The organism is Micromonospora sp. ZG13 (assembly GCF_059359355.1).
Genome location: NZ_JCADBQ010000007.1, coordinates 1 through 55,284, shown reverse-complemented (window position 1 = coordinate 55,284; position 55,284 = coordinate 1). Strand labels below are relative to the sequence as shown.

51 protein-coding genes are annotated in these 55,284 nt (G+C 73.8%); 19 read left to right on the top strand and 32 right to left on the bottom strand.

The genetic code is table 11. The annotated features are described in order from the left end of the window. Positions 1-235: 235 nt before the first annotated feature. Entirely contained in the window at positions 236-1,009 is a 774-nt protein-coding gene (locus AC5L34_RS16755) for a PIG-L deacetylase family protein (protein ID WP_441177477.1), read from the top strand. A 136-nt stretch (positions 1,010-1,145) separates the two neighbouring features. Here the strand turns inward: AC5L34_RS16755 and AC5L34_RS16750 are convergent, their stop codons facing one another. From AC5L34_RS16750 to AC5L34_RS16710, 9 genes are all read right to left on the bottom strand, one after another. Beyond that, positions 1,146-1,574: a DUF2267 domain-containing protein gene (locus tag AC5L34_RS16750; RefSeq protein WP_101409553.1), complete on the bottom strand. Its 429-nt coding sequence runs from the start codon at positions 1,572-1,574 to the stop codon at positions 1,146-1,148. Positions 1,575-1,893: 319 nt separating this feature from the next. Next, positions 1,894-2,766: a DUF72 domain-containing protein gene (locus AC5L34_RS16745; protein ID WP_441177478.1), complete on the bottom strand. Its 873-nt coding sequence runs from the start codon at positions 2,764-2,766 to the stop codon at positions 1,894-1,896. A gap of 48 nt (positions 2,767-2,814) precedes the next feature. Continuing rightward, positions 2,815-3,213, bottom strand: coding sequence for a TraR/DksA family transcriptional regulator (locus tag AC5L34_RS16740; RefSeq protein WP_089000644.1), 399 nt, complete (start codon positions 3,211-3,213; stop codon positions 2,815-2,817). A gap of 159 nt (positions 3,214-3,372) precedes the next feature. Next, positions 3,373-4,011 carry a nucleoside/nucleotide kinase family protein gene (locus tag AC5L34_RS16735; RefSeq protein ID WP_494825809.1) on the bottom strand — a complete coding sequence of 213 codons (639 nt, stop codon included), beginning with the start codon at positions 4,009-4,011 and terminating at the stop codon, positions 3,373-3,375. A 63-nt stretch (positions 4,012-4,074) separates the two neighbouring features. Beyond that, the gene (locus tag AC5L34_RS16730) at positions 4,075-4,677 is read right to left on the bottom strand and encodes a winged helix-turn-helix domain-containing protein (protein WP_101409549.1); all 603 of its coding nucleotides are present in this window, start codon (positions 4,675-4,677) and stop codon (positions 4,075-4,077) included. Between the two features lie 385 nt (positions 4,678-5,062). Continuing rightward, positions 5,063-5,614, bottom strand: a complete 552-nt coding sequence (locus AC5L34_RS16725) for a winged helix-turn-helix domain-containing protein (RefSeq protein ID WP_441177480.1) — start codon at positions 5,612-5,614, stop codon at positions 5,063-5,065. Between the two features lie 49 nt (positions 5,615-5,663). Further along, a complete protein-coding gene (locus AC5L34_RS16720) occupies positions 5,664-6,158 on the bottom strand; it encodes a rhodanese-like domain-containing protein (RefSeq protein WP_494825806.1) in 495 nt (164 codons plus the stop codon). 112 nt (positions 6,159-6,270) lie between these two features. Then, positions 6,271-6,726, bottom strand: a complete 456-nt coding sequence (locus AC5L34_RS16715) for a cysteine dioxygenase (protein WP_494825804.1) — start codon at positions 6,724-6,726, stop codon at positions 6,271-6,273. Positions 6,727-6,824: 98 nt separating this feature from the next. Beyond that, positions 6,825-7,202: a cupin domain-containing protein gene (locus tag AC5L34_RS16710; RefSeq protein ID WP_441177483.1), complete on the bottom strand. Its 378-nt coding sequence runs from the start codon at positions 7,200-7,202 to the stop codon at positions 6,825-6,827. 109 nt (positions 7,203-7,311) lie between these two features. Here AC5L34_RS16710 and AC5L34_RS16705 point away from each other — a divergent pair, with 109 nt between their 5' ends. Both AC5L34_RS16705 and AC5L34_RS16700 read left to right on the top strand, forming a co-directional pair. Then, on the top strand, positions 7,312-7,665 hold the full coding sequence (locus AC5L34_RS16705; RefSeq protein ID WP_441177507.1) for an ankyrin repeat domain-containing protein: 354 nt from the start codon (positions 7,312-7,314) through the stop codon (positions 7,663-7,665). 88 nt (positions 7,666-7,753) lie between these two features. Next, on the top strand, positions 7,754-8,710 hold the full coding sequence (locus AC5L34_RS16700; RefSeq protein WP_441177484.1) for a DUF3500 domain-containing protein: 957 nt from the start codon (positions 7,754-7,756) through the stop codon (positions 8,708-8,710). 4 nt (positions 8,711-8,714) lie between these two features. Here AC5L34_RS16700 and AC5L34_RS16695 read toward each other — a convergent pair whose 3' ends face one another. From AC5L34_RS16695 to AC5L34_RS16670, 6 genes are all read right to left on the bottom strand, one after another. Then, entirely contained in the window at positions 8,715-9,218 is a 504-nt protein-coding gene (locus tag AC5L34_RS16695) for a DUF2231 domain-containing protein (protein ID WP_441177485.1), read from the bottom strand. A 240-nt stretch (positions 9,219-9,458) separates the two neighbouring features. Beyond that, the gene (locus AC5L34_RS16690) at positions 9,459-10,199 is read right to left on the bottom strand and encodes a GAF and ANTAR domain-containing protein (RefSeq protein WP_441177486.1); all 741 of its coding nucleotides are present in this window, start codon (positions 10,197-10,199) and stop codon (positions 9,459-9,461) included. Positions 10,200-10,383: 184 nt separating this feature from the next. Further along, positions 10,384-12,675 (bottom strand): accessory Sec system translocase SecA2, encoded by a 2,292-nt coding sequence (gene secA2, locus AC5L34_RS16685; protein ID WP_101409544.1) that lies wholly within the window; start codon positions 12,673-12,675, stop codon positions 10,384-10,386. 96 nt (positions 12,676-12,771) lie between these two features. Next, entirely contained in the window at positions 12,772-14,586 is a 1,815-nt protein-coding gene (locus tag AC5L34_RS16680) for an ABC transporter ATP-binding protein (RefSeq protein ID WP_441177487.1), read from the bottom strand. A gap of 50 nt (positions 14,587-14,636) precedes the next feature. Next, a complete protein-coding gene (locus AC5L34_RS16675) occupies positions 14,637-15,725 on the bottom strand; it encodes a zinc-dependent alcohol dehydrogenase (protein WP_441177488.1) in 1,089 nt (362 codons plus the stop codon). Beyond that, the gene (locus AC5L34_RS16670; protein WP_441177489.1) at positions 15,718-16,725 is read right to left on the bottom strand and encodes a Gfo/Idh/MocA family protein; all 1,008 of its coding nucleotides are present in this window, start codon (positions 16,723-16,725) and stop codon (positions 15,718-15,720) included. Before AC5L34_RS16670 ends, AC5L34_RS16675 begins: the two co-directional genes overlap by 8 nt. A 207-nt stretch (positions 16,726-16,932) precedes the next feature. Here AC5L34_RS16670 and AC5L34_RS16665 point away from each other — a divergent pair, with 207 nt between their 5' ends. From AC5L34_RS16665 to ctaD, 5 genes are all read left to right on the top strand, one after another. Next, a complete protein-coding gene (locus AC5L34_RS16665; RefSeq protein ID WP_441177490.1) occupies positions 16,933-17,931 on the top strand; it encodes a glucosyl-3-phosphoglycerate synthase in 999 nt (332 codons plus the stop codon). Between the two features lie 73 nt (positions 17,932-18,004). Further along, positions 18,005-19,162 carry a glycosyltransferase gene (locus tag AC5L34_RS16660; RefSeq protein ID WP_441177491.1) on the top strand — a complete coding sequence of 386 codons (1,158 nt, stop codon included), beginning with the start codon at positions 18,005-18,007 and terminating at the stop codon, positions 19,160-19,162. Between the two features lie 203 nt (positions 19,163-19,365). Beyond that, complete coding sequence (locus tag AC5L34_RS16655) at positions 19,366-19,818, top strand: DUF4383 domain-containing protein (RefSeq protein WP_441177508.1); 453 nt, start codon at positions 19,366-19,368, stop codon at positions 19,816-19,818. 102 nt (positions 19,819-19,920) lie between these two features. Continuing rightward, positions 19,921-20,649, top strand: coding sequence for an ATP-binding protein (locus tag AC5L34_RS16650; RefSeq protein WP_441177492.1), 729 nt, complete (start codon positions 19,921-19,923; stop codon positions 20,647-20,649). A gap of 106 nt (positions 20,650-20,755) precedes the next feature. Continuing rightward, entirely contained in the window at positions 20,756-22,756 is a 2,001-nt protein-coding gene (ctaD, locus tag AC5L34_RS16645; RefSeq protein ID WP_441177493.1) for an aa3-type cytochrome oxidase subunit I, read from the top strand. Positions 22,757-22,801: 45 nt separating this feature from the next. Here ctaD and AC5L34_RS16640 read toward each other — a convergent pair whose 3' ends face one another. Both AC5L34_RS16640 and AC5L34_RS16635 read right to left on the bottom strand, forming a co-directional pair. Beyond that, positions 22,802-23,941 (bottom strand): SigB/SigF/SigG family RNA polymerase sigma factor, encoded by a 1,140-nt coding sequence (locus tag AC5L34_RS16640; RefSeq protein ID WP_441177494.1) that lies wholly within the window; start codon positions 23,939-23,941, stop codon positions 22,802-22,804. A gap of 228 nt (positions 23,942-24,169) precedes the next feature. Next, on the bottom strand, positions 24,170-25,591 hold the full coding sequence (locus AC5L34_RS16635) for a hypothetical protein (protein WP_441177509.1): 1,422 nt from the start codon (positions 25,589-25,591) through the stop codon (positions 24,170-24,172). Between the two features lie 214 nt (positions 25,592-25,805). Between AC5L34_RS16635 and AC5L34_RS16630 the strand changes: the two genes are divergently transcribed. Next, positions 25,806-26,039 (top strand): CDGSH iron-sulfur domain-containing protein, encoded by a 234-nt coding sequence (locus tag AC5L34_RS16630; RefSeq protein ID WP_441177495.1) that lies wholly within the window; start codon positions 25,806-25,808, stop codon positions 26,037-26,039. A gap of 89 nt (positions 26,040-26,128) precedes the next feature. Here the strand turns inward: AC5L34_RS16630 and AC5L34_RS16625 are convergent, their stop codons facing one another. From AC5L34_RS16625 to AC5L34_RS16615, 3 genes are read right to left on the bottom strand one after another with little or no spacing between them, the layout of a single operon-like run. Further along, entirely contained in the window at positions 26,129-27,214 is a 1,086-nt protein-coding gene (locus AC5L34_RS16625) for an iron-containing redox enzyme family protein (RefSeq protein ID WP_494825797.1), read from the bottom strand. A 51-nt stretch (positions 27,215-27,265) separates the two neighbouring features. Next, complete coding sequence (locus tag AC5L34_RS16620; RefSeq protein ID WP_494825795.1) at positions 27,266-29,026, bottom strand: thiamine pyrophosphate-binding protein; 1,761 nt, start codon at positions 29,024-29,026, stop codon at positions 27,266-27,268. Then, positions 29,019-30,143 (bottom strand): baeRF2 domain-containing protein, encoded by a 1,125-nt coding sequence (locus AC5L34_RS16615; protein ID WP_441177498.1) that lies wholly within the window; start codon positions 30,141-30,143, stop codon positions 29,019-29,021. Before AC5L34_RS16615 ends, AC5L34_RS16620 begins: the two co-directional genes overlap by 8 nt. Before the next feature lie 143 nt (positions 30,144-30,286). Between AC5L34_RS16615 and AC5L34_RS16610 the strand changes: the two genes are divergently transcribed. Both AC5L34_RS16610 and AC5L34_RS16605 read left to right on the top strand, forming a co-directional pair. Continuing rightward, on the top strand, positions 30,287-30,835 hold the full coding sequence (locus tag AC5L34_RS16610) for a hypothetical protein (protein ID WP_363895301.1): 549 nt from the start codon (positions 30,287-30,289) through the stop codon (positions 30,833-30,835). Positions 30,836-30,958: 123 nt separating this feature from the next. Continuing rightward, entirely contained in the window at positions 30,959-31,819 is an 861-nt protein-coding gene (locus AC5L34_RS16605) for an alpha/beta fold hydrolase (protein ID WP_441177499.1), read from the top strand. Positions 31,820-31,823: 4 nt separating this feature from the next. On the opposite strand, the gene AC5L34_RS16600 is transcribed toward AC5L34_RS16605, so the two are convergent. Then, positions 31,824-32,162, bottom strand: a complete 339-nt coding sequence (locus tag AC5L34_RS16600; protein WP_089000664.1) for a DUF3817 domain-containing protein — start codon at positions 32,160-32,162, stop codon at positions 31,824-31,826. 183 nt (positions 32,163-32,345) lie between these two features. Here AC5L34_RS16600 and AC5L34_RS16595 point away from each other — a divergent pair, with 183 nt between their 5' ends. Next, a complete protein-coding gene (locus AC5L34_RS16595; RefSeq protein ID WP_441177500.1) occupies positions 32,346-33,824 on the top strand; it encodes a glutamate-cysteine ligase family protein in 1,479 nt (492 codons plus the stop codon). A 69-nt stretch (positions 33,825-33,893) separates the two neighbouring features. On the opposite strand, the gene AC5L34_RS16590 is transcribed toward AC5L34_RS16595, so the two are convergent. Beyond that, positions 33,894-34,580, bottom strand: a complete 687-nt coding sequence (locus AC5L34_RS16590) for a GNAT family N-acetyltransferase (protein ID WP_494825792.1) — start codon at positions 34,578-34,580, stop codon at positions 33,894-33,896. 779 nt (positions 34,581-35,359) lie between these two features. On the opposite strand from AC5L34_RS16590, the gene AC5L34_RS16585 reads away from it, so the two are divergent. After that, a complete protein-coding gene (locus AC5L34_RS16585) occupies positions 35,360-36,379 on the top strand; it encodes a hypothetical protein (protein ID WP_494825790.1) in 1,020 nt (339 codons plus the stop codon). A 77-nt stretch (positions 36,380-36,456) separates the two neighbouring features. Here the strand turns inward: AC5L34_RS16585 and AC5L34_RS16580 are convergent, their stop codons facing one another. From AC5L34_RS16580 to AC5L34_RS16570, 3 genes are all read right to left on the bottom strand, one after another. Continuing rightward, the gene (locus AC5L34_RS16580) at positions 36,457-37,629 is read right to left on the bottom strand and encodes a zinc-dependent alcohol dehydrogenase (RefSeq protein ID WP_089000665.1); all 1,173 of its coding nucleotides are present in this window, start codon (positions 37,627-37,629) and stop codon (positions 36,457-36,459) included. A gap of 26 nt (positions 37,630-37,655) precedes the next feature. Beyond that, positions 37,656-38,609, bottom strand: coding sequence for an SRPBCC family protein (locus AC5L34_RS16575; RefSeq protein WP_441178238.1), 954 nt, complete (start codon positions 38,607-38,609; stop codon positions 37,656-37,658). Between the two features lie 239 nt (positions 38,610-38,848). Beyond that, on the bottom strand, positions 38,849-39,484 hold the full coding sequence (locus tag AC5L34_RS16570; RefSeq protein WP_441178237.1) for a TetR/AcrR family transcriptional regulator: 636 nt from the start codon (positions 39,482-39,484) through the stop codon (positions 38,849-38,851). A 173-nt stretch (positions 39,485-39,657) separates the two neighbouring features. Between AC5L34_RS16570 and AC5L34_RS16565 the strand changes: the two genes are divergently transcribed. Then, on the top strand, positions 39,658-40,650 hold the full coding sequence (locus AC5L34_RS16565; RefSeq protein WP_441178236.1) for an alpha/beta fold hydrolase: 993 nt from the start codon (positions 39,658-39,660) through the stop codon (positions 40,648-40,650). 144 nt (positions 40,651-40,794) lie between these two features. Further along, the gene (locus AC5L34_RS16560; RefSeq protein WP_494825787.1) at positions 40,795-41,640 is read left to right on the top strand and encodes a CHAP domain-containing protein; all 846 of its coding nucleotides are present in this window, start codon (positions 40,795-40,797) and stop codon (positions 41,638-41,640) included. A 99-nt stretch (positions 41,641-41,739) separates the two neighbouring features. Here the strand turns inward: AC5L34_RS16560 and AC5L34_RS16555 are convergent, their stop codons facing one another. Then, positions 41,740-42,753 carry a trypsin-like serine peptidase gene (locus tag AC5L34_RS16555; RefSeq protein ID WP_441178240.1) on the bottom strand — a complete coding sequence of 338 codons (1,014 nt, stop codon included), beginning with the start codon at positions 42,751-42,753 and terminating at the stop codon, positions 41,740-41,742. Between the two features lie 330 nt (positions 42,754-43,083). Between AC5L34_RS16555 and AC5L34_RS16550 the strand changes: the two genes are divergently transcribed. Both AC5L34_RS16550 and AC5L34_RS16545 read left to right on the top strand, forming a co-directional pair. After that, positions 43,084-44,019: an aminoglycoside phosphotransferase family protein gene (locus AC5L34_RS16550; protein WP_494825785.1), complete on the top strand. Its 936-nt coding sequence runs from the start codon at positions 43,084-43,086 to the stop codon at positions 44,017-44,019. 110 nt (positions 44,020-44,129) lie between these two features. Further along, complete coding sequence (locus AC5L34_RS16545) at positions 44,130-44,612, top strand: cation:proton antiporter regulatory subunit (protein WP_494825783.1); 483 nt, start codon at positions 44,130-44,132, stop codon at positions 44,610-44,612. A gap of 56 nt (positions 44,613-44,668) precedes the next feature. Here AC5L34_RS16545 and AC5L34_RS16540 read toward each other — a convergent pair whose 3' ends face one another. The 3 genes from AC5L34_RS16540 to AC5L34_RS16530 form a co-directional block, all read right to left on the bottom strand. Next, complete coding sequence (locus AC5L34_RS16540) at positions 44,669-45,811, bottom strand: helix-turn-helix domain-containing protein (protein WP_441178232.1); 1,143 nt, start codon at positions 45,809-45,811, stop codon at positions 44,669-44,671. After that, a complete protein-coding gene (locus AC5L34_RS16535) occupies positions 45,798-45,959 on the bottom strand; it encodes a hypothetical protein (RefSeq protein WP_441178231.1) in 162 nt (53 codons plus the stop codon). The genes AC5L34_RS16540 and AC5L34_RS16535 overlap by 14 nt, the downstream gene beginning before the upstream one ends. A gap of 113 nt (positions 45,960-46,072) precedes the next feature. Beyond that, complete coding sequence (locus AC5L34_RS16530; protein WP_494825781.1) at positions 46,073-47,215, bottom strand: helix-turn-helix domain-containing protein; 1,143 nt, start codon at positions 47,213-47,215, stop codon at positions 46,073-46,075. A 379-nt stretch (positions 47,216-47,594) separates the two neighbouring features. Here AC5L34_RS16530 and AC5L34_RS16525 point away from each other — a divergent pair, with 379 nt between their 5' ends. Beyond that, positions 47,595-48,470 carry an alpha/beta fold hydrolase gene (locus AC5L34_RS16525; RefSeq protein WP_494825779.1) on the top strand — a complete coding sequence of 292 codons (876 nt, stop codon included), beginning with the start codon at positions 47,595-47,597 and terminating at the stop codon, positions 48,468-48,470. A 77-nt stretch (positions 48,471-48,547) separates the two neighbouring features. On the opposite strand, the gene treZ is transcribed toward AC5L34_RS16525, so the two are convergent. The 3 genes from treZ to glgX are packed head-to-tail and all read right to left on the bottom strand — an operon-like array spanning position 48,548 to position 54,721. Beyond that, positions 48,548-50,281: a malto-oligosyltrehalose trehalohydrolase gene (gene treZ / locus AC5L34_RS16520; protein WP_441178228.1), complete on the bottom strand. Its 1,734-nt coding sequence runs from the start codon at positions 50,279-50,281 to the stop codon at positions 48,548-48,550. Further along, complete coding sequence (treY, locus tag AC5L34_RS16515; protein ID WP_494825777.1) at positions 50,278-52,602, bottom strand: malto-oligosyltrehalose synthase; 2,325 nt, start codon at positions 52,600-52,602, stop codon at positions 50,278-50,280. The genes treZ and treY overlap by 4 nt, the downstream gene beginning before the upstream one ends. Before the next feature lies 1 nt (position 52,603). Next, positions 52,604-54,721, bottom strand: coding sequence for a glycogen debranching protein GlgX (glgX, locus tag AC5L34_RS16510; protein ID WP_441178226.1), 2,118 nt, complete (start codon positions 54,719-54,721; stop codon positions 52,604-52,606). Positions 54,722-55,051: 330 nt separating this feature from the next. On the opposite strand from glgX, the gene AC5L34_RS16505 reads away from it, so the two are divergent. Continuing rightward, the coding region (locus tag AC5L34_RS16505; RefSeq protein WP_494825775.1) for a glycogen/starch synthase at positions 55,052-55,284 on the top strand (233 nt) is incomplete at its 3' end.

Below are 55,284 nucleotides of genomic sequence, written 5' to 3'. Positions count from 1 at the left end.
CGCCCCGCCGTTGGGCCGGGGTCCGTCGTGCAGCGGGTGGTACCCCACACGCGATCTTCTCTAACCCCACCGTAGACGCCCGTTCCGGTTCACACCGGCGGTTCGCCGCGCCCGGCCCGGGCCGCCGGAAGGCACGGCGGCGGCGGCGCGTGGGCGCGTTGCGGAGCCGTCGGCGCCGGGCATCCCGGCCGGGGTCGACGCCGCCGCGCCGCGCGCCGGCGCGGACGGTGACAGGATGGTCCTCGACCGGGAGGTGACGATGACCGACGAGACCGGGCCGCGCCCGCTGGAACCGGTGACGGAGCAGTGGCAGCGTGCGCTGGCTGTCGTGGCGCACCCCGACGACCTGGAGTTCGGCGCCGCCGCGGCGGTGGCCCGCTGGACGGGGCAGGGCAAGCAGGTCGTCTACTGCCTCGTCACCAGCGGCGAGGCCGGCATCGACGCGATGCCCCCGCCGCGGGCCAGGCAGGTGCGGGAGCGCGAGCAGCGCGAGTCGGCCGCCCTGGTCGGCGTACGGACCGTGGAGTTCCTCGGCCTGCCCGACGGTGTCCTCGAGTACGGTGTGCCGCTGCGTCGCGCCCTGGCCGGGGTGGTCCGCCGGCACCGCCCCGAGATCGTCATCACCAACAACTTCCGCGACACCTGGGACGGCGCGTACGCGCTGAACCAGGCCGACCACATCGCCACCGGCCGGGCGGCGCTGGACGCCGTCCGCGACGCCGGCAACCGGTGGGTCTTCCCGGAACAGCTCGTCGACGGCGTCGAGCCGTGGAACGGGGTGCGCCAGGTCTGGGCCGCCTCCTCGCCCCTGGCCGCGCACGGGGTGGACGTCACCGACACCTTCGAGCGGGGCGTGGCCTCCCTGCGGGCGCACGACGCGTACCTGACCGGGCTGGGCGACGGCAGCTTCGACGCCGAGGAGTTCCTCGAAGGGCTGAGCCGCCCGGTCGGCACCCGGCTGGGTGTGCGCCACGGCGCGGCCTTCGAGGTCTTCCACGTCGACGCGTAGGGGCGGCGGATGATCCTGCTCGGCAACTCGCCGGTGGCTACACCGCGACCAGCGTCTCCTTTGACGACGCCGGCCTGAACGGCACGCGGCCCGCCCCACCGCGGGGTGGCGCGGGCCGTCGCGGACGAGCGGCGGGTCAGGGAATGATCTTCGCCAGGTCCCGGGGCATCGTGGCCTTCACGTCGTCCCACTCGCCCTGGGTGACGTGCCGGCGCAGGGTGTCCAGCACCACCTGCACCACGCGCTCCGGGCCGCCCTCCACGTCGTACGGGAAGCCCTGCCGGACCTCCAGCAGGAAGTCGTCCCGGTTGAGCTTGATCGGCACGTCCGACGGCTTCCAGCCGTCGAAGTAGATCCCGCGCACCAGCACCGGCAGTTGCGCGGCGAACTCCACGCTCTCCTGCACCGGCATCCGGTCGCGCAGCAGGTGCAGCACGGTGCGCAGCGCGCAGTAGGACTGGTTGCGTTGCTCCTTGGGCCAGCCGTAGGCCTGCTCGATGTCCTTGAGGATCAGGTTGGTCTTGTCCATCGAGGACTCGAACGCGGAATGAAGCTGCTCAGCCATCTGTCCACCCCCGTACGTCGGTCTCCCAGCGTCGGTCGTCGTCCCGTCGCGGCGGCCCCGCCGGGCCACGCGGCTGCCGGGTCGGGCCGCCCCGGACGGGACGCGGCGCCCACCGGGTGTCGGCGGACGAGCCGACGACGTGCAGCACGGCGCCGGGCCGTCGACCCGGTACCACCCGAACCGTCATCTCCAGCCACCTCCCTGGTGTCGCCTTCTCGCGGCCACGGTGGACCGCACGCACCGTCCATGCTGCGCGGCGACGGGGTGAGCGGCCCTCACCCGGGCGGGGTGAAACGCCGGCCGGTACACGGCGCCGCCCTCAGTCCGCGTCGAGGAGCCCGGCGAGGGTCGCGGCGTTGGTCTGCGCGAAGTCGCGGTAGCAGTTGTTCATGAGCACGTGGGTCTCACCGGTGGAGTCGGCCAGCTCGCGCAGCTTCGGCGCCCAGTCGCGCAACTCCCGGTCGGAGTAGCGGTAGCCGAACTTCTCGTGGATGTCCCGGCTGGTCCACTTGTCGCTGTGCCCGTGGAAGCGGACCACCGCCAGGTCCGCGGTGGCGGCCAGCACCGGGGGCACCGACGAGCGGTGCCCCTGCGGCATGTCCACGCAGACGTACGCGAGCCGGTGCTCGCGCAGGAAGGCCAGGGTCTCGTCGGCGTTGTCGCCGTCGAACCAGGAGGCGTGCCGGAACTCGTAGACGGGGCGCAGCGGGGCGCACCGCTTCGCCACCTCCAGCAGGTACTGCTTGTTGTCCCGCCTGATGGTGAACCAGGGCGGGAACTGGAACAGCAGCGCGCCGAGCTTGCCCGCCGCCACGAGCGGGTCCAGGGCGGCCAGGAAGCGCGTCCAGACCTCCTCGTACGCCTGCGACGGCAGGTCGTCCGGGTAGAGGTTCTTCTTGTCCGTCTCCGGTCGCAGGTCCTTGTAGAGCGCGCCGGGTCGGGTGGGGTGCCCGGTGAGCAGGCTGAACGCCTTGACGTTGAAGGTGAAGCCGGCCGGGGTGCGCTCGGCCCACAGTCTCGCCGTGCGTTCGGCGGGCGGCGAGTAGTAGGTGGCGTCCACCTCGACCAGCGGGAACTGCCGGGCGTAGTACGCCAGCCGCTTCTCGGGATCGTCGGCCGTCTGCGGGTACCAGCCGGAGTCCAGCAGCGTCCGGTCGGTCCAGGAGGCGGTGCCCACCTTGATCGCACCCATGGCTCGACCTCACCGCGTTTCCGGACCGACCGTCGGCCGTGGGCGGTGTCAGGCCGCCCGGCGCTCCCGGTTCTGCTTGCACTGCACGCAGGTGGTGGCGGAGGGGAAGATCTCCAGCCGCTCCACCGGGATGGCCGAGGTGCAGCCCTCGCAGAAGCCGTAGGTGCCCTCCTCCAGCCGGGTGAGGGCGTGCTCGTACTGGGCGCGGCGGTCGAGGATGGTGCGCAGCAGGGACTGCGCGGTGTCCCGCTCGGCCGTCTTGGTGCCGCTGTCGGCCTGGTCGTCGCCGGCGGTGTCGCCGACCTCCACCAGCCGCAGCACCTGGCTCTGGAGCACCGCCTGCTCGTACTCCGCGGACAGCTCGTCGTAGCGGGCCTGCAGGGAGCGCCGGATCTGGTCGATCTCCGCCTGGGACCGGCCCGTACCGATCGTGTCGTGGACGAGCATCGCTGCCTGCCTTTCTGGCCTGAAATCCGCCGGGGCACCGGTTCGTGCGCCCAGCGCCGTGGTGGTCTGCGCGCGGGCGGATCACCCGCGCTCTGTGAGCCGGGCGAATACCCCACCGCACCGACGGTCAAACCGACGATTTTTCGTCGGGGCGCGGCGTCAGGGCGACCGGGGGAACTCCACCAGCGCCGGGTGCCGTGGATCGTCGGCGCGGACCACCACGTCGGCGAACGTGGCCGGGGCGACCTCGTCGGCGTACCGGGCGAAGGCGGGCAGCGTCCACCGCAGCGCCGGGTCGGTGCGTCGGGCCAGGGCCGCCGGGGAGAGCACCAGGTGGACCGTGACGTCGAAGGGCAGGCCGCCGCCGAGCAGCAGCGCCCCGCTGACCAGCACGACGCCCCCGGGCGGCAGATCGACGTACGCGGCGCGGCTCGACCGGTCGGCGGCGGCGTCCCACAGCGAGGGCAGCACCCGCCCGGAGCCCTCGGGCCCGGCCGGGTCGAGCACCTCCCGGCGCAGCCCCTGCTCGTCGACCCACCCCTCGTAGAACGCGTCGGGGTTGGTGCGGCCGTACTCCAGCCGCACCGAGGCGGGGCGGAGGAAGTCGGCGGCCCGTACGTGCAGCGCCGGCCGGCCGAGCGCGCGCAGCGGGTCGACCAGCGCGGCGGCGAGGTCGTCCGGGCGGGCCGCCGGGGCCCCGTCCACGGCCACCCGCAGCCGGCCGGGGACGTCGGTGCCGGCGAGGCGCTCGGTCAGCTCGGTGACGAGCCGCTGCGGGGTGATGGGGCGGATGCGCATCCGACCATGGTGCCCCGCCGGGCGGGCCGGCACGGTGGGAGACGGTCGCGCGGCGGGCGGCGGTCAGCCGTTGCGGTCGATGGTCACGCGGGCGTCGTCGGCGAGACGGTAGCCGACGCCGTAGACGGTCGTGACCAGCGGGACGTCGACACCGACCTTGCCGCGCAGCCGGCGGACGTGCACGTCGACGGTGCGCACGCCGGCGTGCTCGTAGCCCCAGACCGCGTTGAGCAGCTGCAACCGGGTGAACACCCGGCGGGGGTGGGCGACGAGGTGCAGCAACAGGTCGAACTCCAGCCGGGTCAGCGGCAACGGCTCGCCGTCGCGCAGCACCGACCGCGACGAGGCGAGAATGTGCAGGGTGGGGATCGTGGCGGCGACGGCGCGCGACGGCGCGCGGCCGGCGGGCACCGGGTCCGGGCGGCGTTCGACGGTGGCCGTGATGATGGTGCCCTCGCCGCGTTCCAGCATCTCCCGGGCGGCCTCGAGCAGCCGCCGGGCCGGCGGGGTCAGCGACTCCTCGGACGCCAGCGGGATGTTCAGGGTCACCGTGAGCATCGGGGCGGCGGTGTTGGCGGGGCGACGCTGGCCGCCCGGGGGGCGACCGGGAACAGCAGGCTGGGACGTATGCCATCCGGCGCGCGACGAGGCGGGGCTGACCGACATGGTCCTCCTTGGCTGGTCCGGGTATCTCCCCACGGCCCGGGACGCCGCTCCATCGATGCTTCCCGGCGCCCGGGCGAGGGTCAAGGGGCGGCTGCGTTGCATGAATGTGACAATTGACGAACGCATCGGAGCCGGATGCTCGCTCTGCGTACGAGGCCTGATGATTACAGCAGAGCCGCCGGGTTGACCCGATAGGGGGGGTGCCCGCCCGGTTCACGGTGCTCGACACGGGTGGCGCCGGGGCGGGCGAGTCCGCGTCACGTCGGCGCGGCGACGGGCCACCCGTGTGGGGCCGGGAGGGGCACGGCGTACCGGGGACGGGACCGGTCCCCGTACGCGCCGGCGCGGCGCGCCCCGTCTCGGGCACGCCGCGCGGGTGGCACCGTCAGCGGGCGGGGTCGATCTCGATCCGGGCCTCGTCGGCGAGGCGGTAGCCGACGCCGTAGACGGTGGTCACCACCGGCATGTCCGGGTCGAGCTTGGCGCGCAGCCGGCGGACGTGCACGTCGACGGTGCGCGCCACCGCGTGCTCGTAGCCCCACACCCGGCTCAGCAACTGCAGGCGGGTGAACACGCGGCGGGGCTGCTCGGCCAGGAACAGCAGCAGGTCGTACTCGATGCGGGTCAGCGGGATGACGCGGGCGCCCTGGTGGACCACCCGCGAGCCGGCGGCGATCCGGATGGCGTGCGGGTCGACGGCGGCCGGCACCGCACGGGGCGTTGGCCGGTCCTCGGCGGGGCCGGGGCCGAGCCGCCCCTCCCCCGACTCGGCGAGTTCCCCGATCAGCTCCAGCAGCCGGGCCACCCGGGGGCTCATCGGCCCCGGGGCGAGGTCGAGGGTGATGGTGACACTCGGTGCGGTACGCGGGCGGACCGGCCCGACCCGCTCGGGACGCGCGGTGGGATGGATCCGGGTGGGGATGGCGACGACGGACATGGAGCCTCCTGCGGCGGTGGTGCCGCCACGCCCGGTGGAGCGTGGCGGGTCAGGACGGCGCCCGGCCGGCGGTCACCGGGGGCGCGGGGGTGGGCGTGGGCGGCGGCGGGGTGGGGCCGAGCACGGGCAGGCCGGCGAGCCGCCAGGCGACGAAGCCGCCGACGACGTCCGTGGCGTGGCGCAGCCCGAGGTCCTTCAGGGCGGCGGCGGCCAGCGAGGAGGTGTAGCCCTCCTGACAGACGACCAGCACCCGCAGGTCGTAGTCGACCGCCTGGGGCAGCCGGGCGGGACAGCGCGGGTCGAAGCGCCACTCCAGCACGTTGCGTTCGATCACCAGCGAGCCGGGCACGGTGCCGTGGGCGGCCCGCTGGGCGGCCGGGCGGATGTCGACCAGCAGGGCGCCGCGCCGGTGCGCCAGGTGCGCGCTCTCCGGATCCAGCCGGTGCAGGCGCGCCCGGGCGGCGGCCAGGATCTCGTCGATGCCCCGGGAGCCCGGGGGCGCCACCGGGGGCGGACACACGCTTGGGTCGTCGGTCTGCGGCATGGTCGTTGCCTCCACTGGTTGTCGGTGGTACGCGTACGGGCGGCCGGGCCGGCGCGGTGACGGGCCGGGACGGGCCGGGGGTGGCCGGGGCGCGGTCGGGGCGGCGTGACGCTCACCAGGCGACCCCGGCCTCGGCCACCTCGGCGACGCGCAGCCGGCCGTCGGTGAGCCGGTAGCTGGTCATCCGGCGCAGCGCGGGCCGGTAGACGTGGACGCTCACCGCCGGCTCGTCGTCCCGGTTGGACACCAGGTGCACGTGTCGCGGGCCGAACCGACGGCCGGAGCCGGCCGGCAACCGGTGCGGGCGGAGCACGCCCCCGTCGACCGTCTCCTCGGTCAGGGCTCCGGACACGACCAGGAACGCGCCGCCGCAGCCGCCGTGGTCGTGCAGGTCGGTGCCCTGCCCGGGCAGCCAACTCAACGCCCACACCTCGTGGTCGGCCTCGTGGGCCAGTCGGGCGTACCACCGGGCGGCCGGGTCGAAACGCAGCGGCACGGGCCAGCGGGCGGGGTCGGCGGCCCAGCGTCGGGCGACGGCGAGCAGATCGGTCGGGCGGCGGTCGGGCATGGCGGTCCTCGCGGTTCGACGGAGCGTCGACCCAGCATAGGCTGCAAACCCTATTGGTTTAGTAGGTAATCCCAGACCTCGGGATCTCCGGGCGGCGGTCAGCGCCGCAGCGGCGGCGCCACCCGGTAGCCGGGGACGGACGGCCAGCGCACGGTCAGCACCACCGACTCGCGCTCGGCGAACCAGGAGTGGTCCACGCCCCGCCCCCACACCACGTAGTCGCCGGGCTCGCCCAACACCACCGTCCGGTCCGGCAACTCGACCCGGAACCGGCCGCTGACCAGCACCAGCAGGGCCGTCCGCCGCTCGCCCGTGGCCCATCGGGAACGCGTCTCGCCCGCGGGATGGACCCCCCACTTCACCTCGACGTCGACACTGTGCCGTACCTCGCCCGCAGGCATGAAGTGGCCGAGCAGCCAGCCCGCGTTCGTCGCCCCGTCGACGCCCGCGTTGCCCACGTACACCCTGTCGTCCACCACGCCCCTCCCCCGCACACCGGCCGAGCAACGTACCAGGCCGGTGTCCGACTAACCTGGACCGGTGAGTGAGGAACTCGACGCCGAGACGCTGGCGTTCGCGCACCGGATGTTCGACCTGGCGCGCGACGGCGCCACCGCCGAACTGGCCGACTACGTCGACGCCGGGCTGCCGGTCGACATGACCAACGACAAGGGCGACACCCTGCTGATCCTGGCGGCGTACCACGCCCACCCCGAGACCGTCGCCGCGCTGCTCGCCCGCGGCGCCGACCACTCGCGGACCAACGACCGGGGTCAGACGGCGCTGGCCGCCGCCACCTTCCGCAGCAGCACCGAGGCCGTCCGGGCGCTGCTCGCCGCCGGGGCCGACCCGCACCACGGCGGCCCGTCGGCGGTGGAGACGGCCCGCTTCTTCGACCTGCCCGAGATGCTCACGCTGCTGACAGCGCCGACCGGCTGACGGCACGGGCCGCCCGCGTCGTCCGGCGTCGGGGCGGAAACGGCCGCGACGCCCGGCGGGTCCGGCGCGCGACCGGTATACAGGGTCGGTGGATGATCCGCTGCCCGAACAGATGCGCACCGCCGCCACGGCACTGTTGGCCGCGCTGGACGAACCCGCCCGCGACCGGGCCACTCACCGGTTCGACGACGAGGCGGCCCGCCGTTGGATCGAGTACCGGCCACGACCCCGGCCCGGGGTCTGCCTGGCCGACCTGGACCGCGCCGGGCGCAAGGCCGCGCACCGGCTGCTGGCCACCGCGCTGAGCCCACCGGCGTACGCCCAGGCGATGGCGATCGTCGCGCTGGAGGAGGTGCTCGACCGGGCGGAGGGGTGGCGCCGGGGCCGGCACAGCGGCGACTACTGGGTGGCCGTCTTCGGCGACCCGGCCCGCGACGACGCCTGGGCGTGGCGCCTGGAGGGGCACCACCTCTCGGTGAACATGACCGTGGTGGCCGACCAGGTCTCCCCCGCGCCGATCTTCCTCGGCGCCAACCCGGCCACCGTCCGGCACGCCGGCCACCCCGTCTCCCGCCCGCTGGGCGTGGAGGAGGACCTGGCCCGCGCCCTGCTCGACGCGATGGGCCCGGCCGGCCGGGCGGCGGCGATCGTCGCCGACGAGGCGCCCGGGGACATCATCAGCGCCACGCGCCCCCGCGTCGACGGCCCGCTGGAGCCGCTCGGGGTGCCCGCCGACCGGCTCGGGCCCACCGGCCGGGCCCTGCTGGAGCAGCTCGTGGCGCTCTACCTGGACCGGCTCCCGCCGGAGCTGGCGATCCGGGAGGCCCGCCGACTGGACTCGGGGCGGCTGCACTTCGCCTGGGCCGGCCCCACCGTGCCCGGCCGGCGCCACTACTACCGGGTGCAGGGCGACGACCTGCTCATCGAGTACGACAACACCACCGACGACGGCAACCACGCCCACACGGTCCTGCGCCGCCCGGCCAGCGACTTCGGCACCGACGTCCTCGCCACCCACCACGCCGAGGCCCACCCCGGCCCGTGACCCCTCAGGGGCGGTGGTGGGCCAGGTCCACGGTGGCGTCGGCGGCGCCGCTCAGCGCGTCGAAGGTGGTGGCCTCGGAGCGGCGGCCGGCGTCGAAGCGGCGCACCAGGCGGGCGCCCAGCCAGACGCCGACCGCGCCGACGCCCAGGGCCACCAGTTCGGTGAGCAGCAGCACGACGGAGGCGCCCCGCTGCGGCGCGTCCGCGCGGACGAGGCAGGCGACCAGGAACAGCGCGGCCATCGCCACGTTCACGAGGTTGAAGGTGATCGCCGTACGCCGGGTGCGGTCGACCGGCACGTCCCACAGGTCGATCATGCCGGCCACGGCGGCCAGCGCGGCGGCGAACAGGGCCGCCACGGACGTCCAGTAGCCCACCTCACCGAGGAAGGCCGGCCCGCCGAGCACGTCGGTCAGGTCGAACACGGTCGCGCTCACGAAGAGCCCGAACGGGAACGTCACCAGCATCGGTTGGATCGGGTGCCCCTGCACCCGCAGCCGGCTCTGCATGGTTCCTCCCCAGGTCGGCACGCGTCACCAGTCCAGGGTGCTACCCGGGCACCGGTACGCCGAAACGACACGCGGCCCACCGGCCCCGATCGCCCCGCTGGTCCCACCGGTCACGTGGGCTGCCCGGCAGCGGCCGGCCCCTGCCCCGGCGACGGCGGCCCCGGGGCGCCAGCGGAACGTGGGCATCCGCCGGTGCCCGCGTCGAGGACCGCGTGGCGGCCGGAGCGCCGGCGGGCGGGCTCAGTTGTCCCGGGGGCGCGACACGGTGGCGACGAGCCGGTCGGCGACGTCCCGCAGCGGGATGCCCAGCGCGGACGCCGCGCTGCGCAGCACGTCGAGCGCCTCCTCGGCGGGGCAGCCACGCTGCGTCATGATCACGCCGATGGCCTGCCCGATCACCCCGTCGCCGAGCATCGAGGCGTCCAGCTCACCGGCCTGGGCGGCCCGGCGCGCCCGGTCGCGGACCGCCGCCAGGAGCAGCCCGGCGTGCTCGGCGAGCAGCATCGCGGTGAGCTGGTGCCCCGGGGTGAGCAGGTCGGCGGCATTGGCGTAGAGGTTGATCGACCCGATGACCTGCTCGTCGACGTCCACCGGGGCGGAGATCACCGACTGCACACCCAACTCCCGGGCCCGTGGCGTCCAGGCCGGCCAGCGCTCCTCGCGGTCCAACCGGTCGGAGAGGACCAACTCCCGCCGCCGGATGGCGTCCATCGCCGGCGAGTCCGGGCCGTGCCGCAGGTCGTCCAGGCCCGCCAGGCGCGCGTCGGAGGCCGCCACCCCGGCCGGTTCGCCGGCGCGCAGCGCCGTGAAGCCGCACCAGCTCACGCCGGCCACGGCGTCGCGGGCCGTACGCACCAGCGCGTCCAGCGCCTCGTCGAAGTCGTCGACGGCGATCAGCCCGGCCGTCAGCTCGCGCAGCAGGGCGGCGGTCTCGAGGACGCCGAGCCGCTCCACCGCCAGGTCCCGCGTCTCCAGGTTCACCGCCGCGCTGCCCCCACCGTCCCGGCGCGTGCTGCCGCACGCCCGACCGGCGCCGTCACCTGTTCCATCGTCTGGTCTCTCCTGACTCCTCGGACCCGGCCTACTACCCTCGCAAACCGGGGTCGAAACGGCGCAAAGGGGGCCCCTTCCCGGCGCCCGGAGGCGCGGGAAGGGGCCCCACGCGTCAGCGCGACGCGGAGCTGAGTCGCCGCCCCACCGAGGCGATCAACCGGTCCAGCTCCGAGCCGAACGGGTTGTCGTGCACCAGGTACGTCCAGGTCGCGGACGGCCGCACCAGCTTCGCCTCGTCCGGCTCCCAGTCGTCGCCGAACTCCGTCTCCTCGAAGGTCTCGATGGTGCGCCGCTCGATCTCCGGGATGAGGTTGTTGAACGCCGGCACCGCCGCCCGGTGGAACTCGTCCAGCGGGTCGAGCCGGCCCAGGGCGCGCAGGTGCACGCCCTCGCGTACCTCGGAGAGCTCCGCGAGGTGCTCCGCCCAGAGCCGGTCGAGGTGGTAGAGGGCGATCGAGCGGGCGGCGCGGGCGAGCAGGTCCTCGTCCATCTCGCCGGCCTTCTCGGGCACCCGGTCCAGCAGCATCAGCGCCGCCACGTCGCTGGTCAGCAGGCGTTCCCGGCGCTCCGCGAGCGCCTTGCGCTGCTGCTCGATCACGACGCTGTAGCGCCAGGTGTTGCGGTGGATCTCGTGGTTGACGCCCTCGGCGACCCGCTGGGCGTGCTCGACGGCGTACTCGACCTGGTCGTCGGTGACCAGGCCGTCGGCGTTCATCCGGGGCGAGGCGGGCACGGCGTCGCCGGCGTGCCGGACGACCAGGTCGTCCTCCAGGCTGACGAAGAAGACCGAGCCGCCGGGGTCGCCCTGCCGCCCGGCCCGGCCGCGCAGCTGGTCGTCGACGCGCCGGCTGTCGTGCCGGCCGCTGCCGATCACGTAGAGGCCACCCAGCTCGGCGACCCGGTCCCGGTCGGCCTGGTCGCTGCCGCCGAGCCGGATGTCGACGCCCCGGCCGGCCATCTGGGTGGAGACGGTCACCGCGCCGTACGCGCCGGCCTCGGCGATGATCGCCGCCTCCTCGTCGTCGTTCTTCGCGTTGAGCACCACGCACGGCACCCCGGCGGCGTTGAGGCCGGCGGCCAGCCCCTCGGACTCCTTCACGTCCAGGGTGCCGACGAGCACCGGCCGGCCGCGCTCGTGGTTGCGCTTGATCTCGTCGACCAGCGCCTCGTCCTTCTCCGCGCGGGTGGCGTAGATGCGGTCCGACTCGTCCTCGCGCACGCACGGGGTGTTCGGCGGGATCACCGCCACCTCGAGGCCGAAGAACTCGCGGAGCTGGTCGCCGACCAGCACCGCCGTCGCCGTCATGCCGCACACCTTCGGATAGAGCGCGATGTACGCCTGCACGGCGATGGTGCCGAGCACCTCGCCCTCGGCGGTGGCGTCGAGGCCCTCCTTGGCCTCCACCGCCGCCTGGAGCCCGTCGGGCCAGCGGCGACGCTGGGCGACCCGGCCGCGCATCTCGTCGATCAGCTCGACGGAGCCGTCCCGGACGATGTAGTCGACGTCGCGGTGCAGCAGGGCGTGCGCGTGCAGCGCCACGTTCACGGCCGAGAGCTGCGCGACGTGCTCCTCGTCGTACAGGTCGATGCCGAGCTTGGCCTCGACGGCGGCCAGGCCGGCGGCGGTGAAGGCGACGCTGCGGCCGTCCTCGGCCACCGTGTAGTGCTTGCCCTTGCGCAGGCCGCGCACCTGCGCGGCGGCGGCGTGCACCGGGTCCTGCTCACCGGCGACCGAGCCGGCGAGGACCATCGGCACCCGGGCCTCGTCGATGAGGATCGAGTCGGCCTCGTCGACGATCGCGGTGCGCAGCGGCGGCTGCACCCGGTCCTCCACGTCGGTGACCAGTTGGTCGCGCAGGTAGTCGAAGCCGGCCTCGCTGACCGAGACGTACGTGACGTCGCAGGCGTACGCGTCGCGCCGCTCCTGCGGGGTGGAGGCCTCGTTGACCCAGCCGACGGTCAGGCCGAGCAGGGTGTAGACCGGCTCCATCCAGAGGGCGTCACGCCGGGCCAGGTAGTCGTTGACGGTGAGCACGTGCACCGGGCCGTTGCCCAGCCGGACGTGCCCGTACGCGGCGATGGTCGCGGTGAGCGTCTTGCCCTCACCGGTGGCCATCTCGGCGACCTTGCCGGAGAGCAGCGCCATCGCGCCCAGCAGCTGCACGTCGTACGGCCGCTGGTCGAGGCCCCGGCGGGCGGCCTCGCGGCCGATCGCGCAGATCTCCTCGTAGCCCGTGGCCTTGCCGGCGGCCTCGGTCAGCTCGGCGTCGTCGAGCGCCGACAGCTCGTCCTCGCGCGCCTCGACGGCCGGCAGCAGCTTCTCCAACGGCCCCAGGTCTACCGTCGTCCCCGGGCGCTGGAGGAACCGGCGGAACCTGGTCTTCAAGCGTTGCGACACACCCATGAGCGGCAACGGTACGCGACCGGAGCCCGCGTTGGCGGCCCGCCCGGCGCGCCGCCGCGCGGGTGTCGCCGCCGGGCCGCTCGCGGGCCCGGCCGCTCAGCTCACCAGGAGCTGGTGGGTGGCCAGCTCACGGTAGAGCGGGCTGGTCCCGGTGAGCTCGTCGTGGGTACCGGTGGCCGCCACCCGGCCGCCGTCGAGCACCACGATCTGGTCGGCGTCGACGACGGTGGAGAGGCGGTGCGCCACGATCAGCAGGGTGCGCCGGGCGGCCACCGCGTCGATGGCCCGACGCAGCGCGGCCTCGTTGCGGGCGTCGAGGTTGCTGGTCGGCTCGTCAAGCAGCAGCACCGGCGGCCCGGCCAGCAGGGCGCGGGCGATCGCCAGCCGCTGCCGCTCGCCGCCGGAGAGCAGCACCCCGCCCTCGCCCACCTGCACGTCCAGCCCCTCGGGGGCGCGCTCGGCGAGGTGGCCGAGGTTGACCTCGTCGAGCACCGCGCGCAGCCGGGCCTCGGTGGCCTCGGGCGCGCTGATCAGGAGGTTCTCCCGCAGCGTGCCGGCCAGCACGGGCGCGGACTGCTCGACGTAGCCGATCCGGGCGCGCAGCGCGTCGCGGGGCAGGTCCCGCACGTCGACGCCGTCGATGCGCAGCGCGCCCTCGGTGACCTCGTAGAAGCGCTCGACCAGCGCCAGCAGCGTCGACTTCCCGGCGCCGGACGGGCCGACCAGGGCGGTGCGGGTGCCGGCCGGCACGGTGAAGCTCACCTCGCGCAGCACCGGCGGGCCGCCGGGGTAACCGAAGCCAACCCGGTCGAACTCGACGGACGCCGGGGCCCCGCCGGTCGCCGCCGTGGCCGGGGCGCGCGCCGGCCGGTCGGCCGCCCCCTCCACGGGCACGGCGAGCACCTCCTCGATCCGCTGGAGCGCGCCGAGGCCGGTCTGCAACTGGGTGTAGGCGTGCACCGCCTGCCCGAGCGGGAGCACCAGGAAGAACAGGAACATGATGAAGGCGACGAGGTCGCCGACGGTGATGGCGCCCGCCGCCACCCGCGCCCCGCCCACCCCGAGGACCAGTAGGAACGCCCCCTGGATGGTGACGCCGCTGGCCGGGCCGACGAACGCCTGCACGCGGGCCACCCGCAGCCCCGCCGCGTACGCCTGGGTGGCGCTCACGCCGATCGCGTCGGCCTCGCGCCGCTCGGCCCGGGCCGCGCGGATCGTGCGGGCGGCGGAGATGGCCCGCTCCACCGCCGAGGTCATCTCGCCGATGCGTTCCTGGGCGGCCCGGGCCAGCCCGCGCACCCGGTGGGCGAAGGCGACGGCGATGGCGATGCCGGCGGCCACCCCGAGCAGGGTCACCCCGAACAGCACCGGGTCGAGCAGGACCATCGCCCCGGCCGCGCCGAGCACCATCACGGCGCCGGTGACCACCTCGAACAGGCCGGAGGTGACCACGGCACGCAGCAGGGTGGTGTCCGAGCCGACCCGGGAGAGCAGGTCGCCCGTGCGGCGGCGGTCGTACTCGGCGATCGGCAGGCGCAGCAGGTGCCCCGCCAGCCGCCGCCGGGTGCCGAGCACGACCCCCTCGGCGGTGCGTTGCAGCAGGTAGTCCCGCACGCCGCCGAGCGCCGCGCCCACCAGCACGAGGGCGACCAGCGCCGCTACCAGCCCGGCGACGGGCCGGCTGGCGGAGAGCCCGTCGAGCACCGAGCGGGTGAGCAGCGGCTGGGCCAGCGACGCCGCCGCGCCGGCCAGCGACAGCGCGCCCACCACGGCCAGGGTGCCGCGGTGGGCGCGCAGGTAGGGCAGGAGGGCCGCGAGGCCGACCCGCCGGTCGGCTCCGCCCCCGCCGGGACCCCCGGGGGCGGCCGGGACGGATTCGTCGGCGGTCAGGACGGCGGCGTCGGCGGTCATGGCTGGAACGGTATCCGCCCGCGCCACCCGCCCGGACCGTACGCGCGACCTCAGGCGGTCAGCACCACCTGGAGCTCCTGGCGGCGCCGCTCGGCGAGGTCGGTCAGCAGTGTCGGCGCCTCCTCGAACGGCACCACCGCCGAGACCAGGTGCTTGCGGATCACGTCCCCGTACGCGCGCAGCAGGTCGATCGTCTCGGCGGAGAGGCGCTCCCGGTCCCAGGTCGGGGCGAGCCCGCGCGGCACCCGGCCGATCTGCGCGCAGCGCAGCGACAGTCCGTTGTGGTGGAACTCCTCACCGAAGCGGACCGCGTCCGCGCCGGCCTGGTAGAAGGCCAGGTCGACCACCGTGCCCTGGGGACGCAGCAGGCGCAGCGCGAGCTGCAACGCCCAGGCCTGGCCCCGGCACTGGAACACCACGTCGGCACCCCGGTCGCCGGGCCCGTGCGCCCAGCGGGTCTTGAGCACCACCGCCGGGTCGTCCGCCTCCGGGTCGAGGGTCTCCAGGCCCAGCGCCTCGGCGACGGCCCGCCGCTGCGGGGTCGGGTCGAGCACCACCACCGAGGCGGCCCCGTGCCGCTTGGCGAACAGGGCGGTGAGCAGCGCCACCACCCCGCTGCCGACGACCGCGACCCGCCGGCCCCGCACCCCGTCGCCCAGCGAGCGCACGTCCGCGCCGTGCAGGTCGGCGGCGGCGTGCAGCACGCCGTTGGCGCAGATCGGCCCCATGTGCGCGACGTAGACGCCGAGCAGCGGGTCGAGGTCCTCGGGCAGCGGCACGAACCGCTCGGCGACCGCGTCGGCGACCCAGCCGGTGCGGTGGCCGTACGTCATCGCGCCGACGGTGCCCACGGCGACGGCCGGCGTGCGGCTCTCCACCACCCGACCGACCTGCATGTAGCCCAGCCGGGTCACCGGGTACGGCGTGCTGGCGGCACCCGGCTGGAAGAGCCCGAGGTCGGCGTTCCAGGTGACGTTCAGGTAGGGGTTGGTGCCCTTGACGTAGCTGAGTTCGGTGCCCGCCGAGACCCCGCTGAACAGCGTCTCGACGCGGAACGTGCCGTCGGTCAGCTCGGCGGCGTCCTGCTCGACCAGCTCGACCCGGCCCGGGCCGCTGACCACCACCACGCGGTCACGCATCGACGGTCACCCCCGTGGCCAGCGGCGCGGCGGCGGGCGTGTCCAGGCGTACGGGCCGGCCGGTGCGGGCGGAGTCGGCGACCGCGAGGGCGAGGCGCTGGGTGCCGAGGGCCTCGGCGTACGGGACGCGCACGTCGTCGCCGACGCCCCGGACGGCGTCGACGAAGGCCCGGTCCACGGCCACCCGGGCGGCCTCCGGGTCGGCGTCGAAGCGGCGTTCCCCGTCGGCGTCGCGCACGACCAGCCCGTCCTCGCTCAGCGACAGGGCCAGCCCGTCGGCGAGGATCTCCAGTCCCGCGCGGTGCTTCCAGCCGAGCACGCAGGCGGCGGTGAGCGTGCCGACCGCGCCGCCGGCGAAGCGCAGCGTCGCGGTGGTCACCGAGTCGATGTCGGCGCCGTCGACCGGCGGCGGGGTGCCGTCGCCGTACGCGGTGACCTCGGTGGCCTCGCCGACCAGGCACCGGATGAGGTCCAGCACGTGGGCGGCCTGCTCGACGACCGGACCGCCGGAACGCTCGCGCGACGACCACCAGGCCACGGGGGGCACCTTGTCCCACCACGCGCCGGTGACCAGCCGCACCGGACGGTCGCCGAGCAGCTCCCGGGCCTGCTGCACCACCGGCAGGTAGCGCCAGTGGTGCCCGACGCCGGTGAGCAGCCCGCGCCGGGCGACCAGGTCGGCGACGCGCTCGGCGGTGGCCAGGTCGACGGCGACCGGCTTCTCCACGAACATCGGCACCCCGGCCGCGACGACCGCCTCCTCGGCCGGCCCGTGCGCGAACGGCGGCACGCAGACGTAGACCGCGTCCGGGCCGGCGGCCAGCAGTTCGTCGACGTCGCCGAAGGTGCGGGCGTCGTGCGCCCGCGCCAGCTCCGCCGCCGCCTGCGGCACCACGTCGGTCACCCCGATCAGCTCCACGTCGGCGAAGCCGCCCAACACCCGGGCATGGCGTTGCGCCACCCCGCCGGCCCCAACCAGTCCCACCCGGCACGTGCGCATGTGAAGCCCCTTCGCCACAGTTTCGCGTTCCACGACTGCACTCCCCCCGCGTACGCGCAACCAAACGTTCACGGGGCGGAACCCGGCCATGTCACCGCCGTGATCAAGCTGTTAGGCATGCTGCGGTTAGCGCGAGCGCGGTAGTGGGAAAAACAACGAAGGTTTTTCCGCCACGATCTGGGGGTGCCTGTGCGGAATACGGAAACGATGGTGTCACCGGTGGTGGAGGCCTGGGCCACCTACCGCACGACGTCGGCGGGGGACTGGCCGGCGCGGCGCCTGATGCGTGCCAAGGGCGACAGCCGGGTCAGCGTGGTACTGCCGGCCCGCAACGAGGAGGCGACGGTCGGCGCGATCGTGTCGACCATCCGGGAGCACCTGATGGAGCGGGTGGCCCTGATCGACGAGCTGATCGTGGTGGACTCCCGGTCGACCGACCGCACCGCCAAGGTGGCGCGTGCCGCCGGCGCGGAGGTGGTCAGCCAGGACGCGATGACCCGGGGCCTGCCGCGGCTCACCGGCAAGGGGGACGCGCTCTGGGCGGGGCTGGCGGCGGCCGAGGGCGACGTGGTGGCGTTCATCGACGCCGACCTGCGCGAGTTCCGGCCACACTTCGTGACGGGGCTGATCGGTCCCCTGCTGACCGATCCCTCGGTGGATTTCGTGAAGGGCTTCTACCACCGCCCCCTGGTCGGGGCGTCGAGCGTGGAGGCCGACGGCGGCGGGCGGGTGACGGAGCTGATGGCCCGGCCGATGCTGAACCTGTTCTGGCCCGAGCTGGCGGGCTTCGTGCAGCCCCTCGCCGGTGAGTACGCCGGCCGCCGGGAGGTCCTGGAGCGGGTGCCGTTCGTCTCCGGCTACGGGGTCGAGACGGCGATGCTCATCGACCTGCTCGAGCTGGTCGGGTTGGACGCGCTGGCCCAGGTGGACCTGGGCGAGCGCAAGCACCGCCACCAGGACACGGCCGCGCTGGGCCAAATGTCGGCCCAGATCATGCTCACCGCCTGGTCGCGGTTGCAGCGGCGCGGCTGGGCGGCGCCCGGAGCGATGCCCGCCGCCCTGCTGACCCAGTTCCGGCGCGGCGGCTCCGACGCCCTGCCGAACCTGGACCGGGAGATCGTCGTCAGCGACGTCTCGGTGGACGAGCGGCCACCCCTGGCGGAGCTGCGGCACCGCATCCCCCGCCGACGGGTCGCCGCGGCGTGACCACGCGACCTCTTGTGACCCCGAACGACCGGGCGCGGACGGCCGAGGGCCCCGCCGAGGGAAGGAATCCCGCATGAGCCTCACCGTCCTGATGAACGCCGGTCCGTGGCTGTCCGTGCCGCCGCCCGGCTACGGCGGCATCGAGAACGTCATCGCCACGCTGGTGCCGGAGCTGCGTCGCCTCGGCGTACGGGTGGTGCTCGCGTCGGTCGACAGCAGCACGCTGCCGGTAGACGAGAAGATCTCCGTCTTCCCCGACGGGCAGTTCCCCGCCCTGCAACGGCCGTACAACCAGGTCTGCGGCATCTCGCAGGCGCACCTGAACGGCGTGGTACGCACGCTGCACTCGCGCGACGACATCGACCTGGTGCACGACCACGTGGAGGCGGTCGGCCTGGCCACGCTCGCCGCGATGGGCCCGGACGCCCCGCCGGTGCTGCACACGCTGCACTGGGACCTGGCCAAGCACCCGGCGCTCTACGGCAACCTCGACGGCGGCGACCGGGTCCGGGTCAACGGGGTCTCCGCCTCGCAGCTGGCCCGGGCGCCCCGGGCGTTGCAGGAGCACTCGGTGGGCCACGTGCACCTGTCCACCCCGCTCGCCGTCGACGCGGACCGGCGCCCCCGGGCCGACAAGGGCGACTATCTGATCATCCTGGGCCGGATCAACCCGGGCAAGGGCCAGGACGTGGGCGCGCGTCTCGCCCGGCGGGTGGGGGTGCCGCTGGTGCTCGCCGGTCCCGTCGGCCCGTACCACCGGCCGGAGGACCTGGCCGCGGCCGGGGACGAGGCCCGGCAGAACCCGGACGTCCGGTTCTTCTACGACGAGGTGGCGCCGCACGTCGACGGCGACCTGGTCCGCTGGGTGGGCACGGTGGCCGGGCAGGAGCGCGACGACCTGCTGGCCGGCGCCCGGGCCTCGCTGTTCCCGCTGCGCTGGGAGGAGCCGGGCGGCACGGCGGTGGTCGAGTCCCTGGCCCTGGGCACGCCCGTGGTCGCCACCGCCCGCGGCTGCTTGCCCGAGCTGATCGAGCACGGCCGCACCGGGCTGCTCACCACCGACGAGGAGGAGCTGGGCGACCTGCTGCTGGCCGCCAGCCTGCTGGACCCGGACGAGTGCCGGCGCGAGGCCGCCGTCCGCTTCACCCCCGCCGTGATGGCCGAGAAGTACGTCGGCCTCTACGAGCGGGTCCGCCAGTCCGCCGCCGCCGGGCGCCTGCTGCCGGCCTGATCGTCCGTCCGCGTCCCGGGGTCGGCCCGCCGTCACGGTGGGGCCGGCCCCGTCGGCGTACGCGCCCGGGACCGCGACGACGTTCGCCCCGTCGGCGGTGGGGCGCCGCCCGTCCTGGGCGGGAGGTTTGGCGGCCCGGGCGGCGGGAAGTCGCGGTCCGCTCAGCGTTCCCGCACAGTGAGGAGACGGCGGTGACCGGTCCCATGGCGCGCTCGCGCGCCCGGCACAACCCGGCCGACGGCAAGGCTCCCGTCCGGCGGGCCGCCACCGCCGTCGCGGTGGTCTTCCTCCTGGTCGGCATCCTCGGCTTCGTGCCGGGCATCACCAGCGACTTCGGCGACCTGCGCTTCGCCGGGCACGACTCCGACGCCAGGCTGCTCGGCCTGTTCCAGGTCTCGGTGCTGCACAACTTCGTCCACCTGCTCTTCGGGGTGGCCGGGCTGCTGCTGGCCCGCACCGTCGCGGGCGCGCGGACCTACCTGGTCGGCGGCGGCGCGATCTACCTGGTGCTCTGGCTCTACGGCCTGGTGATCGACCACGACAGCGGGGCCAACTTCATTCCGGTCAACAACGCCGACAACTGGCTGCACCTCTTTCTCGGCCTGGGCATGATCGCGCTGGGCGTCCTGACCACCCGGGGCCGATCCACCCGGTGACGCAGCGTCAACGGCCGAGGCCCGCCGCCCCGGCCGGGCCGGTTTCGCCCGCCCGCGTCCGGGTACTTCGCAGATCCCCGACGACGCGAAACGAGGGCGCACATGCCGCGGCGGATCACCTGCGAGGTGCAAGACAGGTCTCCGGTGACCGTCGTACGCCTGCGTGGCGGCCTCGACCTCGGCACCATGCGCACGGTGCACACCGCGCTGGACGCCTGCCTCGCCAGCCAGCCCGACGCGCTCGTGGTGGACCTCACCGACGTCACCGTCCGTGACCCGCTGGCCCTCTCGGTCTTCGCCGCCACCGCCCGCCGGGCGGCCGGCTGGCCGGCGGTGCCCGTCGTGCTGTGCGCCCCGCCGCCCGACGCGGCGACCTGGTTGGCGCAGTCGACCGCGTGCCGGGTGGTGCCCGTGCGCCGCGACTGCGACGAGGCGACCCGGGTGGCGAACGCGGCGGCGGCGCCCCGGCTGCGCGCCCGGCTCGAACCGGTCGCGGAGGCCTGCCGGCGGGCGCGGGAGCTGGTCACCGACGCCTGCGGGCGGTGGAACCTGCCGGAGGCCGTCGGCCCGGCGTCGCTGGTACTCAGCGAGCTGGTCGGCAACGTGGTCCGGCACGCCGGCACGCCGATGCGGGTGACGCTCACCCTGCGCCGGCCGTACCTGCACGTGGCGGTGACCGACGGCGACCGGACCCTGGTCCGGGCCGGCTGCCCCGACGGGCGTGCCGAGGGCGGCCGGGGGCTGATGCTGGTGCGCGAGCTGGCCCAGGTGTGGGGCAGCTCGCCGGCCGGCGACGGGAAGGTCGTCTGGGCCATACTGCCCGCGAATTGACCAGATTTACCACTCTCGCCTGAATAACCGCTGTCGCCTGGTTTCATGGGCTGTGGGGCGGGTAGCCGCGCCGTCCTATCTGTCGTCACGGCGGGGTGAGAGTCACATGCCCGAGCGGGTAACCACGGAACCACGCGACCGGGGGCCGGCGATCCTGGCGCCAGCACGCTTCGGCGGCTATCCCGGGCCGCTGCGCAAGGCGCTGCCCGGTGGGAAGCTCACCCGGTTCCTGGCCACCACCGACCACAAGCAGATCGGGCTGCTCTACCTGCTGACCTCGTTCGGATTCTTCCTGGTCGCGGGTGTCCAGGCGATGCTGATGCGGGCCGAGCTGGCCCGGCCGGGCATGCAGTTCCTCTCGGCCGAGCAGTACAACCAGCTCTTCACCTCGCACGGCGCGGTCATGCTGCTGCTGTTCGCCACGCCGGCGGCGTTCGGGTTCGCCAACTACATCGTGCCGATCCAGATCGGCGCGCCGGACGTGTCGTTCCCCCGGCTCAACGCCCTCGCGTACTGGCTCTACCTCTTCGGCGGCCTGATGGTGCTCGGCGGCTTCCTCACCTCCGGCGGCTCCGCCGACTTCGGCTGGACCGCCTACACGCCGCTGAGCAGCCAGGAGCACTCCCCCGGCGTCGGCGCCAACATGTGGGTAATCGGCCTGGTGGTCTCGGGGCTGGGCACCATCCTCGGCGCGGTCAACCTGATCACCACGATCCTCACCCTGCGCGCGCCCGGCATGACGATGTTCCGGATGCCGATCTTCACCTGGAACATGCTCTTCACCAGCGTGCTGGTGATCCTGGTGTTCCCGCTGCTGGCCGCGGCCCTGATGGCGCTGGCCGCGGACCGGCTGCTCAACGCCCACGTGTACGACCCGATAACCGCCGGGCCGATGCTCTGGCAGCACCTGTTCTGGTTCTTCGGCCATCCCGAGGTCTACATCATCGCGATCCCGTTCTTCGGCATCATCACCGAGATCATCCCGGTCTTCTCCCGCAAGCCGATCTTCGGCTACACGGGACTGGTGCTGGCCACCATCGCGATCACCGTGCTGTCGATGACCGTGTGGGCGCACCACATGTTCGCCACCGGCCAGGTGCTGCTGCCGTTCTTCAGCATCCTGAGCTACCTGATCGCGGTCCCCACCGGGGTCAAGTTCTTCAACTGGATCGGCACCATGTGGAAGGGGCAGCTCACCTTCGAGACGCCGATGCTCTTCGCGATCGGCTTCCTGGTCACCTTCCTCTTCGGCGGCCTCACCGGGGTGCTGCTGGCCAGCCCGCCGGCGGACTGGCACACCCACGACACGTACTTCGTCGTCGGGCACTTCCACTACGTGCTGTTCGGCACCGTGGTCTTCGCGCTCTTCGGCGGCTTCTACTTCTGGTGGCCGAAGATGACCGGGCGGCTGCTCGACGAGCGGCTCGGCAAGGCCCACTTCTGGACGATGTTCATCGGCTTCCACGGCACCTTCCTGGTGCAGCACTGGCTGGGCAACGAGGGGATGCCCCGCCGCTACGCCGACTACCTGCCCAGCGACGGGTTCACCGCGCTGAACACGATCTCCACCATCTTCGCCTTCGTACTCGGCGCCTCCACGCTGTTCTTCATCTGGAACGCCTGGAAGTCCTGGCGCTTCGGGGCGCAGGTGACCGTCGACGACCCGTGGGGCTTCGGCAACTCGCTGGAGTGGGCCACCACCTGCCCGCCGCCGCTGCGCAACTTCGACCGGATGCCCCGCATCCGCTCCGAGCGGCCCGCCTTCGACCTGAAGTACGGCCCGCTCGTCTCCGACCTCGGCCGGGACCTGCCGCAGCGCAGCACCAAGCCGCCGCAGGATTTCCGCGACGAACTGCACCGCGAGAAGCACGTGCCCGAGTCGCCGTCCCTCGAGGGGGCGCACGGCGCGCGGGAGGCCGCCGAGTACCAGCCCGCGGCGCAGTCCGGGGCCAGGCCGGTGGACGTCCCCGAGCCGGGCGACATCCGTCGGCCCAGCTTCGAGCAGACCGACGAGCCGGAGGAGACCAACCTCGGCGCCCAGCGGGAGCAGCAGGAGAACGACCGCTGGCGGCACCCGCGCGGGCCCGGCGACTCGCCCGACTACTGAGCGCGGAAGGGCCGGCACCGCCTGGTGCCGGCCCTTCCGACGTGCTCAGCCCTCGCGGGCCGCCGCGAGTCCCGCCGCGGTGAGCGAGCGGCGCACCGCCGGCTGCACCCGGGTCAGCCGCAGCGGCACCCCCGTACGGGCCGCGGCCTCGCGGCCGGCCATCAGCGCGGCGATGCCGCCGGCGTCGAAGCCGCCCGCGCCGTCCAGGTCCACCACCACCTCGGCGGGCTGCCCGGTCACCGCCTCCAGCATCGCCCGGCGCAGCTGGTCCGCGCCGTCGCGGTCGACCTCCCCGCCGACCTCCACGACGACCCGGTCGCCGTTGTGCCGCACCGAGATCCTGGTCTTCGCCGGCTCCGACCCGGCGGCGCCGTTCTGCCACGGCGGCGGGGCGTCGGCGAGCATCGCCTGGCGCAGCCAGGTCAGCGCCCGCGACAGCAGCCGGGAGACGTGCATCTGGGAGATGCCGAAGCGGGCGGCGATCTCCGCCTGGGTCTGGTTGCCGTAGAAGCGCATGGCCAGGATGCGCCGCTCCCGCCAGGGCAGCCGGTGCAGCAGCCCGCTGACCGTCACCCGGTCGTCGACGGATTCCAGCGCGTTGTCGGACTCGCCGACCAGGTCGCCGAACTCGGCCGAACTCTCCCCGCCGACGGGGGCGTTCAGCGAGGCCGGGCTGTAGCCGGCGGCCGACTCCAGCGCGGCGAGGATCTCCTCCTGCGGCGTCTCCAGCCGCTCCGCCAGCTCGGCGACCGTCGGGGCCCGGGACAGCTCGCTGGTCAGGGCCGACGTCGCCTGCCCCACCTCCAGGATCAGGTCACGCAGCCGGCGCGGCACGTGCACGCCCCAGGTGCGGTCGCGGAAGTGCCGCTTGATCTCCCCGACGATCGTGATGGCCGCGTACGCGGTGAACGAGCCCCGCTCGGGGTCGTACCGGTCGACGGCGTTGACCAGCCCGAGGCGGGCCACCTGTTCCAGGTCCTCCAGCGGCTCGCCGCGCCCCCGGTAGCGGCGGGCCAGCCGGCCCGCGAACGGCAGGGCGAAGCGGACCAGGTCGTCCCGCGCCTCCTGGCGCCGTTCGGGCGGTAGGCCCTCGATGCGAGCCGCGTACGCCAGTGCGGCCGCGTCGAGGTCCTCCAGGCCCCGCTCGGTCGGCGGTGGTGTGGTCGTGGTGGTCTGTCCGAACATCCGCGCCTCCCTCAGGAAGGTCCCCCGCCCGGATTCAGGAAACCGGTCGTGCGCGCGCGTGGTCGCACCACGCCCGGGCCGGAAAGTGGGTCACATGACTGGGATGTCAGCGGGCGACGACGCCACGCCGGACGGCGTGATCAGGCCGTCGCAGCCAGCGGTGTTCCCGCTCCGTAGGTACTCAATCACGGGACCCGGGGTTCGCGAGGATGTTTCGAAAGGGCCGGCTCAACAGACCAGCAGGCCCTGGCCGGCGCCACCGTCGCGCAGCGCCGCGAGGGCGTCGTCCACGGTCATCGGCGGCGGCGTCGGCAGGTCGTACGGCTGCGCCCGCAACACCTCCGTGGCCCGGCGGGTGGGCACCGAGGTGACCGGGTAGCCGCGCGCCGAGGTGCGGTCCAGCGCCCGCCGGCGGCGACCGAAGCCGGCGACGGCCAGCCACTGGGGCAGCCCGGCCAGCGCCGGCGAGCGCAGGCCGGGCGGTTCGGGCAGCACGTCCACCGAGCTGAACGGCTCGCTGCCGGCGAGCCACCACTCCACCCCCTCCACGCTGCGCCGGGTGGCGTTCTCGCACCAGTACGGCACCATCCCGGCCCGCACCACCTGCCACGGGTCCAGCAGCCGGCCGCACTCCACCACCAGCCGGTCGCCGGTCTTGCCGGCCGCGCGCAGCCAGCGCCGGTACAGGTCGGCGGTCGCGGCGCTGAGCGCCTCCGGCCGCGGCACGAGGACCCGGTGCAGCGGATGCTCGTGCCGGCCGGTCCAGTCCCGGACGGCGGCCTCGAAACCGGACTCCACGCCGTGCTCCGCCGGCTCGGGCGGCGAGGTGACCTCCGGCGGCTGCCAGTGCGCGCCGTCGCCGCCGGCCGAGCGGAGCACCTGGCGCAGGGCGTGGCTGTCCGGGTGGAAGTCGACCGGGTCGAGGCCGCTGCCGGGGCAGCCGACCTGGAAGCTGTGCCCCGGGGCGGAGTCGAAGACCGGCCAGGTGCGCGCGTCGCGCAGCAGCAGCACCGGGGCGCCGGGTGCCAGCCGGTCGGCCAGGAACCGCGCGTACGCGGCCGGCAGGGACCGCCAACGGGCCGCCAGGGACACCGTGGCGCCGGCCAGCGCGCCCCGGCTCGCGGGACAGTGCACCTGGCGTACGTGCAGGTCGGCGTTGCCGCCGAGGAGGCGGGCGGTGAGCGCGGCACCGTGGTCCAGGGCGGCCTGCGGCCGGTCGACGGCCCCCTGCGCCCAGTGCACGGTCATCTCGAAGCCCGCCGGCAGCCACGGCACCCCCAGCGCCGTCGCCAGGTGCGCGGCCGCGCCGTGCGGGGAGCCGATCAGGGCCCCCGGGTACCGTCGGCGCGGATACTGGTCGGCGAACCAGCGGGCGACCCGGCCGGCGTCGACCTCGGCCGTCTGCCCGGGGGTGAGCGCCACCCGGCCCGCCGCCCGGATCACCGCCGCCCGACGTACCGGCTCGGGCGCGCCGGTGAACCGCGACAGCGGCCCCGGGTGCCCCGGGTGTCCCAGGTCGGCGCAGTCGGTGCCGCGCAGCGCCCGCGCGGTGGCGGCCACCAGGACCCGCGCCGCACTGCCCGCCGCCACGACCCGGTCGCCCGCCAGCCCGGCACCGTCGGCCGTGAGCCCCTCGCGCACCTTGTGCACCGGCCCCACCTTGCCTCGTTCGCTCACCACGCGGCCCGGCTTCCCGTCCCGATGGGGTTCAAACAGGGCATCCCCCACCGGGCGGGAGCAATCAGAAGATCCCGGGCGGGGCGGCACCGGCCCGGTGAACGGGACCACGGGGTGCGGTCACCGCCGGCCCGGTACGCCGGTGAGCAGGGGTTTCGTCGGCGCGGTAAGGGGCACATCTGCGCCCATGCGCAGCGACGACGAGGCCCCCGCGGCGGCGGCCACCATCACGCCCTACCAGGACGGGCCGCTGCTGGTCCGGGGCGACTTCGCCCTGGTCACCCCCGACGGGGAGACCATCGACGCGCGGCGGGGAACGGTGGCGCTGTGCCGCTGCGGCAAGTCGGCGCTCAAGCCGTTCTGCGACGGCACCCACAAGGCCGTCGGCTTCCGCGCCGGCACCACCCGCGACACTCCCTGACTGCCATCCCCCGGCCCCTCCGCGCGCCCGCGCCAGGGCGCATCATGGATCCCTCGTGGGCGGGGAGGTGCGTCGGTCCGCGGCCCGGGTCAGGCGACGGCGGCGGGGAGTTCGCCGGGGCGGGGGCGGTCGCGGAGGGCGATGCGGATCGGGGCGGTGGCGCGCAGGGAGGTGCGGCCGGCGGTCCAGGCGTCCAGCAGGTGCGCGGCGAAGAGCCGGTCCACCGCCAGCGCGGCGGCGGCACCGAGGAGCACGTCGGGGGCGAGCCCCGGCTCCAGGCGGACCAGTCCCCCGCACATGTCGTGGGCGGCGATCTGCTCGTGCACCGCGTCGGCCTCGACGTGTTCGTCGTAGAAGCGCGTGGCCACCTCGTCCAGGCCCAGGCGGCGCAGCCCGTTGCCGTAGCGGCGGTTCGGCAGCGAGGAGGTCATCTCGTACGCGGCGAGGTGCCCCAGCAGCGCCCCGCGCAGCCGCCGGTGCAGCCCGAACAGCGACATGAGGTTGTTGGTGGCCAGGGTGATCGCCGGCACGGCGTCCAGGTGGGCGGCGTAGCCGGTGTCGAGCCCCAGCCGCCCGAGGGTGACCCGGAACAGTTCGGCGTGCATCCGGTCGAGGCGCCCGTTGCCGTACTCGTCCATCTGGATCTCGACCAGGGCGGCCTTCGCCGGCCCGCCGAGGCGCGGCAGGGCCCAGCTGTGCGGGTCGGCCTCGCGCAGGTGGTAGATCGAGCGGTGCGTGACGAACTCGCGGAACTGGGCCAGCGACGCGCGGCGTTGCAGGTACCCGGCGAGTGACGGTCCGTCGTCGGCGGCGACCACGTCGGCCAGGGCCGCCGGCACCCCGCCGGGCAGCGCCGCCGGCAGCGGCCCGGCCAGCGCCCGCACCGCCGCCTCGAAGTGGCGTTCGGCGTACGCGCGCAGCGCGAGCAGCGACGGCTGCCACTCCCAGCCCTCGTCGACGCCCCGCCAGCCGCGGTAGTGCAGCTCGTAGCAGCAGAAGAGCGTGAGCTGGAGGTCCTCGTCGGTGAGCGGGTCGGCCGGGTCGAGCCCGTCGCCGAGCCCCGCCGGCAGGTCGTGCGGCGTCCGCCGCAGCGCGTCCAGCAGTGCCGCCGAGACCGGTCCACGGGGCTGCGGCAGGGGCGCGGGTCCGTACCGGCGATCCGGGGACTCTGACAAGGTGACCTCCAGCGTCGTACTGCCCGTCCTCAGTGCCCGTCGTCCGGGTCGTTAAACGAGGTCGTCGGCCTCGACGGCCACCCCGGCGGCGAGCATCCGGTCGCGCACCCGCCGGGCGGCGTCGCCGTTGGCGAACACCTCGCGCAGGTCGGCGAACGCGGGCTCGGGCGGCGCCAGCCGTACCGCCGGGTCGACGACGGCCTCCAGCAGGCAGGGCCGGTCGGCCCCCAGCGCCTCGTCCCAGGCCGCCCCCACCAGCTCCGGCCGGTCGACCCGCACCCCGTGCAGGCCGAGCAGGCGTGCCCAGCCGGCGTACGGCACGTCGGGCCGGCGGCGCGTCGGGTCGGTGGGCATACGGCCGCCACCCATGCCCGACTGGTCCCGGTTGTTGAGCACCAGCACCACCAGACGGGGATCGCGCCACTCCCGCCAGTGGTGTGCCACGGTGACCAGCTCGGCCAGCCCGTTGAGCTGCATGGCGCCGTCGCCGAGCAGCGCGATCACCGGCTGGTCCGCAGCGGCGAGCTTGGCCGACACCCCGTACGGCAGGGCACAGCCCATCGAGCCGAGCGTGCCGCAGAGCTGCGCGTTGACGCCCGGGGGCAGTTCGAGGTGCCGGGCGTACCAGTAGAGGACCGACCCGACGTCCACCGCGACCGCCCCGCGGCGGGGAAGCCGGGTGGAGAGCTCGTGCAGCACGAGCTGCGGGTTCACCGGCTCGGCGGGGGCGGCGGCCCGCTCGGCCCGCTCGGCCCGCCAGCGGTCGACGGAGCCCTCCACGGTCTCGCGCCACCGGGCGTTCGGCCGGTCGGGCACCCGGGCCAGCAACGCCCGCAGCGTCTCCTGGGCGTCGCCGACGAGCGGGACGTCCACCGGGTAGCGGGTGCCGATGCGGCGCCCGTCGATGTCGATCTGCACCGTTCGGGTCTGCCCCGGCATCGGGAAGTAGTCGGTCCACGGGTCGTTCGTGCCGACCAGCAGCAGCGTGTCGCAGCCACCCATCAGCTCGGCGGCGGCGGGCGTGCCGACCTCGCCGAGCACGCCGGCGTGGAAAGGCAGCCGCTCGTCGAGCACCGGCTTGCCCAGCAGCGACGCCGCGACCCCCGCGCCGAGCCGGTCGGCGAGGGCGACGATCTCGGCGGCCGCGCCCCGCCCGCCCTGGCCGACCAGGATCGCGGTCCGCTGGCCGTTGGCGAACAGCTGGGCGGCCGCGTCCAGGTCGGCGTCGTGCGGCAGGACCCGGGCCAGCGGCTCCCCCGGCGTCGCCGACAGCACCCCGGCCGCGTACGGCTCAAGGTCGGGCACGGCGGCCTCCTGCAGCTGCCGCGGCAGCACGACGCAGACCGGGCTGCGGGTGGCGGCGGCGGTGCGGAACGCCTGGTCGAGCAGCGCCGGCACCCCGTCGGGGGCGCTGCCGTAGCGGACGAACTGGTCGCAGGCGTCGGCGAACAGCCGGCTCAGCCCGATCTCCTGGTGGGCGGCGCCGAGCGGACCCGAGACGTCCTCGCCGACGATCGCCACCACCGGCTTGCTGTCCAGCTTGGCGTCGTAGAGGCCGTTGAGCAGTTGCACGGCGCTCGGCCCCTGGGTGGCCAGGCAGACCCCGATCCCGCCGGTGAACTTCGCGTGCCCGGTGGCCATGTACGAGGCGGTCTCCTCGTGCCGGGCCGGGATGAACTCGGGGTCCCCGCCCGAGGCGTCCAACGCCTGGACCACCGGGGCGATGGCCTCCCCCGGGTAGCCGAAGACCCGCGGCACCCGCCAGGCGCGCAGTCGCTCGACCACGAGGTCGGCCACCCTGCGCTCAGCCATCGCCACGCCCCGGCGTGCCGGCGTCGACGTAGCGCAGCACCGCCCCGACGCCGTCGGTCAACTCCGGTGCCTCGTCGGGACCCAGCACGGTCAGCTCGGCGTCGATGCCGACCAGTGCGCGCACCAGCGCGGCGTCGGCGCGGACCTTCTCCGGGTCGCGTACGGACATGGCGGCGAGCTGCCCCGGATCCGTGGCGATCTCGGTCGGGTCCGGCCCGATCCAGAGTTCCCCGTTCGCGGACGGGTCGTCGACGATGAGCATCGTCTCGACCTGGTTGCGTTGCAGGGCCGACACCACGGCGTCCAGCCCGGCGCCGACGTCCTCCTGCGTGCCGAAGCGGTCCAGCACGGCGGAGATCCGCTGGTCGGCCACCTCGGCGATGGTCTGCACGGTGAGGTCGTCCAGCAGGCTCTGGTCGGCGCCACCGCCCCGGGATCCGGCGTCGGTGCGCACCATCAGGTCCTGCCAGCGCTCCGGCATCTGGGCGGCGATCATGCCGGTGGCGCGCACGTCGCCGGCGACGACCACCACCTCCGCGCCGACCTTCTCGGCCAGCTCCACCGTGGCGGCGGTGACGTCGCCCGCGTTGTGGTGCCAGGCCTCCATGGCTGCCTTCTGGTGGTGCGACTGCGACCAGCCGCCGGGCTGCACCCGGCGCAGCTGGAAGTGCTCCCGGCCGGTCACGTGGGCTCGGCGCGGCACGCCGCCGGCGCTGATCGCCATGGCGTCGGCGCCGGTGCGGTCGGCCAGCACCCGCACCCAGGCCACCTGCTCGCCGCGCTGCGCCAGCATGGGCATCACGTGCGGCAACGAGGTGTACGCGGCGAGGTCCCGCAGCGGCGGGGCGGAGAGGTACTCCGACAGCACCACCCGGCCCCGGGCACCGAAGATCGCCAGCCCGTAGTCGCCCGGCATGGGATCGTGCCCCCGCACGACCCGTTCGACGGCGTCGATGGTCTCCACGTCGGCGCGCTGCTGTTGAAGTTCTTGGCGCAGGGCCCGCCAGCGCAGATCGAGCGCCGCGTGGGCGTCCTCGGTGTTGGCGGAGGCGTCCAGGTACACCGAGACCCACGGTCCCGGCCGGTCGTAGAGCGGGCGCAGGAAGGACAGCTGCATGCTCGACCCCTTTCCAGCTCGGCCCCCCGCTTACCCGCGCCATCCCGGTTGTCACCTGGCCGCCGGGCGGCACGTGACCGAGGTTCATTCATGTCGTTCAACCCGGATGACCGATACCATCAGTGAACGCAACCGGACTCTGGGTGGTGGAAATGGACAGCGACCTGCACATCCGGCGCATCGTCCACCCGAGCGACCGCATCGTGACGGGGCGGATCGTGCGGCTGATGGAGGGCTATCCGCGCGAGGTACGCATCGGCCAGCCGGTGCTGGTCGCGGTGCTCGCGGCGGCCGGCGTCGCCGGCCTGCTGACGGCGCTCGTCCGCTCCCTGTTCTCGGCCGGCTCCGGCGCGGCCCGTCGGCGGTTCAAGGACCTGAAGAAGGGCCCGGAATACCTGGTCACCCCCGTACGGCTGCGCGACGCCGCCGGGCAGCTCTGCGAGGTCGAGCTGCACGGGCACCTGCCGCAGAGCGCCCTGCACCCGGCCGACCACGTGCAGTTGACGCTGCGCCGCCAGGGCGACCCGGACCTGCCGCCGAAGATCGAGCGGATCGTCAACCTCACGACGGGTCAGCTGCTCACCCCGCGTACGGCCACCCTGTGGTCGCACCTCGGGCCGCCGCTGCTGCTCCAGGCGATGCTGGGCACGCTGCTGGTCGCCGTCCTGGTGACCTGGTCCACGCTGACCTGACGCCGGGGAGGCGCAGCCGGACGCCCGGGAAGCGCGGCCGGACGGGCTCTCCGCCCGGCGACGTGGGCGGGGCCGAGGGGCGGGCCGGTTTCCGGCGTCGCGGCGGCGGGCACGGTGGGGACCATGTTCGAGGGGTTCACGCTGGAGCACGTCGACGTCGGCGAGGTCCGGCTGCGGGTACGCCACGGCGGCTCGGGCCCGCCCGTGGTGCTGCTGCACGGGCATCCGCGTACCCACGCCACGTGGCACCGCGTCGCGCCGCTGCTCGCCCGCGAGCACACCGTCATCTGCCCGGACCTGCGCGGCTACGGCGGCTCGTCGAAGCCGCCGAGCGACCCCGGGCACACCGCGTACGCCAAGCGGGCGATGGCCCGCGACGTGGTCGGCCTGCTCGACGCGCTCGGGCACGACCGCGCGGCCGTGGTGGGGCACGACCGGGGCTGCTACGTGGCGATGCGCACGGCGCTGGACCACCCGCGGCGGGTCAGCCGGCTGGGCGTGCTCGACGGGGTGCCGATCGGGGAGGCCCTCGCCCGCGCCGACGCGAGGTTCGCGGCCCGCTGGTGGCACTGGTTCTTCCTGGGCCAGTCCGACAAGCCGGCGGAGCGGGTGATCACCGCCGACCCGGACGCCTGGTACGGCGGGTCGCCGGCCGCCATGGGCGAGGAGGCGTACGCCGACTACCGCCGGGCCATCCACGACCCGGCGACGGTGCACGCGATGTGTGAGGACTACCGGGCCGGGCTCGGCCCGGACCGGGCGGCCGACGACGCCGACCGGGCCGCCGGGCGGCGGATCGCCTGCCCGGTGCTGTTCTGCTGGTCGGAGCGCGACGACATGGTCGACCTGTACGGCGACCCGGCGGCGATCTGGCGGGACTGGGCCGACGACGTGCGGGTGGCCGCCATCGACTCGGGGCACCACATGGCCGAGGAGGCCCCGGAGCAGCTCGCCGCCGCGCTCGCCGACTTCCTCGCCGGCTGAGCCGTCAGCCGACCGGGGTCAGCGGGCGGTCCGGCTCGCCCGCGGTGCGCAGCATGCCGCGCCGGGCTGCCCAGCGCTCGAAGACCAGGGTGGCGAACGGCGGCACGGCGCAGGCCAGCGCCACGAGGGTGGGCCAGGGCCGCCAGCGGTGCAGCCGGGCCATCGCGAGGACCAGCAGGCCGTACGCGACGAAGAGCGCGCCGTGGATCGGGCCGAAGATCTGCACGCCGATCTCGTTGCCCGGGGGGCCGTACTTGACGGCCATGCCGACGAGCAGGGCCAGCCAGGAGCAGGCCTCGGCGATCGCCGCCGCCACGAAGAGCCTGGTGATCTTTTCGCGCATCGTCACTCCCCCACCGGTTGCCGCACATGCTAGCCACCCCGCCGGCCGCGCCGACGGCACGACGGGCGGAGGCGACAGGGATCACGCGGGCCCGAGCTGGGTACGTACAAGAAGCTTCGGGTCTTCCCCGGCCCGCCCCGGGCGTGCGAGGTTAGGGGAACCAACGGTGACAGGGCGGTGACCATGGGCGAGGACGTCGGGGTGCGGACCTTCAGTCGTGAGGACCGGGCCCGCTATCGGGAGAAGGTGCGGCGGTGCCTGGACGTCTTCGCCGAGATGCTCCGGGAGTCCCGCTTCGACGTCGAACGGCCGATGACGGGGCTGGAGATCGAGCTGAATCTCGTCGACGACGACTCGATGCCGACCATGCGCAACGCCGACGTGCTCGCCGCCGTCGCCGACCCGAGCTTCCAGACGGAGCTGGGCCAGTTCAACGTCGAGATCAACGTCGCGCCGCGCCGGCTGGCCGGCACCGGCACGCACGAGTTCGAGGAGAGCGTACGGGCCAGCCTCAACGCCGCCGAGACCAAGGCGCGGGGCGTCGGGGCGCACATGGTGATGATCGGCATCCTGCCGACGCTGCGCCCGGAGCACCTGACCGCCGAGACGCTGTCGGCCAACCCGCGCTACGCGCTGCTCAACGAGCAGATCTTCGCCGCCCGCGGCGAGGACCTGCGGATCGCGATCAACGGCGTGGAACGGCTGGCGGTCACCGCCGACACCATCACGCCCGAGGCGGCCTGCACGAGCACCCAGTTCCACCTCCAGGTCAGCCCCGCCCAGTTCGCCGACTACTGGAACGCCGCGCAGGTGGTCGCCGGCATCCAGGTGGCCCTGGGCGCGAACTCGCCGCTGCTCTTCGGCCGGGAGCTGTGGCGGGAGACCCGCATCCCGCTGTTCCAGCAGGCCACCGACACCCGGCCGGAGGAGATCAAGGCCCAGGGCGTACGCCCGAGGGTGTGGTTCGGCGAACGGTGGATCACCACGGTGTTCGACCTGTTCGAGGAGAACGTGCGCTACTTCCCGGCGCTACTGCCCGTCTGCGACGCGGAGGACCCGGCCGAGGCCCTGGCGCGCGGGGACGTGCCGAAGCTCGCCGAGCTGCGACTGCACAACGGCACCGTCTACCGCTGGAACCGCCCCGTGTACGACGTGCTGAAGGGTCGCCCGCACCTGCGGGTGGAGAACCGGGTGCTGCCGGCCGGGCCGACGGTGCTCGACACCGTGGCCAACGGCGCCTTCTACTTCGGCCTCGTCCGGGCCCTCGCCGAGGCCGACCGGCCGCTGTGGTCGCAGATGTCGTTCAGCGCGGCCGAGGAGAACTTCAACGCCTGCGCCCGGCACGGCATCGACGCCCAGGTCTTCTGGCCCGGCCTGGGCTATCTCCCGGTCACCGAGCTGGTGCTGCGCCGGCTGCTGCCGCTGGCCCACCACGGGCTGGACCGGTGGGGCCTGGACCCGAGCGAGCGGGACCGGCTGCTCGGCATCATCGAGCAGCGCTGCCTGACCGGCCGCAACGGCGCGAGCTGGCAGGTGGAGACCCTGCATCGGCTGGAGTCCGCCGACCACCTCGACCGGCCGGAGGCACTGCGCGAGGTGGTGCGGCACTACGTGACGCTGATGCACAGCAACCGCCCGGTCCACGAGTGGCCCATCCCCTGACCGGTCGCCGCCGGGTAGTGGCCCGTCGGGTGGCCGTCCGCCGTCGGTGTCGTCCGGCCGGGCCGCCCGTCAGGACGGGCCCGGCGCCTCCCTGAGGTACGCCCCCGACACCTCCGAGCGCACCGTCCACCCGAGCGCCCGGTACAGGGCGCGTCCGTCGTCGGTGGCGACGAGGATCCCGGTGCGCATCCCGCGCCTCGCCGCGTGGTCGCCGAGCGCGCGCATGACCACGCTGCCCAACCCGCGCCGCCGGTGCGCGGGCTCGGTCTCGACCTGGTCGACGGTCCCGAACTCCCCCGCGCCGCCCAGCCGCCCCGAGGCCGCCCGGCGCCCGGACGCGTCGAGGACGGTCGCGACGATTACCCCGCCCTCGACGACGACCCGCATCGCGTACGGTGTGGGCGGCTCGACCGCACCCGGCGTCAGCGGTGCGCTCATGAGGTGTCCGGCGCGGTCCATCGTCCAGGCGTCGGACAGGGCGGCGCGCAGCCCTGCCCGATCCCCGCTGACCTTGATCCAGGTGCCCGGCGCGGTCAACTCCCGGCCGAGCCGTCCGAGCGACCCGGCATCGTAGGTATGCAGCACGTGGCGTACGCGATGGCCCGGCAGGCCCACGTCGACGCGGAAGCCGCCGGGGATCTCCACGGGGGCGGGAGTGCCCCGGGACACGGCCCAGCCGCTCCCCCAGGCCATCATCAGCTCGGCCACGGTGCACGGCGGACCGTCCACGGCCGCCCGGGTGAGCGCGTCCGGCATACGGACTCCTTTCGCGGCGACATCGTTCGTCCCACCTTATTGCAAGCTCTTGGCAACAAGACCGCCGCAGTCGACCTTGTCCCGCACCGCAGCCCACGCTGCCCCCCTCCGCCACGGCCAGGCCGCCCTCCTGCCAGCGCTGATCCTTGTCTCCGCGGGGTCACCGGGGCGCGTCGAGCGCCCTGTCGAGCTGATGTCGTAGACGACTCAAGCCAGACGGCGGGCACCGCCCCGCAGCCCTTCCCCGACGGCCCACCCGAACGGCTCCCGGCGTCCGCCGGTCGTCACCGCAGCGGGGCGGCCCTGGGGCACCGGCTGAATCGTCTACGACATCAGTTCGACAGGACCGACGGACACCACCCCACCCTCGGCCAGACCTGACCAACCGCGCCGGGGCACCCCTGCGCGGGGCTGGGCCAAGCCGGGTCGAGTCAAGCCGGGCCAAGCCAGGCCAAGCCAGGCAGGCCGGGCCGGGCCGCGCGGGGCTGGGCCGGGCCGGCTTGGCGCGGGCGGGAGGGCGGCGGCTGGGACCGTTCCGGAGTTGACCGGCGCCTTGACCGGGGCGAACGGCCGGGGAGATTGCGCACGATGGAAGAACCGGGCCGACGGCGGCCACCCCATGATGAAACGCGGACATCGACCGGCGCCGATCGGGTCCGGAGGGCCGCGCTGACGCTTACACATCGATCGATGGTCATCGACGCGGCCCGCAGGCGTCGGCGCGGCGCCCGGGTTTCCCTGCGCCGGCCCCTCCCTCCCCCACCACACGAGGAGCGCATGTGACGCAGACCCAGAGGTCCTCCCAGCCGCCCGCCGCGCCCGCCCGGCGCGGGCCTGGCACCACGCCGCTCGGCCCCGACGCCACGCGGAGCGGGACGTCCGCGTTCGTCAACGGGCACTTCCCCCGGCGGAGAGGGCTGATCATCCTCCTCAGCGTCCTCGGCGGGTTCCTGCTCACCGTCATCTGGTCGGCGGAGTTCGTGGACCGCACCATCGGCGACAACGTCGCCAACACGCTGCTCGGCCACGACGCCAAGGAGACGCCCATCCAGGGCATCGCGGCCGGCATCCTGTTCGCCTTCGTCTCCGGTATCGCGGGCACGTTCACCGCCTGCAACATCGCCGCGTTCGGCGCGCTGGCCCCGCTGACCGGCACGACGGGCAGCCGGTTCAGCCGGATCGTCGCGCCGCTGAAGCCGCTGGGCTGGATGTCGGTGGGCATGGTCGCCGTGTCCGCCGCCTACGGCGCGGTCGTCGGCCTGGTCGGCACCTCGATGCCGCAGTTCTCCACCGCGCCCAACGCCCCCGGCGGGTTGTCGCCGAGGAGCATCCAGTCCATGGTGGTCTTCGGCGCGATCGGGCTCATCATGATCTACCTCGGTCTGGCCGCGCTGGGCGTCGTGCCGGATCCGTTCGCCCGGATCGCCCGACGGTTCCCCAACGCCCCGATGGTCTTCATGGGCGCGCTGATCGCCGGTTTCCTGATCGGCCGGCCCTTCGCGTTGTTCCGGCAGATGTTCCGCGACGCCGCCGAGAGCGGCAACCCGCTCTACGGGGCGGCGGCGTTCACGCTGCAGTCCCTCGGCAACATCGTCATCATGGCGGTGCTGTTCCTGCTACTGGCCTGGCTCGCCGGCACCCGCCTGCAACGCTGGTTCAGCGCCCGGCCGAGCCGCCTGGCGGTGCTGACCGCGGTCGCGTTCATCGTCGCCGGCGCCTTCACGTTCCTCTACTGGGACGTGCGGCTGCTCGCCCGCCGCGAGATCATCCCCTGGTATCCGACGGCCCCCTGGGCCTGAGCCGGCGCTGACGAGTCCCGGGGACGGCGAGGCCCGCCGCCCCCGGGGTCGGGCCCCGGCGCTGCCCGCCCTCCCGCTCAGACCTTCAGGACGACCTTGCTGCACTCGTCCTGCTTCTTCTGGAAGATCTTGTATCCCTTGGCGGCGTCCTTCAGCGGCATCCGGTGGCTGATGATGAAGCTGGGGTCGATGTCCCCGCGCTGGATGCGCTCGAGCAGCGGACGCGTGTAGCGCTGGACGTGACACTGACCCGTACGCATGATCAGCGAGCGGTTCATGAACGCGCCCATCGGGAACTTGTCGACGAAGCCCCCGTACGCGCCGATCACCGAGACGACGCCGCCGCTGCGGCACGCGAGGATCGCCTGACGCAACGCGAACGGCCGCTCCGTCTCGACCCGGGCGGCCTGCTTGGCCCGGTCGTACGCGTACACGGCGGTGTTGCCGTGGTGCCCCTCCAGACCGACGGCGTCGATGCAGGCGTCCGGTCCCCGGCCGGCGGTCATCTCGTTGAGCGCGTCGAGCACGTCGGTGTCGTCGTAGTTGATGGTCTCCGCGCCGGCGTGCTCCTCGGCCAGCCGCAGCCGGTACGGGTACCGGTCGATGACGATCACCCGCTCCGCACCGAGCATCCGGGCACTGGCGGCGGCGAGCAGCCCCACCGGGCCGGCGCCCCACACGGCGATCACGTCGCCCGGCTTGATGTCGCACATCTCCGCGCCCATGTAGCCCGTGGGCAGGACGTCGGCGAGCATCACCGCCTGGTCGTCGGGCACCTCGTCGGGCACCTTGATCGGGCCGACGTCGGCGAACGGCACCCGGGCGTACTCGGCCTGGCCGCCGGCGTAGCCGCCGAGCAGGTGGGAGTAGCCGAAGATGCCGGCCGGCGAGTGACCCATGATCTTCTCGGCCACACCGGCGTTGGGGTTGGAGTTCTCGCAGACCGAGAAGAGGCCGCGCTGGCAGGAGGAGCAGTGGCCGCAGGCGATGGGGAACGGCACGACCACCCGGTCGCCGGGGCGCAGGTTGCGCACCTGCGGGCCGACCTCCACGATCTCCCCCATGAACTCGTGGCCGAGGATGTCGCCCTTGCGCATGGCGGGGATGTAGCCGTGGTAGAGGTGCAGGTCGGAGCCGCAGATCGCGGTCGAGGTGATCCGTACGATCGCGTCGCGGGCGTTCATGATGGTCGGGTCGGGCACGTCGACGACCTTGACGCTGTCCTTGCCCATCCAGGCGGTGGCCTTCATCGTTCGTCCTCTCGGGTCACGGGCGGTCAGCGGCGGGCGATGGGCAGCGGCTGGGCGGGGCGTTGCATGACCTGCTGGCGTACGGAGATGCCGTCGGGGCTGCCCTCGGAGCGGACCACCTCGCCGGTCTCCACCACCTGCTTGAACCGGCGCAGGTCGTCGCGGACCTGCTGCTCGGGCTCCTCGCCGAACAGCTTCGCCACCGCCCGACCCAGCGCGCCGGCCGGCGGGGCGTAGCGCAGCCGCACCCGGACCTCGGTCCCGCGGTCGCCCGGGGCGGGCACGAACCGCACCCGGCCGGCGTTGGGCACCCGGGTGCCGGGCAGCGAGCGCCAGGCGATCGACCGGTTGGGCTGATCGTCGACGATCTCCGCGTCCCACTCGACCGGGCGGCCGGCCGGTCCGCGCGCGGTCCAGTGCGAGCGGCGCAGGTCCTCGGCGCGTACGCATTCCAGGTGGGTCATGAACCGGGGCAGGTTCTCCAGGTCCCGCCAGAACCGGTACGCCTCGGCCGGGGAACGGTTGACGGTGACCGCGACCTCCATGTCGATCACCCGCCGGCGCGCGGCCTGGGCCCGCCCGGCGCGTACGGCGGCGAACAGGTCCACGGCGGCGATGCCGGCGATGGCGGCGGTGGTGAGGGCGACCCGCCGGCGTCGCTCGCCGCACCGGTCCGCCCAGGCCCGGCCGAGCATGGTGAGGTCCATGGCGTCGCCGGCCACCCGGGTCCACGTCCAGCCGACCGGCCGGCGGCCGGCGAGCAGGCCGGCCGCGTGGGCCAGCTCGCGGGCGCCCACGGCCGGGATGACCGTACGCGCCATGGGTGAGTCGTCCACACCGGTCAGCCGGGCCACCGCGCGCGGGGCCAGCAGCCCGCCCGCGCCGAGGGCGAGGCTGACCACGCCCAGCGCCCGGGGCAGCCCGGTGCCCCGGGCACGTCGGTTCCGCTGGTCCAGCATCATCGGATCGGTCTCGTCCACGTCGCACCACCGTCAGATCGTCCTGGCCCGCCCCGGGGTGGGCCCGGCGGCGGGAAGCCGTCACGCCTGACGCTATGCCCGGGAATCGCCCCACGAACCCCGAATCGGCCCACAACCCGACGCCCGCTACCCGCCCTGTTTCCGCCCCTCGGCCGGGGCCGCGCCGACGACCGCCTCGCGCACGCCGGGCACGGTCGCCGCCGGCACCGCTGCGGCGCGGGCGGGCACCGCCGTACCCGTCAGCGCGCGTCGGGCTCCGGCCGGCGGCGGTACGCCCGGTCCAGGATCGCGATCAGTTCCTCGGCGGCGCGGGCGCCGTCGAACCCGGGTCGAGCGAGCTGCTCGGCGACGATGGCGTCGATCGCGCCGTTGACCATGACGGCGAGCAGCTCGGCGTCAGTGTCCTCGCGGTAGTCCCCGGCCGAGCGCGCCGCCTCGATGAGGTCCACGACGCTCTGCCGCCGGCTGGGCGCGTCCGGCCCGTCGGTGATGCCGGTCTCCTCGGTGATGGCTTCGATGATCATGCGGGCGTGCTCGGGGTGCTCCCGCAGGTGGGCGACGAGCGAGCGGACGTACGCCTCCAGTGCGGCGGCCCCGCGGGCGCGCTCGACGGCCGCGCCGACGTCGGTGGTGAGGGCCTCGATCACCGCCGCGTACGCGGCCTGGACCACGGCGTCCTTGGAGGGGAAGTGGTAGAGCACCGCCGCCTTGGACAGGCCGGCCGCCTCGGCGATGCGCGCCAGCGAGGTGCCGGCGTAGCCGTGGCGGGCGACGAGGTCGGTGGTCACCCGGATGAGCTGGGCGCGACGGGCCTGCTCGGTGATGGTCAGCGGCCGGCGCGACCGGTCCTTGCGGGTGGCGGCGTCCGGCGTCATTCGGCGTCCCTCGAGTGTCGTGGCGGCCCTGCCCGGCCAGGGTAGCCGCGGCACGGAGAAGGGTAACCACCCGGTCGGATTTTCTACCGCATGGTAGAAAATCTGACCGAGCGGTAGAATCCTGGGGTGGACAGCGACGTCCACGACCACCACGGCAACGGAAGGTGGGCACCATGCGAGTACGCGTACCTCGGATCAGGCATCGCCGGCGTTGGATCGTCGGCGGCGGCGTCGCGCTCGTCACCACCCTGGCGGTGGCCGCGGGGGTCGCCCTGCACCACCCCGCGCCCGTCGGCTACTACGTCTCCGCGCGGGCGCAGGACCGCTTCCTACGCGCCTACGAACGGGCGATGGCCGATCTGCCCCAGCCGGACCGCACGCTCGACGTGCGGACCAGCTTCGGGGTGGTCCGGGTCTACCACTTCGCCGGCGCCGATTCCTCCCCCGCCGCTCCGCTGCTGCTGCTGCCGGGCCGGGCCGCGCCCTCCCCCGTGTGGGCCGACAACCTGCCCTCGCTGCTGCGCACGCGGAGCGTGTACACGGTGGACCTGCTCGGCGAGCCGGGCATGAGCGTCCAGCAGCGACCGATCGGCTCCGCCCGTGACCACGCGCAGTGGCTGCACGAGCTGCTGCGGGGCCTGCCCGACGAGCGGCTGCACCTGCTCGGCCTGTCCATCGGCGGCTGGACCGCGATGAACCTCGTGGCGCACCGGCCGGAGAAGGTCGCAAGCGTGGTCCTGCTGGATCCGGTCCTGGTCTTCACCGATCTGTCGCCGGCGGCGATCGTCCGCTCCATCCCGGCGAGCGTGCGCTGGTTCCCCCGGTCCTGGCGGGACGACTTCGCGAGTTGGACGGCGAACGGGGCGCCGGTCGAGGACGTCCCGGTCGCCGAGATGATCGAGGCCGGGATGCAGTCGTACGTGCTCAAGCTCTCCGCTCCCGAACGACTCACCGACGAACAGCTCGCCGGCGTGCGGGTGCCGGTCCTCACCCTGCTCGCCGGCAGGTCGCGGATGCACGACACCGCGGCCGGGGCGGCGCACGCCCGGCGCGTCCTGCCGCACGCCGTGGTGAAGGTCTACCCCGAAGCCTCGCACGCCATCAACGGCGAGCATCCGGAGCGGATCGCCGCCGACATCGCCGCGCACCTGGCACCCCTGCCCTGACGCGCGACCCGCCCGCCCGATTGGCCGCCGCTCCCGGTCCCGGATCGCGGCGCGAGCGCCGGACCCGCCCCCGATTGAGGGGTATGGCGATCGATCGATGGCTTGTAGCGTGGGTCCCTCCTCACCCCTAGGAGGGAAGTGATCATGCCCACGGTCACCGCTCGCGTCCTCGGCGCCCTCAGTGCGAGCGTGCTCAGCGCGACTCTCGGCGTCCTGGCGGTCGCCGCGCCGGCCCAGGCCGCGTCGCGCGACGGCACGTGCAACGCCGGCGAGTTCTGTTACTACTTCAACAGCGACCACGCGGGCTCGGTCTCCGACCACGCCGGCTCGCTGGCCGACTACGGCTCGACGCAGCCGGGCTGCTACGAGTTCAAGGGCGCCGGCAGCGGCAAGGGCCAGTGCATCAAGAACAACGCCGCCTCGGCGTGGAACCGCACCGGCAAGACCGTGCGCGTCTACTACAACACCGGCTACAACGGCTCGCACGCGTACCAGGACTTCGCGGCCGGGGCGAAGAAGAACCTCAACTCCACGCTGAAGAACAACAACGCCTCCCACCAGCTCATCTCCGCCGGGGGAAGCTACCCGGCCAGGGACGACTACCCGTACAAGGGGCAGACGTCGGGCATCGACCCGTGGAACTTCTACAAGGGGCAGTGCACCAGTTTCGTGGCCTGGGCGCTGCGCAGCCGCGTCGGCGTCGCCTTCCACAACCAGTACAAGGGCCAGGCGCGGTGGGGCAACGCCAAGGAGTGGGTGGCGGCCGCCGGACGCGCCGGCGTACCGGTGCACAACAGCCCGAGGGCCGGTGACGTCGCGGTGCGCCTGGGCGGCACCTACGGCCACGTCGCCTTCGTGACCAGGGTGAACGCGAACGGCACCTTCGAGATCGACGAGTACAATTACGTCTCTGCCGACAGGTACAGCCATCGGACGGTGTCCGTGGGAACCGCCAACAACCAGTTCTCGAAGTTCATCCGCTTCAAGTGACCCGCCGCCTCGGATCGCCGGTCACACCGTGCGCCGAGGACGCAGCACCCGCGCGCAGAGCCCCGGCCGCACGGCCGGGGCTCTGCCGATCACCTACCATTACGCCGGGGAGAGACCCTCCGCGAAGTCGTAGAGGCTCTTGATGTCGTCGTCGAAGTACGGCCCGTCGAATTGGCCGTTGCCCGGGTTGTCGCCGTGGCTCACGACGCTGTTGATGAATCCGAGACCATTCTGGTCGTTGTATTCCTGAAGCCAGGGACCGCCGCTGGAGCCGTAGGTCATGTTGCACCACATCCGGATCTGCTGGCCACCTGCGTGCCAGGTGCCGCTCTGGCAGTAGTACTGGCTCTCGCCGCCGCCGAGGTTGGACGGATAGCCCAGCGCGGTCATCAGCGAGATGTTGTAGCCCCAGTTCCAGCGCATGCCGTGGCCGCCCACCGTCTCGACGACCTTCAGGCCCCAGTTACCGCCGTTGTGCATGATGGCGATGGCCATGTCCTCGTCGTAGCTGCTGCTGTTGATCCACGCGGTGCGGGCCGTGAGCTGGTAGGCCACGAAGGTGCCGAACGGCCGCGCGCCGTCGCGGTAGCGCGGCACGAACTGCCAGTTGCTGTACCACTGGCCGCCGGCGCCCTGGTGCACGCAGTGCCCGGCGGTCATGACCAGTCGCGCCTTGCCGCTGGCGACCGCGCTGGCGGAGCAGGAGGCGCCGCCGCCGTTGGGGGTGGTGAAGTAGACCTTGCCGACGACCGCCGACTCGTTGAGCTGGATGCCGACGTCGGCACCGCTGGCGACGCTCGGCCGCACCGGCGCGACCGAGCCGGCCGGCCCGTCGGGCTTCGGCGCCCGGCTCAGCGACTCGGTGGCGTTCGCGGACTTCGCGATGTCCAGGTCGACGGCGCTCGCCATCCGCTGCGGCGTCCAGAACGCGGCGACCTCCTCGGCGATCTTCTCGTTGGTGATCGCGCGGCCGTCACTGGTGCGGGCGACGGTGGTGGTGTTGCCGTTCTTCTCGACCGCGGTGGGCTTCGCCTGGGCGACCGCCGGGACGGTCAGTACCAGCGCGAGCGCCAGGCTGGCCGATGCGGACCAGCGTAGGGTTGATCTCAACAGGTGCCCCCTTTTTCGGGTACTCCAACTAGGACCAGCGAAACCTATCGATCGAATTACTTTGATCGCAACGTAATGGAATGACAGGTAATTGACACTGGCTCCCCGGCGACCGGAAACGCCCACCGCCGGTGACAAACAAAGCGTGCCCACCCCGAACAGAAGCCTCGAAATTGACCTCGCAAATCCCATTGCCGCGAATCCGCGCTCTCGATTTGAGGGCGCGCTCTGCTGTCGACAGGTGGGAATTGCGATTGCCTACCGTCAGCCTCAGACGACTACGGTGGTGGCGCCAAGCGCACTATTCGTCGTCGGACGGGCAAGGATGTCTCAGTGAGCAACACCCCGCACCTCGGCCCCGCACCCCAACGCCTCACCGTCGACGCGGACCAGGTGCGTCGGCTCGTCGCTGACCAGTTCCCTCAGTGGGCCGGCCTCCCGGTTCGGCCCGTCGCCAACGGCGGCTGGGACAACTGGACCTTCCACCTCGGCACGCGGATGTCGGTGCGTCTGCCCAGCGCAGCCGAGTACGCCCTGGCGGTCGACAAGGAACACCGGTGGCTTCCACGCCTCGCCCCCCGGCTCCCGCTGCCCATCCCCACCCCGCTGGCGAGAGGCGGCCCCGGCGCGGGCTACCCCTACCCGTGGTCGGTGTACCCGTGGCTCGACGGCGAGCCGGCGAGCGCGGACAGCATCGCGGACCCGGTCCGGTTCGCGCTCGACCTGGCCGGGTTCCTGGCGGCCCTTCAGAGCGTCGACACCACCGACGGTCCCCGCCCCGGCAAGCACAACTGGTTCCGGGGTGGCACGCTGCGCACCTACGAGGGGGAAGCTCAGCGCGCGCTCACGGCACTCGACGGCCACGTCGACGTCGAGCTGGCCCGCGAGATCTGGCAGGGCGCATGCGACGCCCGCTGGGACGGTGTGGACAGCTGGTTCCACGGTGACGTCGCCCAGGGAAACCTCCTGCTCATCGATGGAGAGCTGGCGGCTGTCATCGATTTCGGCACGAGTGGCGTCGGCGATCCCGCCTGCGACCTGGCCATCGCGTGGACACTGCTGACCGCCGACGGTCGGCAGGCGTTCCGGGAGCGGTTGTCGGTCGACGAGGCGACATGGGCGCGGGGGCGCGGCTGGGCCCTCTGGAAGACGCTCGTCACCTGCGCCCACGCCCTGGGCGACGCCGACGCGCAGGCCGCGAGCGCGCTGCGCGTCCTCGGCGAGATCTTCTCCGATTACACGGCCGGCGCCACCACAGCCAAGCCGTGAGCAGCCACCACGCCCGGCTGGCCAGCACCGCCATCGTCGCGATCCCGGCCGGAGCACTAGGCTGGGTGTCCAGGTATCCGACTACGGCGGTCGCCTCGGAAGGTGGAAACGTGGACCTGGAGAGGACCCGGCTGTTCGGCGTCGGAGAGTCGTACTCGTTCGTCACGGGGACGGGCCAGCGAGGCGCCGTCATCGTGCACTTCGACGGCCGACGCGACATCGTGCTCTACGACCCCGCTGACCCCGAGACCGTCCAGCACACGTTGACGCTGGAGAGCACGGAGGCGCGGACGATCGCCGACCTGCTCGGCCTTCCGCTGGTCATGGACAACCTGACGGAGTTGGTCCCGCCGCTGGAGGGCGTCGAGACCGTCCGCATGCCGATCCCCGCCCGCTCGCCGTACCTCGGGCGCAACCTCGGTGACACGCGCGCGCGGACCCGCACCGGCGCGTCGATCGTCGCGGTGGTCCGCGACGGTCGCGTGATCCCGTCGCCGGGTCCCGACTTCACCCTCCAGTCCGGTGACTCGCTGGTGGCCGTCGGCGACGGCGCCAGCCTCGTCGCGATCCGCGAGCTCCTCACCAACGGCTGACCCGCCACCGCCGGCGGCACGCTGGTCGTTTGCCGCACGCCCCGGTGCCGGTCCGGTCAGCGGGTCACGCCGACCAGCGTCGCCAGGCGCGCCACGCCGGCCGGCGCCGGGTGGGCCCGGGCGACCTCCGCGACGACCGTACGCGCCAGCGGCCGGCACCGGACCTCGGCGGGCGCGACGGCATCGGCCTCGACCAGCGCCCGCCCGGCCCCGGACAGGTCGCCGACCTGGAGGTACGCCCGCGCCGCGTCCACCAGGCACGCGGCCCGGCACCCGGCCGGCAGTCGCTGCCACGCCGGTCCCCGTACCGCCTGCTCGTGCCGGCGCACCGCCTCCCCCGCGTCCCCCCGTTCGAGGGCCGCCACCACCCGGGCCGCCTCGACGGCGCCCGGCCCGAAGCCGGTCCGGTGCGGGTCGTCCCCGGCGACCCGCACGGCCAGCTCGGCGGCCCGCTCGACCAGTTCCTCGCTGCGGTGGGCGTCGCCGCAGCCGGCGGCGGCCAGCGCGGCCTGGAGCAGCAACGCCCCGTGTACCGCCTCCGACGCGGGCGCGGCGCGTCGGGCGGCGGCCAGCGTCGCCACCAGCGCCAGCCGGTCGCGGTCCAGCGCGCGCAACGCCTGACCGACCGACACGCCCGCCGCCCCCGCCAGCGCCGCATCGCCGCCCGCCACCCCCACCGCCCGGTCGGCGGCCAGCCACCCCAGGTCGGCCTCGCCGAGCTTCACCAGCACCGACGAGGTGATCCGGTACGCCTGCACCAGCAACCCCGGCTCCTGCGCCCGCACGCCCTGCGCGGCGTGCAGCAGCCTCGGCAGCAGCCGCACCACCTGGGCGTAGCGCGCGTGCTGGTAGGTCAGCCAGGCGTGCGCGACGTGCCGGCCCGTCTCCGCCACCGACGTCGTCGCGCGATGCTCGTCGTAGCGGGCGAGGGCGGCCCGGATGCCGTCGACCCCGTCCACCGGGCCGGTCCCGATCGGCGGCGGGCGGTGCTCGCCGAGCAGCACCAGCGGGTCGACCCGCAGCACCCGCGCGATCTCCTGGATCACCGGGTACCGGTCGAGCGGCCGTACGCCCCGCTCGGTCTTGTCCACCCAGCTCTTCGACCTGCCGAGCCGGTCGGCGAACATCTGCTGCGTCATCCGCCGCCGCGCCCGCCAGCGGGCGACGCGGCGACCGATCGGCTCGTCAGCGCTGGTCACGCCGCCACCGCCGGTCCGGCACCGCCCGGGTGGTCTCCTCCACCGGTACGCGCTCCGCCTCGGCCTGGTCCAGGAGGCGCTGCTTGGCCGCCTCCCGCTCCGCGGCGTCGACCTGCTCGCCCCGGCTCGCCGAACCGTCGACTCCCATCCGCACCTCCATCGATCGAGGGCGCGACGACGGATCGGAGTACCGCCATGTCGCCGTCACCCACGGTCATCGTGTGCTGGGCGGTGGGTGGCAGAGCAGGCGAAACGCGTCCGCTACGGCATCGCGGACAGGTCGAGCCGGTGGGCTGCCTCGGCCACCTCACTAGACAGTTGTCGGGAGGCAGCGGCAGTCGCGATGGCGTCGGCCGTCGCCAAGGTCTCACGGGCCGCCGCCGTGTCACCATCCTGCGCCTGCGCCACGGCGAGATGCACCAGGTTGCGACCGTGCCAGTCCGCTCCGCTTGCCTCCTGGTTAACCCCCGCGACACCGGCCGTCAGCAACGCCAGCGCCCGGTCGTTGGCGCGGCTGTCAGCCTCGCCGAGGTATCGCCAGACGATGCCCTCCTGCACGGTGAAAAACGACGGCGTGTACCAGTAGCCCCACGGGGACAGCGGTTCTTCCGCCGCTTGGGCCGAGACGTCCGACGCTTCCGACAGGCAAGCGAGCACTTCGGAGGTCCCAGCCCCGGCCATGGCGAGGCCCCTGGCCTCCTGCCCGGCGCAGTAAGCCCGCAGCGCCGCGTTCACGGCTTGGTCCCGCCGCGCGGCTCGGGAGGATCTGATCATCGCGGGCAGGTCGCTGCGCAGCTCCGCCTGGTGTCCCTGAAAAAACAGCACCGTCGCGACGAGATCGGTGTTGCCGGCCTCGGTCGCCCAGTCCAAGGCCCTCGCGTGCCACACCGTTGCCGCACGTTCCTCTCCCCGCGCGATGCTCAGCCAACCCGCGAACTGTGCCCACTGCGCCGCCATGTCGAGCACACTCGGCCGCACATCGTGCCGAGCGTCCCTGAGCAGACAGGCAACGGTGTCGAGGTGGGCGCGTACCGGGGCCATGATCGGCCCGGAACCGATGGCGTCCTCCAGCCGCCGGTAACCCGCGAGCAGACCGGCGAGCGCTCGCACCGCAGCGTGGTCGACCCGACGTGGATGCGTCGTCACATACGCCAGGCGCTCACCACCATCGGGCGCGTCAGCGACCAGCCCGGTCAGGGCGCCGTGTGCTTGAAGCGCGTTGTCGAGCCGGACAACCATGTCCACCGTGGGCTTCGTCCGTCCCACCTCCAGTTGGTGGATGAGGCTCTTGCCATAGTTCACACTGGCCGCGAGTTGCCGCAACGACATGCCTCGCGCCTCGCGGAGCCGTCGCAGCTCGGCTCCGAACCTTGGGTCGACGATCGTCCTTGCGCGTGGGGGCATTGCGGCTCTCCTACGTCACGTCAGCCTCGGCGGTCACTACAGCCGGCGACCCTGCGGTCATCGACCGTACTCCTACCCGGCGATCGGAGGCACCGTGACCAACCGCCCCACACCAAGTTGGCACAGCTTCATGAGCCGCACTGCCGCCGAACGGGTCCGGCACCAACAAGTCACGGTCGCCCGCCGAACGCGCACGCGTGGACCTCGATCCCGGCGTACCGGTCCGGGGTCAGCAGGGCCAGGAGCCGGCCCGGTCGCGGTGGTAGCAGAAGAACTCCATACCGCAGATCCTGACGCCGGTGCCGGTGCCCGAGGCAGGTGGGTACCCCTCCCGCGTGTGGCGCCCGAGCTGTCACCCCCCGGTCGTACGCTCGCCGGCATGACGACGATGGAGACCCACACACTCGCCGTGCCCGGCGTCGACCTTGTCTACGATGTACGCGAACCCCAGTCGGCCACCGGCGAGCACCGGACGCTGCTCATGATCGGCCAGCCGATGACGGCGGAGGGCTTCGGCGCGCTCGCGGCCCACTTCACCGACCGGATGGTCGTCACCTACGACCCGCGCGGGCTGGGCCGCAGCGTCCGCAGCGACGGTCGGACGGACCACACGCCGCAGCAGCAGGCGGCCGACCTGCACCTGCTGATCGAGGCGCTCGGCGCGGCTCCGGTCGACGTGTTCGCCAGCAGCGGCGGGGCGGTGACCGCGCTGGAGCTGGTCGCGTCCCACCCCGGCGACGTCGGCACGCTGGTGGCGCACGAGCCGCCGATCAACTCCGTGCTTCCCGACGCGGCGGCGGCCGAGCGGGCGCGGGCGGCCTTCCACGAGGCGTACCAGACGAAGGGCGGCGGCGCGGGCATGGCCGCCTTCATGGCGATGGTCTCCTGGCAGGGCGAGTTCACCGACGCCTACTTCGCCCAGCCCGCGCCCGAACCGGCGGCGTTCGGTATGCCGAGCGAGGACGACGGCTCCCGCGACGATCCGCTGCTGTCGAAGGCTTCCTGGGCGATCAGCGACTACCGGCCCGACGCGGCGGCGCTCACGGCGGCGCCGACCCGGATCGTGATCGCGGTCGGCGAGGAGACGGCGGGGACCTACACGGCGCGTACGGCCGTCGCCACCGCGGAGCTGCTCGGCCAGGAGGCCGTGGTGTTCCCGAGCCACCACGGCGGCTTCCTCGGCGGCGAGTTCGGCTACGCGGGCAAGCCCGCCGAGTTCGCTGCCAAGCTGCGTGAGGTGCTGGACGCCGGCTGACCAGCGCCGGCGGTGGGCAGGCCGATCGCCGCCGGCAGCGGCACCACTGCCGGCGGTGAAGCGACGTCGAGCGCCGCTCAGAGCGCCACGATGGCCGCCGTCTCCGCCGGCAGCTCGATGCGGTCGCGCATCACGGTGACCCCCTCGCCGGTGGCGAGCAGCACGCGGCGCGCCACCCCCGGCAGCGTGATCCGCTGCGGCTTGGCGGCCAGGTTCGCCGCCACCAGCGTCTCGCCCCGGCGCATCACCAGGAACTGGTCGCCGGGGCGGACGTCGACCCGGTCCAGCCGAGGATCGGTCAGGTCGGCCCGGCTCTTGCGCAGCGCGATGAGCCGCTTGTGGAACTCGTACATCTCGCGGTGTTCGGGTTTGTCCAGCTCGGCCCAGTCGAGCCGGGAGCGGACGAAGGTCTGCGGGTCCTGCGGGTCCGGCACGTCGCCCTCCGGCCAGCCGTGGGCGGCGAACTCCCGCTTGCGGCCGGTGGCGACGGCGGTCGCCAGCTCCGGCTCGGGGTGGCTGGTGAAGAACTGCCACGGGGTGCTGGCCGCCCACTCCTCCCCCATGAAGAGCATCGGGGTGAACGGGGCGGTGAACAGCAGCGTCGCGCCGACGCGCAGCAGCCCCGGGGAGAGGGTGGCGGAGATCCGGTCGCCGGTGGCCCGGTTGCCGATCTGGTCGTGGTTCTGCAGGTACGCGACGAACCGGTGGCCCGGCGTGCGCTGCCGGTCGACGGGCCGCCCGTGGTGGCGGTTGCGGAAGCTGGACCAGGTGCCGGCGTGGAAGAACCCGCCGGTCAGCACGTCGGTGAGGCATTCGAGGGAGCCGAAGTCGCCGTAGTAGCCCTGCCGCTCGCCGGTGAGCAGGGTGTGCAGGGCGTGGTGGGCGTCGTCGTTCCACTGGGCGTGCAGGCCGAAGCCGCCGGCCTCGCGCGGTGTGATCAGGGTGGGGTCGTTGAGGTCGGACTCGGCGATCAGCGACAGCGGCCGGCCCAGGTGGGTGGAGAGCGCCTCGACCTCGATCGCCACCTCCTCCAGCCATCCGGTGGCGCGGGAGTCGGGCATGGCGTGCACGGCGTCGAGCCGCAGGCCGTCGACGTGGTAGTCGCGCAGCCACATCAGGATGCTGTCGACGATGTAGCGGCGTACGCCGTCGGAGTGCGGGCCGTCGAGGTTGACGGTGCGGCCCCAGGTGTTGCTCTGCTCGGTGAGGTACGGCGCGAACATCGGCGCGTAGGCCCCGGAGGGCCCGAAATGGTTGTAGACGACGTCGAGGATCACCCCCAGGCCCTTGGCGTGGGCGGCGTCGACCAGTCGTTTCAGGCCGTCCGGCCCGCCGTAGGGCTGGTGCGGGGCATACCAGCAGACCCCGTCGTAGCCCCAGTTGTGCTCGCCGTTGAAGGCGTTGACCGGCAGCAGCTCGATCATGTCGACGCCGAGGTCGACGAGGTGGTCGAGGCGGCCGATGGCGGCGTCGAAGGTGCCCTCGGGGGTGAACGTGCCGACATGCAGCTCGTAGAGGACGGCGCCGGGCAGCTGCCGGCCGGTCCAGGCCTGGTCGGTCCACTCGAACGCCGCGTGGTCGTAGCGGCGGCTCGGCCCGTGCACGCCGTGCGGCTGCCAGGGCGAGCGGGGGTCGGGCAGCGCCCGCTCGTCGTCGTCGAGCAGGAAGGCGTAGTCGGTGCCGGGGCCGGCGGCGGGCACCTCGACCCGCCACCAGCCGTCGGAGCCGGCGCGCATCTCGTGGTCGGCCGCGCCCGGCAGGCGCAGCCGGACGCGGGCGGCCTGCGGCGCCCACACCGTGAACTCGGTCATGACGAAGCCTCCACGGACTCGGCGGTGGGAGCCAGCAGCGCGACGGGATAGGTGGCCAGCAGGTCGGCCAGCAGGGTCTGCCCGCCACTGTAGGACCGGCCCGTGAACAGGTCGGTCACCTCGTGAACGGGAAGTGACAGGGTGGTGTCGCCCCAGCCGCCGGCGCGGGCCAGCCCGAGCGGCAGCCGGGTGGCGACCGCGACCGCGCCGCCCCGGTCGAAGGCCAGCGCGTGCCGCCCGGCACGCCCGTGCGCGGGCACCGGCCGGTAGCCGGTGAACAGCTCCGGGCGGTCGCGACGCAGCCGCAGGGTCCGCGACACCACGAGCAGCTTCGCCGCGCCGTCCGCGTCCACCGGCGGAGGCGGGCCGGCGTCGAGGCGGGCCAGCAGCTCCCGGCGTACGGCGAAGTCGACCGGGCGGCGGTTGTCGGGGTCGACCAGCGAGTTGTCCCACAGCTCGGTGCCCTGGTAGGTGTCGGGCACGCCGGGCATGGCGAGCTGCACGAGCTTCTGCCCGAGCGAGTTCGACCAGCCGGCGGGGGCGATCTCGTCGGCGAAGGCGGTCAGCTCGGCGTGCAGCTGCCGGTCGTCGTACATCGCGTCGACCACGTCGTGCATGGCCCGCTCGAAGACCGGGTCGGGGTCGGCCCAGCTCGTGGCGGCCGACGCCTCGCGGGCGGCCTTCTCGACGTACGCGTGCAGCCGCTCCCGCTCGATCGGCCAGGCGCCCACGGCGGTCTGCCAGAGCAGGTGCGCGAAGGCGGGGTCGGGCAGCGGCGCGCGGGCCGTCCACCGGCCCACGAGGTCGGCCCAGCGCCCGGGCAGCTCGCTGAGTACGGCGAGGCGGGCCCGGACGTCCTCGGAGCGCTTGGTGTCGTGGGTGGAGAGGGTGGTCATGCTCGCCGGCCAGCGCACCTGCCGGGCGGCGGCGAAGCGGTGGAACTCGGCCGGCGGCACGCCGAAGTGCGCGGGGCTGCCGCCGACCTCGTTGAGCGCGACGAAGCGGCTCCACCGGTAGAAGGCGGTGTCCTCCACCCCCTTGGCCATGACCGCGCCGGTGAACTGCGGGAAGCGCTTCGCCAGTTCGTCGTCGGGGTCGCGCAGCCGGCGGGTGAGCGCGTCCAGCGCGGCGGTCAGGTCGGGGCGGCGGCGGCCGGCCTCGGCGCGGGCGGCGGCCAGGTGCCGGGCACCGTGCGGCGGGTAGCCCCGGTAGACGGCGAAGGCGGCGGCCAGCTCGGCCAGCCCCGCCCGGGCCGCGTCGCGCTCGACGTCACCGGCGAGCGCGGCGAGGCGGTTCAGCTCGGTCGCCAGCAGCCGGGTGGCGGCGGCGAGCTTGGTGTCGTGGGTGAGGTCCTGCCAGGAGGTGTGCCGCCCGACGAGGTGGGTGTCGAGGGCGGTGAAGTCGCCCTGGGCGTCGGGGTCGACGAAGAGCCCGCAGACGGCGGCGAGGGCGTCGTAGCCGGTGGTGCCGTCCACCGGCCAGTCCGGCAGCTCCTCGCCGTACTCCAGGATCTTCTCCACCACCAGCCACGCGTCGGGCGCGGCGGCGCGCAGCCGGGCCAGGTAGGCGGCCGGGTCGCGCAGCCCGTCCGGGTGGTCGACGCGGATGCCGTCGACCTCGCCGGCCGCCGCCCACCGCAGCACCAGCTCGTGGGTGGCGGCGAAGACCTCCGGGTCCTCCACCCGCAGGCCGGCCAGGTCCGAGACGGCGAAGAACCGGCGGTACGTCAGCTCGGCGTCGCCGCGCCGCCAGGAGACCAGCTCGTAGTGCTGCCGGTCGTGCACCTGCCGGGGGTCGCCGTCGCCGGTGCCGTCGGCGATCGGGAAGCGGTGCTCGTGGTAGCGCAGTTCCCCGTCGGCGACCTTGAGATCGTCGAGGGCGTCCGGGGAGTCGGCGAGCACCGGCAGCAGCAGCCGGCCCCGGTCCCAGTCGACGTCGAACCAGCCCGCGTACGCCGAGTCGCGGCCCCGGCGCAGCACGTCCCACCAGGCGGGGTTCGCGGCGGGCACGGCCACCCCCGCGTGGTTGGGCACGATGTCCGCGACCAGGCCGAGACCGGCGGCGCGCAGCGCGCGCAGCAGCCGCTGCCGGGCCGCCTCGCCGCCCAGCTCCGGGTTGACGGCGCGGTGGTCGACCACGTCGTAGCCGTGCGCGGAGCCGGGGGTGGCGGTGAGCAGGGGCGCGCTGTAGAGGTGGGTGACGCCGAGGCCGGCCAGGTAGTCGGCCAGCTCGGCGGTGGCGTCCAGGTCGAACCCGGGGCGCACCTGCACCCGGTAGGTGGCGCCCACGCGGGGCGCGTCGGGTCGAGGGGTGCTCGACATGTCAGGCCGTCCTCTCCAGCACCACCACGCAGCGGTCGGGTACGCAGAGGCTGCCCCCCGCCTCGACCACCGTGGTCTTCTCCGGTTCCGGTTCCGCGGTGCTGATCACCATCTCCCAGCGCTGCCCGAACTCGGGGCCGGGGACGGTGAAGTCCAGCGGCGCGTCGTGGGCGTTGAAGCAGAGCAGGAAGGAGGCGTCCACGTGCCGCTGGCCGTACGGGCCGCGCTCGCGGATGCCCTCGCCGTTGACGAAAAGCGCGACGGAGCGGCCGAAGTCGTTGCCCCAGTCCTCGCCGGTCATCTCCCGCCCGTCGGGGGTGTACCAGGCCAGGTCCGGCAGGGGCTCGTCGACCAGCCGGGAGCGCACCGGCAGGCCGGTGAAGAAGCGCCGCCGGCGGAACACCTGGTGGCGGCGGCGGAAGTCGACCAGCTTGCGGGTGAACTCCAGCAGCTCGGTGTCGGCGTCGTCCCAGTCGATCCAGGCCAGCTCGCTGTCCTGGCAGTAGGCGTTGTTGTTGCCGCGCTGGGTGCGGCCCAGCTCGTCGCCGTGGCCGATCATCGGCACGCCCTGCGACAGCACCAGGGTGGCCAGGAAGTTGCGCCGCTGCCGGGCCCGCAGGGCGCGTACGGCCTCGTCGTCGGTGTCGCCCTCGACGCCGCAGTTCCAGGACCGGTTGTGGCTCTCGCCGTCGCGGTTGTCCTCGCCGTTGGCCTCGTTGTGCTTGTCGTTGTACGACACCAGGTCGCGCAGCGTGAACCCGTCGTGGCAGGTGACGAAGTTGATGCTGTGGAAGGGGCGGCGCCCGTCGTCCTGGTAGAGGTCGGCGGAGCCGGAGATGCGGGAGGCGAACTCGGCCAGGGTGGCCGGCTCGCCGCGCCAGAAGTCGCGCACGGTGTCGCGGTACTTGCCGTTCCACTCGGTCCACACCGGCGGGAAGTTGCCCACCTGGTAGCCGCCCGGGCCGACGTCCCACGGCTCGGCGATCAGCTTGACCTGGCTGACCACGGGGTCCTGCTGCACCACCTCGAAGAAGGTGGAGAGGCGGTCGACCTCGTAGAACTCGCGGGCCAGGGTGGCGGCGAGGTCGAAGCGGAACCCGTCGACGTGCATCTCGGTCACCCAGTAGCGCAACGAATCCATGATCAGTTGCAGCGAGTGCGGGCTGCGCACGTTGAGGCTGTTGCCGGTGCCGGTGTAGTCGACGTAGTAGCGGCGGTCGTCCTCGCTGAGCCGGTAGTAGCTGGCGTTGTCGACGCCCTTGAAGCTCAGCGTCGGGCCGAGGTGGTTGCCCTCGGCGGTGTGGTTGTAGACCACGTCGAGGATGACCTCGATGCCGGCGGCGTGCAGCGCCTTGACCATGCCGCGGAACTCCTGCACCTGCTGGCCGAGGTGCCCGAGCGCCGAGTAGCCGTGGTGCGGGGCGAAGAAGCCGATGGTGTTGTAGCCCCAGTAGTTGCGCAGCCCCAGGTCGGTCAGCCGGTGGTCGTGCACGAACTGGTGCACCGGCATCAGCTCGACGGCGGTCACGCCGAGCTTCGTCAGGTATTCGATCATCGGCGGCGAGGCGAGGCCCGCGTACGTGCCGCGCAGCTCCTCGGGGATGTCCGGGTGGCGCATCGTCAGGCCGCGCACGTGCGCCTCGTAGATCACCGAGTGGTGGTAGGGGATGCGCGGCGGCGAGTCGTTGCCCCAGTCGAAGTACGGGTTCACCACCACCGACTTCGGCATGAACGGCGCCGAGTCGGTCGTGTTCATCCGCTCCGGGTCGCCGTGCTCGTAGTCGTAGACGGCCGGGTCCCACCGCACGTCGCCGTCGACCGCCTTGGCGTACGGGTCGAGCAGCAGCTTGGCCGGGTTGCAGCGCAGCCCGTTCGCCGGGTCGTACGGGCCGTGCACCCGGTAGCCGTAGCGCTGCCCCGGCTCGATGCCGGGGATGTACGCGTGCCAGACGTACGCGTCGACCTCGCGCAGCTCGACGCGCCGCTCCGCCCCGGTGTCCCACTCGTCGAACAGGCACAGCTCGACCCGCTCGGCCACCTCGGAGAAGATGGCGAAGTTGGTGCCCATCCCGTCGTAGGTGGCCCCGAGGGGGTACCGCTCACCCGGCCAGACCTGCATGTCGCTCCTTCGCGAGATCATGAGCGCGCACCGCACCATGAGCGCACCACACGGCGGGGGCCGGCGGCGCGTGCGCGGGTATTGCCCCGCACGTTCCGCCGCCAATCCACCCGATCGGTCGATGACCGGAATCCACCCGACTGACCCGACCCGGGACTTTCAGGTGTCCTCCGTCACCTTGGCCCCTTTCGAGATGCGGGATCGGCCCGGATGCCTTTTGCTTGTCGCGGGGCGCGCCCGCGCGTCTCCCGTCGGCCCTTCGGCCATCCCCACCACTGTTTCGCCGCCACCGCCGTCGGCGCGTTCCACCATGCATGGACGGAGATTGATGTGACGACCCTGCGGGTCGAGCAGCCCACCACCACCCCGGGTCGGGTCCACCGGCCCACCCTCACCTCCCGGCCCCAGATCCCGACGGCGGCCGGACCGGGCACGCCCCCGCAGACGCGCCGCATCCTCATGCTCTCCTGGGAGTACCCGCCGGTCCTGGTCGGCGGGCTCGGCCGGCACGTGCACGCCCTGTCGGTCGCCCTGGCCGCCGCCGGGCACGAGGTCACCGTCGT

What these genes read in the sequence shown, in the direction of transcription:
- AC5L34_RS16755 (WP_441177477.1), top strand. Translation starts at nt 236, where the DNA reads ATGGTCCTCGACCGGGAGGTGACGATGACCGACGAGACCGGGCCGCGC.
- AC5L34_RS16750 (WP_101409553.1), bottom strand. Translation starts at nt 1,574, where the DNA reads ATGGCTGAGCAGCTTCATTCCGCGTTCGAGTCCTCGATGGACAAGACC.
- AC5L34_RS16745 (WP_441177478.1), bottom strand. Translation starts at nt 2,766, where the DNA reads ATGGGTGCGATCAAGGTGGGCACCGCCTCCTGGACCGACCGGACGCTG.
- AC5L34_RS16740 (WP_089000644.1), bottom strand. Translation starts at nt 3,213, where the DNA reads ATGCTCGTCCACGACACGATCGGTACGGGCCGGTCCCAGGCGGAGATC.
- AC5L34_RS16735 (WP_494825809.1), bottom strand. Translation starts at nt 4,011, where the DNA reads ATGCGCATCCGCCCCATCACCCCGCAGCGGCTCGTCACCGAGCTGACC.
- AC5L34_RS16730 (WP_101409549.1), bottom strand. Translation starts at nt 4,677, where the DNA reads ATGTCGGTCAGCCCCGCCTCGTCGCGCGCCGGATGGCATACGTCCCAG.
- AC5L34_RS16725 (WP_441177480.1), bottom strand. Translation starts at nt 5,614, where the DNA reads ATGTCCGTCGTCGCCATCCCCACCCGGATCCATCCCACCGCGCGTCCC.
- AC5L34_RS16720 (WP_494825806.1), bottom strand. Translation starts at nt 6,158, where the DNA reads ATGCCGCAGACCGACGACCCAAGCGTGTGTCCGCCCCCGGTGGCGCCC.
- AC5L34_RS16715 (WP_494825804.1), bottom strand. Translation starts at nt 6,726, where the DNA reads ATGCCCGACCGCCGCCCGACCGATCTGCTCGCCGTCGCCCGACGCTGG.
- AC5L34_RS16705 (WP_441177507.1), top strand. Translation starts at nt 7,312, where the DNA reads ATGTTCGACCTGGCGCGCGACGGCGCCACCGCCGAACTGGCCGACTAC.
- AC5L34_RS16695 (WP_441177485.1), bottom strand. Translation starts at nt 9,218, where the DNA reads ATGCAGAGCCGGCTGCGGGTGCAGGGGCACCCGATCCAACCGATGCTG.
- secA2 (WP_101409544.1), bottom strand. Translation starts at nt 12,675, where the DNA reads ATGGGTGTGTCGCAACGCTTGAAGACCAGGTTCCGCCGGTTCCTCCAG.
- AC5L34_RS16680 (WP_441177487.1), bottom strand. Translation starts at nt 14,586, where the DNA reads ATGACCGCCGACGCCGCCGTCCTGACCGCCGACGAATCCGTCCCGGCC.
- AC5L34_RS16675 (WP_441177488.1), bottom strand. Translation starts at nt 15,725, where the DNA reads ATGCGTGACCGCGTGGTGGTGGTCAGCGGCCCGGGCCGGGTCGAGCTG.
- AC5L34_RS16670 (WP_441177489.1), bottom strand. Translation starts at nt 16,725, where the DNA reads ATGCGCACGTGCCGGGTGGGACTGGTTGGGGCCGGCGGGGTGGCGCAA.
- AC5L34_RS16665 (WP_441177490.1), top strand. Translation starts at nt 16,933, where the DNA reads ATGGTGTCACCGGTGGTGGAGGCCTGGGCCACCTACCGCACGACGTCG.
- AC5L34_RS16660 (WP_441177491.1), top strand. Translation starts at nt 18,005, where the DNA reads ATGAGCCTCACCGTCCTGATGAACGCCGGTCCGTGGCTGTCCGTGCCG.
- AC5L34_RS16655 (WP_441177508.1), top strand. Translation starts at nt 19,366, where the DNA reads ATGGCGCGCTCGCGCGCCCGGCACAACCCGGCCGACGGCAAGGCTCCC.
- AC5L34_RS16650 (WP_441177492.1), top strand. Translation starts at nt 19,921, where the DNA reads ATGCCGCGGCGGATCACCTGCGAGGTGCAAGACAGGTCTCCGGTGACC.
- ctaD (WP_441177493.1), top strand. Translation starts at nt 20,756, where the DNA reads ATGCCCGAGCGGGTAACCACGGAACCACGCGACCGGGGGCCGGCGATC.
- AC5L34_RS16640 (WP_441177494.1), bottom strand. Translation starts at nt 23,941, where the DNA reads ATGTTCGGACAGACCACCACGACCACACCACCGCCGACCGAGCGGGGC.
- AC5L34_RS16630 (WP_441177495.1), top strand. Translation starts at nt 25,806, where the DNA reads ATGCGCAGCGACGACGAGGCCCCCGCGGCGGCGGCCACCATCACGCCC.
- AC5L34_RS16620 (WP_494825795.1), bottom strand. Translation starts at nt 29,026, where the DNA reads ATGGCTGAGCGCAGGGTGGCCGACCTCGTGGTCGAGCGACTGCGCGCC.
- AC5L34_RS16615 (WP_441177498.1), bottom strand. Translation starts at nt 30,143, where the DNA reads ATGCAGCTGTCCTTCCTGCGCCCGCTCTACGACCGGCCGGGACCGTGG.
- AC5L34_RS16605 (WP_441177499.1), top strand. Translation starts at nt 30,959, where the DNA reads ATGTTCGAGGGGTTCACGCTGGAGCACGTCGACGTCGGCGAGGTCCGG.
- AC5L34_RS16600 (WP_089000664.1), bottom strand. Translation starts at nt 32,162, where the DNA reads ATGCGCGAAAAGATCACCAGGCTCTTCGTGGCGGCGGCGATCGCCGAG.
- AC5L34_RS16595 (WP_441177500.1), top strand. Translation starts at nt 32,346, where the DNA reads ATGGGCGAGGACGTCGGGGTGCGGACCTTCAGTCGTGAGGACCGGGCC.
- AC5L34_RS16590 (WP_494825792.1), bottom strand. Translation starts at nt 34,580, where the DNA reads ATGCCGGACGCGCTCACCCGGGCGGCCGTGGACGGTCCGCCGTGCACC.
- AC5L34_RS16580 (WP_089000665.1), bottom strand. Translation starts at nt 37,629, where the DNA reads ATGAAGGCCACCGCCTGGATGGGCAAGGACAGCGTCAAGGTCGTCGAC.
- AC5L34_RS16570 (WP_441178237.1), bottom strand. Translation starts at nt 39,484, where the DNA reads ATGACGCCGGACGCCGCCACCCGCAAGGACCGGTCGCGCCGGCCGCTG.
- AC5L34_RS16565 (WP_441178236.1), top strand. Translation starts at nt 39,658, where the DNA reads ATGCGAGTACGCGTACCTCGGATCAGGCATCGCCGGCGTTGGATCGTC.
- AC5L34_RS16560 (WP_494825787.1), top strand. Translation starts at nt 40,795, where the DNA reads ATGCCCACGGTCACCGCTCGCGTCCTCGGCGCCCTCAGTGCGAGCGTG.
- AC5L34_RS16535 (WP_441178231.1), bottom strand. Translation starts at nt 45,959, where the DNA reads ATGGGAGTCGACGGTTCGGCGAGCCGGGGCGAGCAGGTCGACGCCGCG.
- AC5L34_RS16530 (WP_494825781.1), bottom strand. Translation starts at nt 47,215, where the DNA reads ATGCCCCCACGCGCAAGGACGATCGTCGACCCAAGGTTCGGAGCCGAG.
- AC5L34_RS16525 (WP_494825779.1), top strand. Translation starts at nt 47,595, where the DNA reads ATGACGACGATGGAGACCCACACACTCGCCGTGCCCGGCGTCGACCTT.
- treZ (WP_441178228.1), bottom strand. Translation starts at nt 50,281, where the DNA reads ATGACCGAGTTCACGGTGTGGGCGCCGCAGGCCGCCCGCGTCCGGCTG.
- treY (WP_494825777.1), bottom strand. Translation starts at nt 52,602, where the DNA reads ATGTCGAGCACCCCTCGACCCGACGCGCCCCGCGTGGGCGCCACCTAC.
- glgX (WP_441178226.1), bottom strand. Translation starts at nt 54,721, where the DNA reads ATGCAGGTCTGGCCGGGTGAGCGGTACCCCCTCGGGGCCACCTACGAC.